Consider the following 52,880-nt stretch of genomic DNA (forward strand, 5'->3'; position numbering starts at 1 on the left):
TTGAAATCCACGCACATACGTTCCCTTTCTCCTATATTATACCAAACGTACGTTCTGTTATCAAATGAAATTATTAGTTCAGCACAAAAAATGTATCTTTAGCATAGAAAAGTCGCATTCTATCGCTTTCTTCGACCTTTTTGCATTTGCCCGTTATTCTGGAAACTGTCCTAGCGCTCAACCGCTAAACCTGAACGAAAGGGATAATCGTGAAAGGGGGAGGAGGCAGGGATACCAACAGCAGGAGAGCACGAGGACAAAGGCGATAACAAGCTGTTAATAGCGTGATCTATCACTTACGAAGCGTGTGAAAATAATAAAATTTAAAGGAATTGACGACCGGACAATTGTCCGTTACAATAGAACAGCGTTGCCGGACAATTGTCCGGCAATACATAGATATAAAGGAGGATTAAGGTCTTGGATATGGGAGTGGGGCCTGGGCAGGCCAACATTGATTTAAGCAAGATAAAGAGAGGGCCCATCGTGGCTGCGTTAATTATCGGGGCGTTCGTATCCATACTGAACGAAACGCTGCTGAACATTGCATTTCCGGCTTTGATGACCCAATTCGGGATCGGAGAGGCTACGGTACAATGGCTGTCAACGTCATACCTGCTGGTGGTTGGTATTTTGGTGCCGGTAACGGCGCTGCTTCAGCTGTGGTTTACGACAAGGCAGATGTTTATTGGGGCGATGAGCCTGTTTTTGATCGGTACGATTGTTTGTGGATTTTCGCCGGTATTTGGCATGTTGCTGTTTGGCCGGATCTTACAGGCGGTCGGAACAGGGCTAATGCTGCCGGTTCTTATGAATACAATTCTGAGTATCTATCCGCCGGAAAACCGCGGTGCGGCAATGGGAATGATCGGTCTCGTTATTATGACGGCTCCGGCGATCGGCCCGACGCTTTCCGGTTTCATCGTAGAGGCGCTGAACTGGCGCTGGTTGTTCTATCTGGTTATTCCGCTGGCGCTCTTCTCGATTGTGTTCGCAGCGATATATTTGAAGAACGTGTCGGTGCTGACCAAACCGAAGGTGGATTACCTCTCGATTATTCTGTCGACGATTGGCTTCGGCGGTATCGTATATGGTTTCAGCAGTGCGGGTGAAGGTTCTTGGTCGGATCCGCTCGTGACGTGGTGCATTCTTGCCGGTGTGATTGGCTTGGGGCTCTTTGTTTGGCGCCAGTTGACGGTGAAGGAGCCAATGCTGGATCTGCGCACCTTTAAATATCCGATGTTCGCACTTGTAACGGTGCTGATGCTAGTTCTGATGATGAGCATGTTCTCCACCATGATCATGCTGCCGCTGTTCCTTCAGAATGCGCTCGGATTGACGGCACTTGCCGCCGGTCTCGTCCTGATGCCGGGCAGTATCGTCAACGGTCTGATGGCGCCGATTACAGGCAGGCTGTTTGACAAATTCGGACCTCGGGTGCTTGTCATCCCAGGACTCAGTCTGATGGTGATTGCTGTGTTCCTGTTCTCGCGTATCGACTCTTCTTGGACTGGTGGTAACGTCATCTTTATCCATGTTATGATGATGCTGGGAATTTCAATGGTTATGATGCCGGCTCAGACAACGGCGCTAAATCAGCTGCCGCGTCTGTTGTACCCGCACGGGACGGCGATTATGAATACGTTGCAGCAGGTAGCCGGGGCTGTCGGGATGGCGCTGTTCATCAGCATCATGACAGCTGGTGCGAGAAATTATGCGGTCACAACCGGAGATCTGAATCCTGTGGAAGCGATGGTTGCAGGTTTGCATAATGCGTTTATCGTCGGTCTGGTTATGGCCGGGATCGCCTTGGTGCTGGGCTTGTTCGTGAAGCGGACGTACTCTCCTACAAGTGAGGAGAAGTCTGCTGCGTAACTCCAAGCATGGTTCAGAAGGGGAAACAAGCATGCGGATAAGAAAAGAGAATGATGAGCTGAGTCAAAAAATTCTGGATACGGCACAGGCCTTGTTTGACAAATACGGGGTTGAGGATGTTTCCATGCATCAGGTCGCAAAGACCGTCGGTATAGGTCAGGGAACGTTGTACCGGCGCTATCCGAGCAAAAGCAAAATCTGCTTTTCGCTAATGGAAACGAAGATCGACCGCTTTATGAAGGAAATCAAGGCCTACCTCGAATCAAATGGGGAACTTCCGGTGGCGGTCCGGCTGCGGACGGTGCTGACCCGGGTCATTCTTCACTTCAATGAGGATTTGGAATGGCTTCGTGTGATGCTGACTGCCGACAGGCTGGAGGAAACCAAGAAGAATGTGTGTGAGTCCCCACCCTTTGATTTTCTGCAAAAGGAGATCCAAGGACTACTGGAGGAAGCTGCCGAACAGGAAGGACTGATGCCGGTTGACCCGGGGTTTACGTCCATCATGCTTGCTTCTCTGCCACGTGCTGACGTCATTTTGTATTTTCGGGATCATGGACATAGTGCCGAGGATATTGCAGAGCAATATTGCCGGAGCTTTGTGGATCCGCTGTTTATAAGCCGTTGAAACACAGCTAACGCTGCTCGTGTTAGTGTTAGGCTAAGGTAGTGCTAATGCTAATAATGTTAAGGCTAGTGCCAGTGTTAAGGCTGAGGCTAAGGCTAGACTAATGCTAGTGCTAATGCTAATGCTAATGCCAGTACTATCGTTAGTGATCAGGCGGCCTAAGCTTGATCGGGGCTTGCATTTCATACAAAACAGAGCTGTCCGCCAATTGGCAATCAAGAGCCGGACCGTGCAGGGGATAATCCCTGGCGGTCCGGCTTTTCGCATGGAGATTTAACTTATTACAGCTCCTGGGCGGGCAGGTATATTCTTCTTCCTTGCAGAATACTGTACAACAAAAGCATCCGGACATGGACCTTATGGGGGGAAGCGCTATGCATCGCCTGCGCCGCTGGATCAATTCACCGTATTCATTCTCGCTCGGCATGTTTGCGATGATGGTGCCGAGTCAGGCTTTCAGTTCCTTTTATAGCTACTTTTATGTAGAGAAGCTAGGTCTGGGCATCGGGCTGGCCACGCTGGCAAGAATGATCTTTCTGATCTGGGATGCGGTTAACAACCCGCTTATGGGTTATTGGTCCGACCGGACCCGGACGCGCTTCGGACGGCGAAGACCGTGGGTGTTTGGCGCGATGCCGGTGTTCATGCTAATGTTCATCATGGTATTCTCGCCTCCGTCGGGACTTGCCCAAGGCGGATTGTTCGCGTGGTTCTTGATCGCGCTGCTGCTGTTCGAGGCAGCGGCTACGGTGCTGTGGGTAAACTACGGCGCATTATTTCCCGAGCTGTTCAGAGGAGATCGGCTGCGTGCCAAAGCCTCCGCTATCCAGCAGGGCTACCAGGTGGTGGCGCTGCTCATCGGAACGGCGCTGACCCCCATTTTGTTTGACGCGATAGGCTTTTCCCGCATGGCTGTCCTGTATGCGTTCCTGTTCGGAATATTCATGCTGCTCTGCATGTTATCGGTACGGGAAAACGAGACATACGCTCAACAGAAGCCGCTTAAACTGGTGCGGGCATTTCGGGAAACATTGAACAACCGCAAGTTTTGGGTGTTTCATATATCGAATTCATTTGCTCAGACGGTTAACGGACTAATTAGCTCGATGATTCCGTTCTACGCCAAATATGTGCTTGGCATACCGGAGGCGCTTGTATCGGTGCTGCTTGCTTCGGTTTTTGTATCTGTCATCCCGCTCGTGTTTGTGTGGTACTGGATTATTCGCACGATGGACGGCGTGAAGGCATGGCGGCTGTCGCTGGCAGCTTACGGGCTATCCGTCATCCCGCTCTGGTTCGGTCAGGATCTGACCAGTGGCATTCTGGCAGGCGTTATGGTCGGATTCGGCCTGGCTGGCTTTCTCGTTACGCCAGCGATCGTCAGCGGGAGAATTATCGATGAGGATGAGGCGCGAACCGGGCTGCGCAGGGAAGGGATCTATACGGCTGTGGGTGGATTTATTACACGTTCAAGCGGGTTGATCTCGGCCATTGCCTTCTGGATCGTAGGCATCATATTCGGATATGAAAGTGGCGACAACCCGGGGAACAATCCGGAAGCGACCTTCCGGTACCTGACAAGTGTGGTTCCGCTGATACTGCTTGGAATCGCCTTCCTCATATCTTTTATGGTCAAAATGGATTTCAACAACACACTAAAAGGGGAACTCGAACATGGAACGAAGACTGATCATCAACTGTGATGATTTTGGACAGAGCCCGGCAGCAAACAAAGCGATCTTCCACCTGCTGGAAGAGGGCAAGGTATCGTCGGCAACAGTCATGGCGGTTGCGCCCGGTTATGAAGAAGCTGCGTCCTGGTGTGCCCGCAGGCAGCAGCCCAATGTGGGACTTCATCTGACCTTGACCAGCGAGTTTGAGGCGCTTCGGTGGGCCAGTCTGACGGGACACCCGTCGCTTCATGATGAGACTGGCCATCAATACCGGACTGTGCAGGAGTTCGAGACTGGTGCAGCTGCTGGCGCAGTGATGAAGGAACTTGAGGCCCAATATCAGTTGGCCCGGAAATCCGGAATCCGGCTTAGCCATATCGATAACCATATGGGGAGCCTGTATGGTGTGGAGACCGGCCGTAGCCTGATTCCGCAAATGCTGTGGAAAGCCAGGCGCTGGCGGCTGCCGGCCAGGCTGTTCCGCTATATTGATCCGAGCGATCCGCTGCTCAGCACCTTGTCGAATATCCAGCGGCCGGTGGCGCTGGCTTCCGGACTGGCCGATGCCTTCGGCGTACCGATCCCGGATTATTTGCTGTCCCACCCTTACCGGATTGTGGAGGGGGAGAGGTATGATCGCTTCAAGCAGTCGATCATCGCCAGGCTGTACAAGCTGCCGGAAGGCGTGTGCGAGACGTACGTTCATCCAGGCGCGGAGGATGAATGGATGCAGGCATCGATTCCGAACTGGGACAAGCGGATATGGGAATTCCGGCTTTTGTTTGATGATGATTTTGCCTATGCTATGAAAGATGCGAAGGTGATTTTGACAGACTACCGGTATGTCGAGCGATATTTGCGGCGCCCTCGCGGGCGGTCGGCAGTGAAGCTGATGAAGGTGCTGATCGCTAAATAAGGTGGCTGTCAGGCCGCAACTATAGCGGTCGTCCTTACGAGGAGGGACGATCGCCTTTTTATGACAGAAAGTGCGCACCTATCCGTCGATTCCGGGCGATGTCGGACGTACATTAGAGATAAGATAAGAAAAAGGAAAAGAGACAGTCCAAGGAGAATTGTTATATATCCGGGAATGCTGGATATTAACAGGATCACTTTACAAGAGGATTATGTTCTGATGCACTGGGAGTCGTTCGGCGCATAATCCCGACAAATACAGACAAAGGCGGCGGTGATGTTGTCCATGGTACAGTTTCGGATTGAGAAGGATTTTCTGGGGGAAAAGCAGCTTCCATTGGAGGCCTACTACGGAATTAACACGGTCAGGGCTGTTGAGAACTTTCCGATCAGCGGCGTGCCGATCCACAGCGAGCTGATCACGGCGCTTGCCGAAGTGAAGAAGGCGGCTGCAATCGCCAATATGGAGCTGGGCTGGCTTCCGAAGCGGATCGGTAACGCCATTTCGGAGGCAGCCGACGAGATTATTGAAGGCAATCTTCGTTCGGAATTCATCGTGGACTCGATTCAGGGAGGTGCAGGCACCTCGATCAACATGAACATGAATGAGGTGTTGGCCAACCGTGCGCTGGAGCTGATGGGCCAGCAAAAAGGGGAGTATTTCCATTGCAGTCCAAACAACCATGTGAACATGTCCCAGTCCACGAACGATGCAATCCCGACAGCGATCCGGATCGCTTCGTTTCGACTGACGCAGGATCTGCTTCAGGTGTTCCGCACATTGGTGACAGGAATCCGGGCGAAGGCCGAAGAGTTTGATGATGTCATCAAGATGGGGCGCACTCATCTACAGGATGCGGTTCCGATTCGTCTCGGACAAGAGTTCGGTGCTTACGCCAACGTGTTGGAGCGGGATATAGCCCGTATTGAACGTGCGGCGCAAGGGCTGCTGGTTGTGAATATGGGGGCGACGGCTGTCGGTACCGGGCTGAATGCCACACCGGATTACATGCGCGGCGTCGTGCAGCATTTGAACGAGCTGACCGGCTTCTCGCTCAGGCAAGCGGATGATCTGGTCGATGCGACACAGAACACCGATGCGTATATGGAATTGTCAGCGGCGCTAAAAGTATGTGCCGTCAATATATCGAAGATGTGTAATGACATCCGCTTGATGGCGTCAGGGCCACGGGCAGGGCTGGGCGAGCTCAACGTGCCGCCAAGGCAGCCGGGATCGTCGATCATGCCGGGCAAGGTAAACCCGGTTATGGCTGAGGTGATGAACCAGATTGCATTCCAGGTCATCGGCAACGATCATACGATCTGCCTGGCCTGCGAAGCAGGGCAGTTCGAGCTGAACGTAATGGTTCCGGTGGCAGCCAACAATCTGATGCATTCCCTGAAGATTTTGAAGAACGGCATGGATGTATTTTATAAAAACCTGATGATTGACCTGAAGGCGAACAGAGAGAGCTGCAAGTATTATGTTGATAACAGCTACGGCATTATTACAGCATTGAATCCGCATCTGGGCTACGATGTGGCTTCCAGATTGGTGAAGGAAGCGCAGCAGACGGGCCAGGGTATTCGGGAAATCATTCTGGAGAAGGGCCTGCTGACCGAAGAACAGATCAATGTGATTCTAGACCCGTATCATATGACGTCTCCGGGCATCGCAGGCGAGGAGTTTTTGCTGAATCAGTAGGCGAGCGAGGTGGAGACCAGATGGATATCCAAGCGATGTTCAAGGAGATTGAAGAGGAATTTCAGACAGTGGTGGAATGGAGACGGCATTTGCACCAGCATCCGGAGCTGTCTTTTCAGGAGCAGAATACAGCGGCGTTCATCACGGACAAGCTGACAAGCTTTGGTCTGGAGGTTCGGACCGGCATTGGCGGCTATGGGATCGTGGCTGTGCTGAAGGGCGGGGAGGAAGGCAAGCGAATCGCCCTCAGAGCAGACTTTGACGCGCTGCCGATCGCCGACGAGAAGGAGGTGCCGTACAAGTCACGGTATGATGGCGTAATGCACGCCTGCGGCCACGATGGCCATACGGCGGCGCTGCTCGGCACGGCGAAGGTGCTGTCCCGATATCGCGATCAGCTGAAGGGAACGATCCATTTCATATTCCAGCCTGCAGAGGAGCTTCCTCCTGGCGGCGCCAAGGCAATGATCGAGGAAGGAATTCTGGATGAGGTTGATGCGGTATTCGCTATTCATCTCGCCACCGATGTGCCTGTCGGTAAAATCGCGGTCGGTGCGGGCTACCAGATGGCCGCGGTGGATAAATTTGATATCGTGATCCATGGAAAAGGGGGCCACGGCGCCAGACCGCACGAAGCGATTGATTCCATTGTCATCGGCAGTGAACTTGTCGGGGCGCTGCAAAAGATCGTCAGCCGCCGAATCAGCCCGCTTCAGGCAGGTGTTGTCACGGTAGGCCAGTTTCATGCTGGCTCGGCCTTTAATGTCATCGCCGACACGGCTCGTCTGGAAGGGACAGTACGCTCCTTCGATGAAGGCGTGCGCGACTTGATTGAAGAGGAGATCCGCTCGATCGTGGATGGCATCGTGTCCGGGGCGCATGCCTCATACAGCATAGACTATTTGCGCGGCTATCCGGCACTCTTTAACCATAAGGAGGCGACGGAGGCGACTCGAAGGCTACTGGCCGAATCATTCGGGGAAGATGCAATGATGGAGATGGAGCCGAGCATGGGGGCGGAGGATTTTGCTTATTTTCTGAAGGAGAAGCCAGGAACCTACTTCAAGGTCGGCGCCAGAAATGAACATGAGTCCACCCAATATCCGCATCATCATCCGAAGTTTGATTTTGACGAGCAGGCGCTGCTGATTATGCAGAAGGCTTTTATTGAGATTGTACGGGGATATGCTCTATTAGAGAACGAAGGAGAGTAAACATTAATCGCCTCATACCTTAACGGTATGGGGCTTCTATGCGGTGGAGTCCGACTCGTGGAATGCTGTGCGGACTGTGGAGTGCGGCGTCTGCTGGTGAAGTGCGGACTGTGCTGTGCAGTTCGGACTTGTACCGGGAGAGCCTTGCATGATTATCCCGTTAGATCAGGAGTTTTTTGCCTGTTCCGCCTATCTGCCATCTTCTTTTCCTGCTCACCAGCCTTCCTGACTTCTACCCTCATATCCTCATACCCTCGCATCCTCACATCCTCACATCCTCACATCCTCACATCATCATATACTCGTATACTTCTGTCCCCCTGTCTCCCTGAACGAAAGGGATAATCATGCAAGGGGTGGGGGAGAGACTAGTGTTGTAAGGAGGAAAGGGGGAATAAAGCGTTGCTCGTACTGCGCATCTCATTCGCTTGACAAAGCGCTGAACATTAAGGACACTAAGAGCGATAACTGTGACAGTTCCAAACATGATTCTATAGATTGTACAAAAACACTTGTACCAAGGTGATTTGCACCAAATTGACGAAATCAAAGCAGAAAGTGTGTGAATGATGGAAAATATCAAGGACGAATTGAATGTGCTTCTGCCGGTTGTGCGCTGTATCGCTGCCCAGTTTGGCAACCAATGTGAAGTGGTGCTTCACGATCTGAGCCAAGGCTATGAAAGCACGATTGTGGCGATCGAGAACGGGCATATTACGGGCAGAAAGGTGGGGGACTGCGGAAGCAATCTCGGGCTGGAAGTGCTTCGGGGAACTGTGACCGAAGGCGATCGGTACAACTATATCACCCAGACGAAGGATGGGAAGATTCTGCGGTCATCGTCCACGTACTTCAAGAACAGCAAGGGCGAAACAATTGGTGCGCTGTGCATTAATTTTGATATTTCGGATTTTCTGGTGGCGGAGAATACGCTGCGGTCGCTTACGATGCATAGCCTTGATCAAGAGGTTAAGGAAGTATTCGTGAATGACGTGAACGATCTGCTTGAATATCTTCTGCAGGAGTGCCAGAAGGAGATCGGCAAGCCGGTATCTCACATGAACAAGGAGGATAAGCTGAAGGCGATCCAGTTCCTGGATATGCGCGGCGCGTTCCTGGTCAAAAAAGCAGGGGACAAGGTGTGCCAGTTTCTGGACATTTCGAAGTTCACACTGTACAACTACCTTGATGAAGTCAGAGCCGGTAAGGACAAGACCCCTTCGGAGAATCTGCTTTAATCCTCGCGCAGGCAAGGGCAGATACATGAAAGACTCCCGAAGTCCCGCAGTCCCGAGGTTTCTGAAGTTGCCTATGGTGCATCTGAATCTGAAGTGCCTCTGAAAGGCCTAAGTGCCTCTGAAAGATCTTATAGTACCTCAAAAGTACCTCTGAAAAAGTGCCTGTGGTGCCTCAAAAGTGCTTACCAGTGTATTTAGGTGCCTAAAAGTGCTAGGCATCATAGGTGCCTCTATAGTGCCCCTATCGCTTCGCATGCTCCCGCCGTACGAATAGATCATCGGCAATGGCGTCCTCGAAGCAGGGGCCTAACATCCCCCTGTCACCCCTCGATTTATGATTGACAAATTGATCGGGCACCCTTCATAATTTGATTAATCTAAAAAATATTCTTATTATCTAATTATTTTTATTGTGGAAAGAACGGATGCCAATAAAAGGCCGGATTGCGGTGGAGCAGGTTCTTGGTTGGAATGCTTCCGGAAAGGATCGTGAACAGATGAACGTATCTACGCCCGCTGTCGTTGTTGATCTGGATATTGCCGAGCGCAATATCAGGAGAATGGCCGACGTTGTTAGGAGTGCCGGTATCCGCCATCGTCCGCATATCAAGTCTCACAAGTCGGTTTATTTTGCGCGCAAGCAGCTTGAGGCCGGGTGTGCGGGAATTACATGCGCCAAGCTTGGCGAAGCTGAAGTGATGGCCGAGGCTGGCATCGATGATATTCTCATCGCTTTTCCGATTATCGGAGCGGACAAGCAGGAGCGGCTATTTCGCCTGGCGCAGCATACCCAGGTTACATGTGTAGCTGATAGCCTGGAAGCGGCCGTCTCGGTATCGCAAGTTGGCGAGCGTCTGCAGCGCACAATTCCGCTATACATCGAGGTGGATGGGGGGATTGGCCGCTGCGGGCGTCAGCCGGGGCAGGATACGGCCGAATTTGCCTTGCAAATTTGTGATCTGCCGGGGATTGAGGTTGTCGGGGTGCTGTCGTATGCGGGGCAAATCTATGCCGAACAATCCCGAGAAGATATCCGGGAGATGGCGAAGCAGGAAGCGTGTCTGCTGCAGCAGTCGGCCGATATGATCCGCGCAAACGGCATGACCCTGCCGGTGGTTAGCGGCGGCTCATCGCTCTCTTCGAAGTTTGCCCAGGACCTGGACGGCGTGACGGAGGTCCGTGCCGGGAACTATCTGTTCCACGATGTGGGCCAGCTGTCGATGGGCATGGTTGGCGTTGAAGATTGCGCGTTGCGGGTCGTGACCACGGTGGTCAGCACTCCGGCTCCCGGCAGAGCGATCATCGATGCTGGATCGAAGACGCTGACAACAGACACAATGCCCTTCTCCAAGGGCTACGGATATATTGTCGAGCACCCGGAGATCGAGATTTTCAAGCTGAACGAGGAGCACGGCTTTCTGCGTTATCCGCCTGAACTTTCGGTTCGGATTGGCCAGCAGCTGACGATTATCCCCAATCATGCCTGCGTGATTCCGAATTTGTGCGATGAGGTGCTGGGCGTTCGGGACGGCGAGGTCGTGCTTAGCATCAAGATCGATGCGAGGGGCAAGAGTAGCTAGACGCAAGAGAGCAGGGCAAGAGAGCGGGGGCAAGAGCAGTCAGGGGCAAGAGCAGCTAACGGCTAACTACACATGGGAAAGGAGTGGTCTGACAATGAACCGTTCTTGGGAGGACGTGTTTGACGAGCAGGAGCTGCTTGACATTACCTCCGGTCTTATCCGATGCCAAAGTGTAAATCCTCCAGGGCATGAGGAAGTGGCGGCACGATACATAAAGGAGCTGCTTGCGCGAGAGGGCATACAGGCCGAGCTTCAGTGGCCCGCGCCAGGACGGGCGAATCTGACGGCAGTTCTGACGGGACAGCGGCCGGGTCCGAGGCTGCTGCTGAACGGGCATCTTGATGTGGTCCCAGCCGGAGAGGATTGGAGTGTAGACCCATTTGCAGCGACGATAAAGGATGGCTTTCTGATCGGCAGAGGGGCCGCGGATATGAAGTCAGGCGTAGCGGCGATGCTGTATGCTGCTATTTGCCTGCAGCGGTCAGGCAATCCGTTCGCCGGCGAACTGATCCTGTTCTTTAATGCCGATGAGGAGAGGGTTAACCTTGGAATGCGTCATTTCGTGGAGCACCCGATACACGCAGATTACGCGGTCATCGGCGAGCCGACAGAGCTTGACATCTGCATAGCGCATAAGGGGATTGGGCGGTACCGTGTCCGCACCTCTGGCGCGGCGGCTCACGCGGGGAAGGTGAAGTCTCCGGACAACGCCATTCCGAAAATGGCCGCCCTGATCGCGGGGCTGCAGCCGCTTCGAAGCCATCTTCAAACGCAATCTCATCCCATTCTGGGCAGCCCGGCGCTGAATGTGACCCAGATCAAGGGAGGCACAGCTCCGAATATTATTCCGCAAAGCTGTGAGATCGAAATTGATCGCCGCTTGATTCCAGGAGAGACGCGGGAGCGTGTGCTGAAACAGTTGAACGATGCTTTGACTGCTGCGGCGGGAGGCAGCGATTTTGATTACGAAATCGAGGATTATTTGTTCCTCCCTGCCACCTTAATCGAGGAGGATCATCCACTGGTGCTTGGACTTGCCGATGCGGTCCAGGTTGTGCGTGGCAGTACCCCGGTAGTGGGCGTATTCGAAGCTTTCTGCGAAGCTCCGTTTCTAAGCGGGGATCTGGGGATCCCGACGGTTATTTTCGGGCCCGGGTCGCTGCTGCAAGCTCATGTGAAAGATGAATATGTTCCGGTAATCGAGATCGTTCAGGCAGCGAGAATTTACGGGAATCTGGCGATCGGCATACTGCAATAATCGACTTTTGATCAGGAGGAGAAATATAAAATGACAATTCAGGACAGATTAAAGGCATTGAACATTGAACTTGAAGAGGTCGGCACGCCCAAATTCTCATACGTTCCGGTAACCCAGACGGGAAATCTGCTGTATACATCCGGCCATGATTGCCGCAAGAACGGGGAACTGATTCTAACGGGCAAGCTGGGATCAGATCTCACGATTGAACAGGGGCAGGAAGCGGCGCGCCGTTGTGTCATCAACATTTTGTCATCACTGCAGGCGCATCTCGGGGATCTGAACCGGGTCACCAAAGTGGTGAAAATGCTTGGCTTCATCCAAAGCGCCGAAGGGTTTAAAGATCAGCCTTATGTGTTGAATGGCGCCTCCGATCTGTTGATTGACGTTTTTGGCGATAAGGGCCGCCACGCGCGTTCGGCCATCGGGACCAATGAACTGCCGTTCGATACACCGGTCGAGGTGGAAATTATTGTCGAGGTTGAATAGCCTCTATCCTGCGAACGAATAATAGACACTGAAATGTCACAAAGCATGGCGGCACCCAGGAAGTTAGCCTCTATTCAATATATTCCAGACGGAGCATGCGATCTTAGCGTACTGTTACCCACTTCTCCGACATGAAGATTCGATTAATCCAATAAAAGCTTCATTAATATACTCGTTCGATGCTCTCCTTGGCTATGGAGGTTAACGCGGCTTAACCCCGGGCTGAAGGGGAGCTTTTTACACCTGAACATAGAGGTTGTCTATCATTTCCAGCTAAAGATTGAATATGTATTAATTTAAATAGCTGTTTCTAAGTAACATATTATGATAAATTATTAGAGGGTTTTTTACAGATCGGACGGAGAGGCCTGCCGGAAGTTCCGCCGGTCACAGTTATTTCGGTTAAACCAATATATTAGGCGCACACTAGAAGGAGGATTCTCGCTTGGATTGGCAGGATATATTGTTTAAGTTTATTGGGGGTCTGGGTATCTTTCTGTTCGGCATCAAGTACATGTCGGACGGGCTGCAAAAATCAGCTGGTGACAAAATGCGGGGGTTACTTGCAAAATATACGTCAAATCCGGTTCTTGGCGTATTGGTCGGCATCGGGGTCACGATTCTGATCCAGTCCTCCAGCGGAACGACGGTCATGGCCATCGGATTGGTGAATGCCGGGCTGATGACACTTAGACAAGCTATTGGCGTGGTTATGGGGGCCAACATCGGTACAACCATGACCGCATTCATTGTAGGGATCAAGATTGAGGAATATGCGCTGCCTATCATCGCGTTGGGGGGATTCTTTTTATTCTTTTTAAACAAGAAAACCTATCAATACATCGGACAGATTATATTCGGATTCGGGACGCTGTTCCTGGGTCTGTCTACCATGAGCGACGGGATGAAGCCGCTGCGGGAACTGCCTGCCTTTACCGATTTCATGATTAATCTGGCGGACCAGCCGGCGCTGGGGCTGCTCGTGGGTACTGTGTTCACGGCGATTGTGCAAAGCTCGAGTGCCACCATCGGTATTCTGCAGACGATTGCGGATGAAGGCATGGTGAGTCTGATCGGAGCGCTGCCGATTCTGTTCGGGGACAATATTGGTACCACCATCACAGCTGTACTTGCTTCAATCGGGGCTACAGTTGCTGCGAAACGCACGGCTCTTGTACACGTCATATTCAACGTCATTGGAGCCGTGATCTTCACGCTGCTGCTGCATCCGGTCCATTCCCTGATAATGTGGATCGGCGAGGGCGTGAATATCCGGATGCAGATTGCTTATGCGCACGGCATTTTCAATTCCTTGAATACCCTGATCTTCCTGCCGCTCATTCCTGTGCTGGCGTGGATTGTGACGAAGGTGATTCCAGGGAATATGTATGAGCTTGAGTTCAAACCCAAGTATCTGGATGATCGGCTGCTGGCAACGCCTAACGTGGCGCTCGGACAAGCCCAGCATGAGATTCTGCGGATGGGTCAATATGCTCGCGAAGCGTTGAATGACGCGTCAGACTTCTTCTTCGAGAGAGACCCGAAGGTGGGCGAGCTAGCCTTGCAGAAGGAAGAGCTGATCAACGAACTGAACCGCAAGATTACGGACTATATGGTGAAAATCCATCAGAGCGGCCTGTCCGAAGCCGAGTCGGAGAAGGCAACCGGATGGTTCCAGCTCGTCAATGATATTGAACGCATCGGCGACCATGCGGAAAATGTCGTTGAGCTGTCGGAATTCAGCATCAACAATAAAGTGGAATTTTCGAGCGAAGCCGAGCGCGAGCTGAAGGAAATGCTCAGCCTGGCCGACAAGGCGGTGGAGCGGGCGCTCTACGCGCTGGAGCACAACGACCTGAAGGCTGCCGAAGAGGTATTATCCTACGAGCTTGAGCTGGATGAGCTGGAGGTTCGATTCCGCAAAAGTCATATTCAACGCTTGAACCAGAATCTCTGTTCTGGCAATTCAGGGGCGGTGTATCTGGATATCTTGAGCAATCTGGAGCGGATTGGGGACCATAGCAAGAACATCGCCCAATTCGTCCAGCATGAGGAAGCTTAACTCCTGGGATTTCAATAACATGATTTCAGCAACGCATTTCAGCGCCGCCTGTTCCTGTTTGAGGGAGGGCGGCGTTTTTTGTCTGAATACAGCAATGAAAAAAACTGACAAAGCTGGTGACGTTGCGAAAATGGCGGGAGCGAGTATGATTTTAGGTATCCGTTCCTGCCTCAGGGGGTGGGCAGACACGCTTGCGGATAAGAGAATGAAGGGGAGTGGAGAGGATGATTGAACATCATCAGTTACCTATTCATCAGATCCGTATTGGCATTTATGGCACCTCAACCATTGTTGATCGCATTATGAAGGTGATAGCTTCCTTCCCCGTCTTTGCTCCGGTTCCGGTCGTTGTTTCGGAGGAGCAGGAAGCTCCTGAGCTGACGGATCGCATGCAAGGAGAAATGGAGGCTATGCTGCTCGCCGATCCGCTCGCTCAGCGCAAGCTGGCGACAGGCGAATGGCTGCCGCTGCCTGTGTATCCCGTCCCGGTGAACGAGGCCGGATTCTACAGGGCGCTGTTCGCTGCCGAGCGCCAGGGGAAGCTCACCGGCGGCATCTCGGTTGACACGATGCCGGAGGGTGTGGTGAGGCAGGTGATGCAGGCGCTGGATCTATCGAATGTTCAGGCAGTGATATACGCTGGACCTGAACGGGAACCCGGGACTAGTGCCCCGGGTGAGCGCATCGCGGATTTCCATCAGGCCTGGTATGACTCGGGAGCATGCTCCGTTGCGTTAACCGGCATTGAGTCAGTAGCCAGAGAGCTGAGCAAGCGCGGCATCCCGCATGAGCGTGTGCTCCCTTCGGACCAGGATATTCAGATGTCGCTGGAGCAGGCCATGCTGTCCGCCGTCTCGCGCCGCAGCAGGGAAGGGCAGATGGTGGTGGGCATGATCCGCATCGACGATTTTGCTGCCCAGGCCTTGAAGCGCAACAACGAGCATGAGGTGCAGAAGCTGAAACTGGATATCCATCGTATGATGCTGGATTATGTGGAGTCGCTGGACGGCTGCCTGAGCCACTTGGGAGGAGACGAGTATATGTTCTTCACCACGCGCAGCGTTTTCAGGCGGGAGACCGGGGGCTATAAAGCAATTCCGCTGGCAAAGGCTGTGAATAAGACCTATGGCATTTCGCTGAGCATCGGCATCGGATTCGGCCATTCCGCGAGCAGCGCGGGCACGAACGCTCGAATCGCGCTTAGCAAGTCGAAGGAGGCTGGCGGCAACGCCTGCTTCATCATCCGGGAGGATCGCACGCTGATCGGGCCGCTGGCGATGGCTGAGCCGGAACGAGACGCGCTGTCCTTCACGGATGCCTCATTCATCAAGCGGGCGGAGGAAGCTGGCATGGCCAGTGCCTATCTAAGCAAGCTGCTGCATCAGCGCGCCCGGTTCGGGAAATATGAATACAAGGTGCACGAGCTGGCTCATCTGCTCGGCATTACGGTCCGCAGCGCGCACCGGCTGCTGCAGCTGTGGTCAGATCATGATCTGGTCGAGATTTCGGGCATTGAGAAGGTACCGCGGGGCAGGCCTCGGCAAATTTTTAAATTTTCGTTTCTGGAGTAGCCTTGAGGACTGCTATGTAGGGAGATCAAGCCGTTTTGTTACCGGGCGATTCACAACGCAGCAGGCAATGTTAATATGATATGACAGAGGCTCTTCTTGGAACAGCGGGACGAGCAGATGATTCGCGCGGTCATCTGGAACAATCGGTGACGGACTGATACAATGAGGGCATATACAGAAAGAAAGCGGGGACAATCGCGTATGCGGTTTAAAGATGTTTTTTCCATAATCGGACCCAGCATGGTGGGACCATCCAGTTCGCATACCGCAGGAGCGGTGCGAATCGGCAGAGCGGCCCGGCGTATATTCGGAGCGTTTCCGGAGGAAGCCGAAATTATATTCTATGGCTCGTTCGCAGAGACGTACAGAGGGCACGGGACCGATCTGGCGGTGGTCGGGGGATTGATGGATTATGATACAGATGATATGCGAATTCGCAGCTCCATTGAGCTGGCGGAGGCGGCAGGGATGAAATTGACCTTTAAAACCGCTCAAAATGTTGCATTCCATCCCAACACCGTGATGCTGAAGCTGAAGGACGGGCAGCGTGAAGATACGATTGCGGGAGCCTCGATCGGCGGCGGCAGTGTGGAGATGCTTCGGGTGAACGGATTTGATGTCAAATTCACGATGAATTATCCGGTGCTGCTTGTATTCCATGATGATGTGCCGGGCATGGTTGCGCATATCGCCCGCATCCTGGAGGGCGGGGGCGTCAATATCGCCTATATGGATGTGGATCGTAAGGGACGCGGCGGAGATGCCATTACGGTGGTCGAGTCCGATGAGGTCGTGCCGGCGAGTCTGATCGCGCATATTGAAGGCCTGGAGAGCGTGCGCCGCGTCGTGTTCGCCGATTTGACATCGAAGGAGGGGCAGTCATGAAGTTTTCTACACTGCAGCAGATCATCGAAATGTGCAGCGCAGATCAGGTGACGATCGGCGAGCTGATGTTGCGCGAGCAGGTGAGAGAGACCGGGAAGAGCCGGGAGGAAACGTTCAAGCAGATGAAGGATTACTATGCGATCATGAAGGAAGCGGTGCATAGAGGAATTCATGAACCGGTTCCATCCCGCAGCGGTCTGACCGGCGGGGATGCCGTCCGTGTTCACGAGTTCATGACCAGCGGCGTTCCGGCACTGGGTGAAGAAGCCTGCACCGCTTTGGCTTACGCCTTGTCCGTTTCCGAGGTGAACGCCTCAATGGGACGCATCGTAGCTACGCCGACAGCCGGCTCTTGCGGCATTATTCCGGGAGTGTTCGTCAGCACGCAGCAGCGCTATGGCTGGGACGATGACGACATGGTGATGGGGCTGTTCAGCGCCGGTGCGATCGGTTATGTCATCGCCAACAATTCCTTCATCTCTGGCGCCGAGGGCGGCTGTCAGGCCGAAGTCGGCTCTGCGATCGGCATGGCGGCCGGGGCGCTCACGGAGCTGAGAGGGGGCACGCCGGAGCAGGCCGTGCATGCGGTCGGCTTGGCGCTGAAGAACTCGCTCGGCCTGATCTGTGATCCGGTGGGCGGTCTGGTCGAAATTCCGTGCATTGTCCGCAACGGCTTCGGCGCCGTGACGGCGCTGGCTGCCTCGGATATGGCGATGGCCGGCGTCCGCAGCGTCATCCCTTCCGATGAAGTGATTGATGTGATGCTGGAGGTGGGGACGGCTATGCCTTTCAAGCATCGCGAGACAGCCAAGGGCGGGCTGGCGCAAACGCCGACAGGGAAGAAGATTTTGCGTGACCTGTACGGCAAGGACGGCAAGCGGGTCAGGGAGAAGGGCGCGAAGCAGTAGAGGAGGCAGCCTTGGTCCACCGACATTGTCTCACCGACACTGTCGCACCGCGTGCAGCTTCCGGTACGCGAAGCCTTGATGCTTGATGTATGAAGGCGGTCGGCTTGACCACGCGGCCCTGAACGAAGTGATCGCGAATATCCGGAATTAACCGTGTGCAGCGATAAGACATCGACTTGGATATACGGCATGAACAGAGGCTTTCCCGATCGGGGAAGCCTTTTTGGCAAGCCTGGATTTATGTGCATAAAGTACGATTTACAAAAATATACAGCTCACGTATACTTGGACTAACCCACCTTATTCACGCATCCGCACCTGAAGATCTGTCATAAAGTCATGTTGTCTCCTCCTAGGCAGCCACCTTCTAACGCTCGTGATTTTACTTCCTAGTATGCAGCAGTCCGTGCTCGGCATTGACAAGCAGACCCGCTGAGCCCAGGCTGAGGCGGCAGTGTAAAGCAAGGCGCGGTTTCCATATCCTGCGTAGAATTAGTCGCTCCGAAAGGAGGCTTGCCCGTACACCAGGCGTTACCGCAGGGGGCGAAGCATGCGCCTGAAGGATCCGAATCGAAAAAACAAAGGAGCGATGATGAATGCGAAATGTTCGAATGTCATTGTTTCACAAATGTGTCTCGATGCTCTGTGTTGTCCTCATGATCACCCCGGCAGGCTTTGCGCTTGGAGCGAACAAGCCTTTCCCGCAGCATACTTCGTATACGAGCGGCTCGATCAAGCCGAATCATGTCACCCAGGCGGCGATGGATGATGCGGTCAGAAGCAAGTGGAACAGCTGGAAAAATTCCTTCCTCAAGCCTGCGGGAACCGGGCAATATTACGTACAGTATAATGCTGCCGGAGAAACGGTGTCCGAGGCGCATGGCTACGGGATGATCCTTACCGTATTGATGGCAGGGGACGACCCGAATGCGAAGACTTATTTTGATGGGCTGTATCGCTACTATCGGGCACATCCGAGCAACAATAACCCGTATTTGATGGCGTGGAAGCAGAACAGCAACTTCCAAAATATCGAAGGCGCGAACTCGGCGACGGATGGCGATATGGATATCGCCTATGCTCTGCTGCTGGCGGACAAGCAGTGGGGCAGCAACGACTCCATCAATTATTTGCAGGCAGCCCGCAACATCATCAATGCGATCATGAGCCATGATGTCAATCAAACGCAGTGGACACTGCGTCTCGGTGACTGGGCAACAAGCGGCAATTACAATACGGCGACGCGACCGTCCGATTTTATGCTGAATCATATGAAGGCATTTCGTCAGGCCACAGGGGATGCGAGATGGGACAATGTGATCAATCAGACGTACAGCATCATCCAATCAATATATAACGGCTACAGCCCGAATACCGGACTGCTTCCGGATTTCGTCGTGCGCTCAGGGGGGAGCTACCAGCCGGCAGGGGCCGGATTCCTGGAGGGGCCAAACGACGGCAACTACTATTACAATTCGGCCCGGGTTCCTTGGCGGATTGCAACCGATTATCTGATGACTGGCGATACAAGAGCACTGCAGCAGCTGAACCAGTTGAACACGTTCATTAAATCAACGACGAATGGCAATCCGGCTAATGTGAGGGCAGGCTATCTGCTGAGCGGAGGAGCGCTTGTTTCCTACAACAGCGGGGCGTTCTATGCACCGTTTGGCGTCAGTGCCATGATCTCTTCCAGCCATCAGGCCTGGCTGAATTCGGTGTGGAGCTATACCGTCAATGCATCAACGGAAGCGTATTATGAAGAGAGCATCAAGCTGTTCTCGCTGATGGTGATGTCAGGCAACTGGTGGACATACGAGGGCTGAGCGAAGCGTCAGTCATTCGACAAAGCTACAAAGCTACAAAGCTACAAAGCTGCGGTACAGCATAGAAGCCGTCTCTTAGGTACAGTAACCCGAGAGACGGCTTTTTTCGTAATTCAGGTTATCCAGAATCTGTTGGGGTGGCCTTTTTTTATTTTTACATAACAGGGTTGACAGCAGTTCTAACTTGCTTTATCTTTGAATAAAGATTAGTAACTAGATAAAAGTTAGTTATTGACGGAAAGGAGTCAGGACGTTGAAGAAGCGTTAGATGCGGGGTGTCAATTTTTTTAAAAATATATCTTTATTTCGAGATAAATACAAAATTATATATTTAATTTAAAGGAGTGTTATAGATGATGGAGCTTGGTTTGTTGATTCTTCGGTTGGTCGTCGGTTTGTCGTTTATGGCGCATGGCGCGCAAAAGCTGTTTGGCTGGTTTGGCGGGTATGGCCCGAAGGGGACTGGCGGCTTCATGGAGTCGCTCGGCCTGAAGCCGGGCGTTGCCGCGGCGGTTGTAGTCGGACTGATGGAACTTCTCGGCGGCTTGCTGTTCACACTCGGTTTCCTGACCGTGCTGGGCTCGATTCTGATCATTATCCCGATGCTGGGAGCGATCGCGAAGGTGCACTGGAGCAACGGTTACTGGGGATCGGCCAACGGTTATGAGATGAATTTGCTTATTATTGCGGTGGCTGTTGCGATTGCTTTAACGGGTGCCGGCGCTTATTCGCTGGATGCGGTCATGTTTAACTAAGGAAAGGGGCGCTCACGGTTGGAATTCACAACATTAATTAAAAATCGCAGATCGTCGAATCTTTTTCTCGAAGGTGTCGACATTCCGGACAGGGATCTTGAAGAAATCTTTCAAGTTGTAAAATATGCCCCCTCCGCGTTTAATTTGCAGCATGCACATTACATCGTGGTCAAAGATGCCGCGGTGAAGAGCAAGGTGTATGAAGCAGCTTTCAAGCAGTATAAAATTCAAAGCGCATCGGCCGTCATCGCGGTGCTCGGGAATCGGGAGGCCTACCGGGATGCAGGCAAAATTCACGAGGGTCTGATGAGCCTCGGTGTCATCGACAAGCAGGAGTACGATATGACGGTGGCTTCCATCCAAAGCTTCTATGAAGAGCGGGGCGAGACGTTTATGCAGGAAGAGGCCATCCGGAATGCAAGCCTGTCGGCGATGATGTTCATGCTCGCAGCTAAAGACAAGGGCTGGGACACCTGCCCGATGATCGGGTTTGACCCGGAAGCTCTGCGTCAGGAACTGAAGATTCCGGACCCTTATGTTCCGGCAATGCTCATTGCCATCGGCAAGGAGAATAGCACCAAGGCGCGTCCGCGCGGATATCGCAAGCCTGTTGCGGAATTTGTGAGCTATAACCAATTTCAATAATTTAGCACTGTCATGACGGTTGTAAGACCACTGTAAATCATGAACAGGCGTTCTGAAGAGGGTGCTGCACGCTGGTAAAGGGCAATTTCTTCGTAAATCGATCAAATTCATAAACAATCCCGCCTTGAATGACGATGATGATTATAGAGGACAGGATCGGACAGTTGGTCCGGTGCTGCAGTGGTTATCGTAACGGTCAAGGAGGGGGAAGGATTGATCAGTCATATAAGAGGAAATTGCCTGGCCAGAGTTGCAGGCCTGCTTCTGCTGCTCATCATTGCTGCCTGCGGCAATTTGGAGAATGCATCTGTACAGGAAACCTCATTGGCAGCTCAGACTGAACAGCCTTCAGCGCATATAGATACGATTAATACACAAGCGCTGGCGAATGAAGAGGAAGGATCGGAAGCGGTTAGTCTTGGGGTATCCGAAGGCGGCTCGGGGGTGCGGGAAGGCCGTGGCGGTGGCAGCCAAGCGAAGCTGAGCGAGCAGGCGGTGGACGTTGTGGCTCAGATGTATGAGGCGCTGGAGGCAGGGAATCAGCCTGCGTATCTCAAGCTGGCGGACATTCCGGAAATGCGCCATTCTCCGGCGAAGACACAGGCACTTTTTGATGAAGCTCGCAAGCGGAAGCCGCATGCTGATCGCTTTAAGCTGCTGGGCAAGCAGGAGCTGGATGAAGAGAGCCGCGAGCTGCTCGATATCACCTATGGCAGTCAGGCTGAAATTGTGCTGGAGGAGCTCAGCCAAGGGGATCGGCACGTGTGGATTGTGACGATATTTCCGGACGGAGCCAAGGTTGTGGACCAGAGCACCATTTACCCGGGGGCCTATGAGTTAGGAAGGAATGCTTCTATCGAAGAGCTGGTTCAGGCAAGCATCCTGAAATTGATTGATGATCGACAATTCCTTGCATCCAAGCATAAAACCCCGTTGTTCACTCCGGTACAGACGGTAGCGCTTATCTACCAGGCTGCGCAGGAGGGGAATGAGGAGGCTTTTTTTGCTGCATGCGGAGGGGAGGAAGGATTCTTTGCAGGCGGCCGTGCAGGGGATATGCTGGAATTCAACCAGTGGATGAGCAAGTTCGGCAGTGTCCTGTCTTTTCCGATCCAGGAGCTGGCCCGCACCCATCTGAACGCCGAGTATACCGCAGAGTATGACGGGCGTTTTGGGCCGGACTGGCATTTTGTAGCCGCAATGGATCCGGATGATCGGTATGCGCACCGCGGGACGTACTGGATTCTGACCCCGAACAACGATGCCACTCGCTATGTGGTGAGAGAAGCCTTTACAACAGAGCTGGATCCTTTCTTGAACGATGCTTTCAAAGCGCAGTTAAGGTAGAGCAGCTGAATAACATATCCCGAATGAAAAAGAGGCTCCGATCCGCTGATAAGGCTGGTTCGGGGCCTCTTCTTGTTATATCCAGGACATCCAGCTGGCGGCTGCGTCTCCTCTGTTTATGGCTGCAGGTTTTCCAGCAAGTTCATCGTTTCATTGATTTTATCGATCGTCTGCATGATTCCGGAATTCTGGAACTCGGTAACGCCGTTCTGAATCTGTTCCATATAGCCGTTAATATCTGTTAACAGTGTATCATTCAAGCTGGTCAGCTGCTCATGGATACTCTGGGCGAGTGCAGGGGCTTCCAGCCCATTGAACTCGGCGATGCGGTTTTTCATCTGTTCCAGCTCCTGCGTGAGCGCCTCCTTCGCCTGTGGATCCGTTGCGGCTTGTCGGGCTAAATCGGGCAAGGACTGGGCAAATTGGGATGCTTCATTGATATAAGTGCCGGCCTCATTGGTATAATCAAGCGATTCGTTGACCGTGTCCAGGACATTACAGCCGGATAAGACGGCAACGATGCATGCGACCCATAATCCATTCATCCATTTACGCAACATGATAGACCTCCTGTCTTTCTGGATTGTGCGTTCTTCCTTAATACGTATTACCCGCGATGAAGGTTTATCTTTTTTTTATGATCGCGTTAGCGCTATTCTAACAGATCGGGCGGATAATAAAAAACCCCCTCTCGTGCTCGGGAGAGACGGGAGGGGATTCGTTGGTACTGATTCAATTGTAAGTAGGATGCTCCTTTGATCAGGTCTGTCTGGCTTCAAGCCGTTTCGCGACCAGAGACAGCGAGTAATTGACGGTGAAATAGAGTAATGAAGCAAAGATAAGTGCTGGAATGACGTAAGCGAAGCTTGAGCCGCTCAATACTTGCACGTTCCGCATTAGCTCCGGAAGTGAGATGATCACTGCCAGCGATGTGTCTTTGATCAGGGCGATAAACTGGCTGACCATCGGCGGCGACATGCGGCGCAGGCCCAGCGGCAGAATGATATGCCTGAGGGTCTGCATATAACTTAACCCTGAAGCCCGGGCCGCTTCCACCTGGCCTTTGTCCACAGATGAGAGACCACTGCGTACGATTTCGGCAATCATTGCGCCTTCAAATATGCTAAGCCCAACGACGGCGGCCCAAAATACGGGGAGCCGTAGCCCTGTTTGTGGAAGAACAATCCCGATAAAAAAGATGATTAGCAAAAGCGGCAGGTTGCGGATGGTATCTACGATAAAAGCGATGACTGTCGACAGCACAGGAATGCGGGCATAACGTATCGTGCCCAGCACCACGCCGAGAATAAAGCTGAACACAATCGCAAGCCCGGCAACCTGCAGCGTCATCCAGAAGCCCTGCAGCAGAAAGCGCAGATTGGGCCAGGAATAAGCACCGGCAAAATCCAACTCGCCCCACCTCCTCTGTTGTCATTTCATGAATGGACTATTTGATTCATGCATTGCTGCGGGCAAAGCGGCGTTCCATATAATGAACCGCCATGCTAAGCGGTACGGTAAGTACAAGATAGAACAGAGCGACAAACGTATAGACCGGGATCGGCAGGAACGTGTCCGAACTGATCAGGTCGGCATAGTACATGAGGTCAAGCCCTGCTACGACGCCGAGAATGGCAGAGTTCTTCACCAGGTTAATCATCTGGTTGCCTACTGCGGGCAGCACTACCTTAACTGCTTGCGGCAGGACGACATGCCACATGCTCTGCACATAACTCAGCCCGGAGGAGCGGGCAGCCTCGGTCTGTCCCTTGGGCACGGCCTGGATGCCAGCCCGAATGGCTTCCGCAATGAACGAGGAGGTATACACCATCAGGCCGATCGTGCCGGAAGAGAATCCGTCCAGCGGAATGCCTAGAGAAGGCAAGCCGAGAAAGAAGAAAAAGACGACAACCAAAAGTGGAATATTCCGTAAAAACTCGACATAGGCCGCTCCGAACACATTCAGCCAGCGATAGGGCGAAATGCGTAAAATCGCGATGATCGTGCCGATGATCAGACTTCCGATCAGGGCAAGAAGGCTTGCCAGCACGGTCTGACCGAATCCTTGCATGTAGCGGTCCCAATGGTCAAACAGCACGCTGGAATCCCATATGACCAATCACATTCACCTCCTGTTGCTCTAAGTTTGCGGTGTTATATCGGTATTCGGTGATACCATCCCGTCGTTTATTCGGGTTTTACACCCATCCACTGCTCATACAGTCGGTCGTATTCGCCGCTTTCCTTCATCTCGCTCAGCAGCTCATTCACGACGTTAACGAACTCGGTCTCGCCTTTCTTAATCGCCATGCCGTACGGTTCATCGGTGAAATTGCCGCCAACAAGATGATAGTTCGGGTCTTGCTGCTGCATGCCGAGCAGAATGGCGTTATCGGTCGTGAGCGCATCCCCTTGACCGGCTCGCAGGGCTGTAAAGGCATCCTGATAATTCTCAAATTCCAGCACCTGGGCATCCGGCGCTTTCTCTCGGATGTTCTGCGCGGAAGTCGAGCCTTTAACAGCGAGCACCTTCGTATCTTTATTCAGACTTTCCAGTCCGGTGATCGGACTGTCCACCTTGACGAGCAAGGATTGGCCCGCTTCAAAATAGACATCGCTGAAATCCACCTGCTGCTTGCGTTCATCCGTAATGGTCATCGTGGCGATGATGATGTCGATCTCACCGCTTTGCAGGAGCGGGATGCGCGTCTTGGAAGTGACCTCCCGCAGCTCGATCTTCGTTTCATCACCCAGAATTTTTTTGGCCAGCGCTTTGGCAATGTCGATATCGAAGCCCTCAACATTGCCGGTAGCCGGATCCTGGAGGCCGAATAGCTTGGTATCATATTTCACCCCGGCAATCAGCTTATCGCGTTCCTTGATCGCCGCGAGCGTTGCGCCGCCGGCTTCGGAGGAGCTTCCTCCTTCGGATGCGTTGCCTCCCGTAGCGTTGTTGCCGCATGCGGCAAGCACGAGAATGAAGATGAGTGACAGCATAGCTACACTCTGCTTGAATGTTCTTGTAAATCCGTTCTTCATGTATAAGTCCCCCTTGAAATAGGATGATTAATGATGAAGCAAACGACTTAGGAACGTGCGGGCTCTCTCTTCCTTCGGTTGTTTGAAGAAGTCTTCGGATGTGGCATCCTCGACGATCCGTCCCTCATCCATGAATATGACGCGGTCGGCCGCTTCCTTGGCAAAGCCCATTTCATGCGTAACAATCACCATCGTCATCCCTTGATGGGCCAGTGAGCGCATCACATCCAGCACCTCGCCGATCATTTCCGGATCAAGGGCGGAGGTCGGCTCGTCAAACAACATAATTTTCGGGTTCATCGTTAATCCGCGGGCAATCGCCACTCTCTGCTGCTGTCCGCCGGACAGCTGGGAAGGATAGCTGTCGGCCTTGTCGCCAATGCCGACCCGGTTCAGGTAGGTCATGGCTTTCTCCCTGGCCTCTGCATTGGACATTCCAAGCACTTTGACAGGGGCGAGAATGATGTTATCGATGACTTTTTTGTGAGGATACAGATTGAAGTGCTGGAACACCATTCCGATTTCCCGGCGGAAACGATTGATGTCGATCTTCTTGTTGTGGAGGGGGACGCCATTGACAACCAGTTCTCCGTCGGTTATCGTCTCGAGCCGGTTGATGCAGCGAAGCAGCGTGCTTTTGCCGGAGCCTGAGGGGCCGACAATGACGACCACTTCTCCCTGGCGAATCGTCAGGTTGATCTCCTTCAGTACATGAAAACTGCCAAAATACTTGTTGACATGCTTAAACTCAATCAGTCAGAATCGCCTCCTAAAATATGTTAGTTTAGCGTCACCTATGTGTGAGCTTCATTAATATGGAGGTGTTAACCTTATTAAACAAATATGGTTAACCCTGTCTGTACCATACCAATTTCAGATAAATTTAGCAAGAGTTTAGGGGTTTGATGTATAATACATGTCATGAAGGTAGGGGAGAAGGATGGAGAAACGAGCGAAACTGCATGAACTCGATATGGTTCGTGGCATGGCTATTATGGGGGTTATGATGGTTCATGCGACTTCTTTTGCCACGGTCCAGATGCGGGGCGACCGCTTTTTTGGGCTATATAACTTTTTAAACATTTTTTCCAAAGTTGGAACCACAACGTTTATTTTTTTGAGCAGCTTTGTGCTGTTCTACAACTACTTCCGCCGTCCGCTGGACAAGGAGGTTTTTGTCCGGTTTTACCGCAATCGGCTGATGTATATCCTGGTGCCGTATGTGTTGTTTTCGGTGCTGTTTTTTATATTGACCTGGGCAGACAGGGGGCTGGAGTGGAAGGCTGCGGCGATGCTTCAAGACTTCTGGCCTAAACTGCTGACGGGCAAAGCCTACACGCATTTGTATTTTATCTTCATTAATATACAGTTCTACCTTCTGTTTCCAGTTATTCTCCTGTTGCTAAGACGCTATCGGTGGGCGGCAGCATGGAGCGTATGGATCGGGATAGCGCTGCAGTGGCTGTTCTATACAGCCAATGACGCATGGTGGGATGTGACGAACCGGAACAGCTGGTCCTTGTCTTTTCTGTCCTACTATTTTCTCGGGGCTTGGCTTGGCATTTACTTTGATCGTATTCAAATATGGCTGCAGGATACCCGGGATGCGGCCCGGCCGTGGCTCCGGCAGCTTGGCTGGGCGGCGCTGTGGATGGCCTGGCTGGCTGCAGGCATAACCCATGTTGTACTTCGATATCGGGAACGCCTCTATGAGATGGCGTATCATCCGCTGCTGTTTGACGCGTTCTGGAATGTGCATACGCTGGCTACGGCGCTTGTGATGGTGCAGACAGCGCTCTGGCTGCGAGATGTCAGCACCTGGTGGGGCAAAGGGCTTCGCTGGCTTGGCGTTTATTCGTTTGGCGTTTATCTTGTTCATCCGCTCGTCCTGTTCGTCTATCGCAAATTTCCTCCGGTATCGGAGCAGTCCTGGATTCAGCTTGGCTGGTATGCAGGAGGATTGGTTAGTGCGGTGGGCATCTCCGCTCTGCTTGTCTATGGGATGAGCCATATGGGAAGATGGACATGGGCGCTGTTCGGCCGGCTGCCTGGCAACACCCGTCCTCGCGGCAGGGACAATGCACCTGGATCAGGGGCACCAGTCCCCGAGACGCCGGTTCCGGACGGAAGCAGCACGAGCACGCTGCAAGGATAACTGCATGATGAAGGGAGTGTGGACGGAATGAGCGAGAACAAGGAGCTGCCGCAAGGACTGTGCGAGTGGCTGAACGGCCGGGATCTGGAATCCAAGTCAGATACCGCGATGGTGCTGCTCACGGTGACGGAGGATGGATGGCCGCATACGGCGATGATCAGTGCGGGCGAGGTCATTGCGCTGGATAGAGGCCGCCTTCGTCTGGCTTTGTGGCCGGGGACGGTGACGGCCGGCAATATGAAGCGGACCGGGCAGGCGACGCTGGTTACCGTTCATGATGGTGCGGTCCACTCCATTCGGCTCCGGGTCAAGGCGCTCCCTGACGTCGAGGGGGCACGCCATCCACGCCAGCGTTTTGCAGCCGACGTTGTCCATGTGCGCGAGGACCGGGCGAAGTATGCCGAGGTGCTGAGCGGGGTCACCTTCCGGCTCCATGACCCTGCCGAAGTGCTCAAGCGGTGGAGCGAGACGATTGCGGAGCTGCGGGAAGAGGAGGCGCGTTAAGCGCTCTGGAATTTTTCCTTCCCATGAACCTCCTTGCTTGTCATAAAATTGGGACAATCGGTATATACTTAGTTATAGGAAGCGGCCTTGAGGCGGCTTCGAAAAAAAGAATATCGAAAATGAAGTGCCGAGTGTTTGCTATCGGACATAAACTGTGGTAATATAGGAATATCGAAATCGACCTGAATTCACATATTGTAGAGGGTTGTCATTTCCGGTAACCTTGTGCAATATGTGAATTTTTTTATTCCGTCTGTGAAGAAAAAAGGTCATATAAATATAGTTTAAAGGAGGACATATCCCATGCAAACAGGAACTGTTAAATGGTTCAATGCAGAGAAAGGCTTCGGTTTTATCGAGGTTGAAGGCGGTAACGATGTATTCGTTCACTTCAGCGCGATTCAAGGCGACGGCTTCAAAACGCTGGACGAAGGCCAACGCGTTGAGTTCAACATTGTTGAAGGCAACCGTGGACCACAAGCTGAGAACGTTGTAAAGCTGTAATGATATGAGGTTGGGCTGCTCTTAATGTGCGACATTAAGAGCAGTCTTTCTTTTATTTGCATCCGCAAAAAAAACGCTGGGGACGATTGTTTAACCAGACAAGGAATGGAGGAGCGCTCATGTATTCACGTAAAAATTCAATGGAAAGTATTCCAGAGGAATTAACGGAGGTTTGGTCATGCACACAGGATGATTGCAAAGGATGGATGCGTGATGACTTCGCGTTTGAAGTGGAGCCTGTGTGTCACCTGTGCCAATCCCCCATGATCAAGGAAACAAGAACTCTGCCCTTGCTTGTCAACACGAACAAACAACAGAAATCCCTTGGAAAAGGGATTCAGATCGAGCGTAAATAGCATAGCCGCCAATGCGTACTACAAGCGGACATCGCGTTACGAAATCACGTTAACGAAATCGCGCTGATCCCAGAGTTCCGGATGACCTCGGAGCTCTGGAGGAGCGCGTCATAGCGGGCGGGTTGTCATATTGATGACAGCTCGCTTTTTTTTGATGGGAGCCGGCATGAAAGACCGGAGATGACAGATGCCTATGGAGATGAACGTACAGCAAGAGCTGTGTCCGAAAGGTTAAGCTGTTAAAATACTCATCCGCTGAATGAAAGGGGAAGACATGGAACCAACAATCATCACGAATAAAGAAGCTCTCCCTGCACCCAAGCAGAGGAAGCTGTGGATCGTTTTCTTGCTCGGAAGCCTGTCAGCGTTCGGGCCTTTGTCGCTGGATATGTATTTGCCGGCCCTTCCCAAGCTGGCCGACGATCTGAATACGACCGTTTCACTGGCTCAGATGAGTTTGACCGCCTGCATGCTGGGACTTGCGCTGGGCCAACTGCTCGCAGGCCCCTTGAGCGATGTGAAGGGAAGACGGGGCCCCTTGCTCGTGGGACTGATGGTCTACACCGTAACATCGGTGCTGTGTGTGTTCACGAGCAGCATCTGGGTGTTCCTGCTGCTTCGGTTTATTCAGGGACTGGCGGGCGCTGCGGGAATTGTCCTCTCACGCGCGATGGCAAGGGATATGTATGAAGGGACGGAACTGACCAAATTCTTCTCCATGCTCATGCTTGTCAATGGAGCAGCGCCGATACTAGCTCCGATTCTCGGCGCGCAGGTGCTGCTGTTTGCGGATTGGCCGATCGTATTCATCGTGCTGGGCGTTTATGGGCTTCTGATGCTCGTATGTGTAATTGCCGGACTGAAGGAGACACTGTCTCCCGAACGCCGCTCGACGGGCGGAATCCAGGCGACGCTCAAGACGTTTGGCAATCTGATGAAGGATCGGGTGTTTATGGGCTATGCCTTGACCCAGGGCTTCATTATGGCGGGGATGTTTGCCTATATTTCAGGCTCGCCATTCGTGCTGCAGGATATTTATGGCGTATCACCGCAGATGTTCAGTTTGATTTTTGCCTTGAACGCGTTCGGCATTATTGCTGCTGCCCAAGTGACCGGACGGCTTGCCGGCAGAGTCGATGAAGCGAAGATGTTCCCGGCCGGGGTGACGCTGGCCACCATCGGCGGGGTGCTGCTGCTTGGTGCGCTGGCTGTTGGAGGCGAGCTGTACCTGGTGCTGCCGCCGCTGTTCCTGGCCATAGCAAGCGCCGGCATTGTCAGCACTTCCGGTATGGCACTGGCGCTGCGCAACCACGGACATAATGCCGGCAGCGCATCTGCGCTGCTCGGACTGTTAACGTTCATTATCGGCGGTATGGCTGCTCCCCTCGTCGGCTTGGGCGGGAAATCGACGGCATTGCCGCTTGGCATCGTGATTGCTGCCTGTGAGCTGGGGGCGGTTCTCTGCTACTTGGGCATGGTGCGGCGGAAGCGATAATCCGGTTTAACCCGATATAAGGATAGTGTGCATATAGGAAACCCCGATCGCCTGGCTGCTGATCGGGGTTTGTTCGTCTGTTTGTTTATGACCTGCACACGGCGCTTCGGCGTTCGGATGTTCGGCAGATGAAGAATTTAGGCCTGATGACATGGCTGTTGGTGCAAGGGCCGAGCCGAAGTGAGCTGCAACGGACAGCATACGATGCTTTTTGACAAGCACCAGGAGAGCGGTCATATGGACCAAATTCCTATAACCCGAAAAAGCGATCCCTAATACGAAATCTGAAACCTTACATAAAGGGTGAAGGGAGTATAAAATCAAAGTACACATCAACATTGTAAGGGTTTACATTCGACAGTGCTCACCTGGAGGTTAGAATTATGCAGAACACACCACAAGCTGGGGCTTTACCCGACATCAGCATCGATCCGGCGGCCAAGCCGGGGCCAAGTCCGGAGGACAAGCGGCAGGCCAGAAAGCAGTGGCTCAAGAAGCTGTACAGTCAGCGCCACCTGCAGATTATGGCGCTGCTTGGTGTCGCTTGGATGTTCGTCTTCAACTATATTCCGATGTACGGGATTATCATCGCTTTCAAAGAATTCAATATCATCAAATCCATTAGCGAAGCCCCGTGGGTTGGCCTGGATCACTTCAGGGAGTTTTTCTCCAACGATGATTTTGCGGTGGTCATGAAGAATACACTGGGCATCAGCTTGCTCAAGTTGTTCATTGGATTTCCGCTGCCGATCATCTTTGCGCTCTTCTTGAACGAAGTCCGATCGGTACGCTACAAGCGAACGATTCAAACGATATCGTATCTGCCGCACTTCCTGTCCTGGGTTATTCTCGGGGGGATCCTGATCACCTGGCTGTCCGACGTCGGGGTGATCAATAAATTGCTGCTGACGCTGAACCTGATTAACGAGCCGATCACGTATCTGGCGGAACCGCAATATTTCTGGGGCATTGTCATCGCCTCGGATATATGGAAAGAGCTCGGCTGGTCGGCGATCATCTACCTGGCGGCCATTGCGAGTGTGTCGCCGGAGATGTATGAGGCAGCGACGATTGATGGAGCTGGCCGCTTCCAGAAGATGTGGTACATTACACTTCCGAGCATCAAGGCGACGATCTCGATTCTGTTCATTCTCGCCATTGGCGGTGTGCTTAACTCCAACTTCGATCAGATTCTCGTGCTCCGCAATCCGCTCAATGAAAGCGCGAGCAACGTTATCGACATTTTTGTATATCACACAGGGCTTCAGAACGGGCGATACTCCTACGCGCAGGCGGTCGCATTGTTTAAATCGGTGATTGCCATCATTCTGCTCCTGATCGCGAATCGCGTCACCAAGAAGCTGAACGACACATCGCTATTCTAGGGAAGGGGAGTGCCTTGTATGTTTAAACGAAAAACAAAAGGCGAAGCGGTTTTTGACCTATTTAACAACTTCGGCATGCTGATTGTGTGCTTTATCACCATCTATCCGATCTGGTACGTGCTTGTGAATGCCTTTAACGAAGGGCAGGATGCGATGCGCGGGGGCATCTATTGGTGGCCCCGGGTGTTCAGCCTGGAGAACTTCGAGGCTGTATTCCAGAGCTCCGGCATTATGACGGCGATGGGAGTGACTGTCGCCAAGACGGTAATCGGCGTTGTGGTGCACGTGCTGTTCACCGCGATGGTCGCGTACGCCTTCTCCCGCAGAGGGCTGATCTTTGGCAAGTTTTACATTTTGATGGGGACGGTCACGCTCTTCTTTGGCGGCGGATTGATTCCGACCTACCTGCTGATTCGGGATTTGAATATGCTTGACAGCTTTATGGTATATATCATTCCGGCCATGTTCAGCTTCTTCGATCTCATAATCTTCATGACCTTCTTCCGGGATATTCCCGATGGTCTTGAGGAAGCAGCGAGAATTGACGGGGCCAACGACTGGTCGATCTTCTTCCGGGTTGTGCTGCCGGTATCGATGCCGGTTGTCGCGACGATCGCGCTGTTCCACGGCGTGTATCAATGGAATGATTACTTTACCGGTGTCATTTATATCAACAATGCCGACTTGCAGCCGATACAGACCTATCTGTACAAGGTTGTTGCCCAGTCAAGCTCCAACCAGATGATGGCTCAGGTTCCGGGCGGTGTGGCCAAGACGGTCACCTCGCAGTCGATCAAGCTGGCTACGATGGTTGTAACCACACTGCCGATTGTGTTTGTATATCCATTCCTGCAGCGATATTTTGTCAAAGGCATGATGATTGGCTCAATCAAGGGCTAATGGATCCGGCGATTGCCGGGGCTGTCCGCTTCAGTAAATGCTGCAAGTGGACAGCGCATGTCTTGACATGATATAAATAATAATTTTAATACAAGAAAAGGGGAAAAAACATGAGCAAGATGCTTAAGCCAAAAAGCCTTCTGTTGTTGATGTTTGCGCTTGTGATGGCCTTTACGACGGCATGTTCGTCGGGTGGCGGCACAACCGCTTCCGAGAAAGAGCCAGAAGCGCCGGCAAACGACGTACAGCTGACTGAAGATCAGCCGGGCTGGCAAGTCGACACTTCACCGATTACATTTGACTGGTATATTAACTTCGCCTGGTTCCCTAGCAAATGGGGTGAGGACATCACTTCCCAATACGTGACGGAGAAGACGGGCGTCAACATTAACTTCATCGTACCGGCTGGTAATGAAGCCGAGAAGATGAATACGATGATTGCATCCGGCAGCCTGCCTGACTTTATTACCCTCGGCTGGTATGAGGACGCGGTTAAGAAGATGATTGAAGGGGATCTGGTATTGCCACTGAACGAGCTGGCCGAGCAGTATGACCCTTACTTCTTCAAAGCAACAGATCCGGCGAAGGTATCCTGGTATACGCAGGAGGACGGCAACATTTACGGCTATCCGAATGCTTCCTCCTCGCCGAAGGATTACGAGAAATTTGGCGACAATATTACGTCCAACCAGACGTTCCTTGTCCGCAAGGACATGTACGAGGCGATTGGCAGCCCGGATATGCGCACACCGGAAGGATTTTTGAAAGCGCTTGAGGATGCCAAGAAGATGTTCCCAGAGGTTAACGGTCAGCCGCTGATTCCGCTTGGTCTGCATGACTTCCATGATAAAGGAAACAGCTCGCTCGAAGGTTACCTGCAAAACTTCCTGGCCATCCCTTATGATGAGAACGGCCAGCTGTTCGATCGCATTACTCACCCAGATTATGTGAAATGGCTGAAGACGCTCCGTCAAGCGAATGAAAAAGGACTGCTGTCCAAAGACATTTTCGTAGATAAGCGTCCGCAGATGGAAGAGAAGATCGCTCAAGGCCGCTACTTCGCTATGCTGTTCCAGCGCAGCGACATGGCAGCTCAGCAGAACGTTCTGTATGCTAATGACCCGAATTCCGTATATATTGCTGTAGACGGTCCGGCTAACTCCAACCTGGATCAACCAACGCTGTCGGGTCCTTCGATCTCCGGCTGGACCGTAACGCTGATCTCCAAGGATGTTAAGGATAAGGCACGTGCCATCCGCTTCTTGAGCTACCTGATCTCGGAAGAAGGACAACGTGACACGTACCTGGGTAAAAAAGGCGTAACTTGGGATACCATCGACGGCAAGGATCAGTTCCTGCCTGAGATTGCCGAGCTGCTGAACAGCGACCGCAGCACTTTTGACAAGGAATATGGCGCATCCCACACGTTCTGGATGATGATGGACAACAACATGACTGTAGATTGGGCTCCGCCTGCCGTAGAGCCGTTCAAGCAGATGGAAGACTGGACACGCGGCAAAGCGCAAAGCTTCTCCCAATTCGACCTGATTGATCCAGATGGCAGCAGTGAAGAGGGAATTATCAATGATAAAGTGCTGATCGAGTGGGGCAAGGCGCTGCCGAAACTGCTGCTCGCTTCATCCGAGGCTGAGTTTGATAAGATCTGGGGTGACTTCCTGGCGAAGCGCGATTCCCTGGGCTACGCCAAGGTACAAGAATATAGACAGAAGAAGTATGAAGAGAATGTGCAGAAGCTGGAGGAATTCCTTCAGTAATCCCTCTCCCCGTGGGAATGCAATAGGAAATTAACGGCTGCAAGGTACCTCGTGTCCGAATAAAATCGGATAAGGGGTGCCTTTTGCCGCGTGAAGAGCTATGATAGTGATGTTATCACGTATCGGCGGGTCTTACTTGCCGGTAGAAGTCCAAGAAACAACAGGAAGTGACCCGTCATGAATCGTATAGCGTCAATGGTTGAAGATTTTCGATATTGGTTCGGGCGCAGATCGATGCAAAGCCGCCTGGTGGCCACGTATATTGTCATTCTTTTGATTCCTAGCATCATCGTGTCGAATTACTTCTTTACCCAGATTCAGGACACGTATATCAGCGATGCGCTGAATCAGAATTCGTTTCTGCTGGAAATGGAAAAAATCAATATGCTAAGCCAGATTGAAGCGATGGAAGTGGCGGCGCTGCTAGCGGTTTCAGATTCGGCCATCAAGGAATACCTGAAGACCGATGACGAGCTTGAACCGGCTGGCCTGATTGATCTGGCACGAGGGCCGATCAAGGATATCGAGCGAATCCAGACAAATAATCCGAATATTTTGCATTTGCGACTGCATACGAACAATCCGTTTGTGATGGAGATCTGGCCGGTGATTTTTCAGGAGCGGCGCATTATTCAGGAGCAGTGGTATGCCGATGCCAAGAAGCTGGATGGGCGAGAGATGTGGGTGTTCAATCATCGGGACCCGGATCTGCTGCGCCGGAATGCAACCGACGTGTTCGAGGAGCGGCCGAAAGTATCGCTCATTCGCGAGATGGACATCGGGGCGTACTCCGGTATTCTCCAGGTTGATATGCTTATGATGCATTTTGCTCCGAAAATGTTCGCTGGCATCTACGATGAGGGCTCTCAGATGGCGATTGTGGACCGGGAGGGCCGGTTGTTCATGGACCGCAACCAGTCGTTTATGGCGAATAATGAAGCGCTTCAGCAGGAAGTATTGTCACAATTAGCCATGTTGAAGGAGCAGGCCGAGGAGAACGAGGAGCGCAAGGATATCGTCCATACCCGGTTTGTGGTGGAGGGAGAACCGTATCTGCTGATCACCACGTCTCTTGAACGTCTTCAGGCGGATGTGCTCAACGTGGTGTCTTTGGAGGGGGCGCTTGATCAGGTGTCCGGGGCGCAGAAGCAGATTATTACCGCATTTGTCATTCTGATCGGTGTGCTCTCAGTCATTACGTATTTCATGAATACGTTTATTCTGAAAAATCTGCGTCGATTAACGGAGACGATGAAGCGTGTCAGAAGGGGTGAGGTGGAATCCCGAATCGATATTCGCGGCGGCGGAGAAATCGGGGAGCTGGCCCATCATTTCAACAAGCTGATCCATACCATTCACGAGCTGATCGCCCAGGGCGTTCGCAAGCAGGCTGTGACTAAGGAAGCGGAGCTGCGCACGCTTCATAGCCAAATCGACTCTCATTTTCTGTATAATACACTAGAAAATATTAAGATGCTGGCGGAGATCGAGGGTCAGCGGACGATATCAGATGCATTGACTTCCCTTGGAGGGATGATGCGCTATAACTTTAAATGGTCAGGTGAGTACGTCAAGCTGAAGGATGAGATCCAGCACATACGCAATTATATTGATGTGATGAACATCCGTTTCGACGAGCCGATCCGGCTCGAGCTGTGCATTCCATCAGAGTTCATGGAGCTGGAAATGCTGAAGATGTCGCTGCAACCGATCGTGGAAAACGCAGTGAAGCATGCATGGCCAGGTATTGAGGACGGAGAGCGCAAGATTAAGATCGAGGTCGTGGCCTGGCAGGAGGATGAGATCACCATATATGTGACCGATAACGGGATCGGAATTGAGCCGTATCGGCTTGGCCGCCTGAACGAGAATATCCGGATGTCGGAGTTTCATGAGCTGCCGCAGGCGGGATATGCCCGCAGTGATCAACGGACAGAGGGCATAGGTCTGCGAAATGTTCATCAGCGTATCCAGCTCTTTTATGGCAAAGAATACGGTCTTGACGTAAGCAGCGAGGAAGGGCAGTACACCATGGTCACCATCACGTTTCCAAAGGTGTTAATTTCAAGAGGGGGCATAATAGATGAGAAGTCTGATGATCGTGGATGACGAGCGTAATATCCGGTACGGACTGAAGACGATGATCGAAAGAGAATTTCCGGACATGTATGATATCCGTATGGCCGCTCATGGACGAGAGGCTGTGGGGATTTACCAGGAACATGCGGCAGATATTGTCATAACGGATATTCGTATGCCTGTGATGGACGGAATCGAGCTGATTAAGTCCCTGGCTGATATGGAGAGCGGAAGCGGGCGAGGGATAAGGCCGATTGTGATTATTCTGAGCGGATATGATGATTTTGAGTATGCGAAGGCTGCAATCCAGTATCAAGTCAAGGATTATTTGCTGAAGCCGATCCGGAGGGATGAGCTGTTTGCCGCTCTCCGAAAGTCGGAGGAAGCGCTGAGCCGACAGGCGGATATGACCAAGAAAGTGGCGGAAAGCGAAATGTATCTGCAGCAGCTTCGAATCGAGCGTCTGAAAGAGCTGCTGGAGCTTCCGGAAGGTCAGGAGATGAATGAGGAGAACGGTGAGGGAGCGATTGGATTCGATGCCTTTACGAAGCCGTTCTGGGTCGCCGTGATGAAATACAAGTATATGGATGGCACTGTTATGAATCGGGATGAATTGAAGCAGTTGGTGGAGAACCTGCATGACGGATCGCTAGGCAAGGTAAATGCTTGTTTCCATAACGGAGCCGGAAGAGTTGTCATGGTTGGCAGCTCCATGGAGATGTTCGAGGAGTTGTCCCGGACGTTTGCAGTAAGAGAGCTGGACGGACTGTTCCTGGGGATCAGCAGGGAAGGACGGGAGTATACGGACATTCGGAAATGTTACAGAGAGGCGTTTACAGCGCTGAGCTATACGTTTATCTATCCGAATATCCGGCTGATGAAGCATAAGGACATTGAGGGGCAGCGCCGCAGCTATCCGGTGCCGGAAGAGGGAATACGCAGATTGGGCAACCTGCTGGGCACGGAGCGAGAGCGCGATCTGAAGGTTCTGCTGTCGGAAATTTTTCACATAGAGGATATGCCGAATGTGGACATCGAGTATTTGGAGCGGGTGAGCCGGCGGATCAATGAACAAGTATTTGACGAGGTGTTCCGCAAGTATGGGGAGTCGCTGGTCGAGGTGCTCAAGCTGTACCGCAGAGTCGGCACGATGGACAACTTCCGTCATTTCCATGACTACTATCGCAATCTGGAGTTTCTGCTGCTGGGGGTGAATGATTACATTAAAGGCGTTCGCACCGCCCACAGCGAGCATTCGGAGATTAAAGCGGCGATAACCTTCATGGAGGAAAACTACCATAAGCCGCTCAATATGGCGATGGTGAGCAATCATGTATCTTTGAATTATTCGTATTTCAGCGAGGCGTTCAAGAATCATACAGGGGAGAACTTTGTGGTCTACCTGAAGAAGCTGCGAATCGCTAAGGCCAAGGAGCTGCTGGAGAAAGAATCGATGAAGACGATGGATATCGGCAAGGCGGTCGGCTTCGAGAATTCCAAGCAATTCTCCCGCGTGTTCAAGGAGCTGGAGGGCATTTCCCCGCATGAGTACCGGTTGAAGCTGCAGATCGAAGCGAGCTTGAACAGCGATTCGGACTGCAGCTAGGACATTCCCCTGCAGCTTATCAGGCCTTGGGAACCATGTTGATGTTCTGGGAAGGAAAGCAAAGGAAGGAGCCTTGCGGCACACACACCCACGCCTTAAATAGTATGGAGAAGAAGCAGTCCTCTCTTCATTGGGGGGCTGCTTTTTGCCATCTTGATGCGTGTTTGTTGCCTTTCCGTACCTCCCTAGCATCATTATCCCTTTTGTTCAGGAAGGTAGCTGCCTGATCAAAGGGGATAATGATGCTAAGCCCACGGTAAAGCGAGTCCGTGCTTCGGCCACGACCGCACGATTGCACGGGGCCCGCATGAACCCCGTCGACCGCACGATTGCCACGGCCCGCATGGACCCCGTCGACCGCACGATTGCACGGCCCGCATGGACCCCGTCGACCGCACGACTGCATGGCCTGCATGAACCCCGTTGACCGCACGATTGCACCGACTGCACGGCTAACGCTAAGGTCCAATAGAAAACGCGTGCCTGAGAGGCACGCGCTGCATAGTGGAGTAAACGTATCTTTCGTCAAACGACAAGTCTCTATCTTATTGCCCAGCTGTAGCGGCGGACTCCATGCAGGACAGGTTCATCGTCATTTTGCGGGTGATTTCCTTCTGCCATTTCTCATCGCCAAGCTGAATCGCCAGATTCAACAGGTCCAGGTAATCGTCAATCTGCAGAGAACTACGCTTAAAAGTGGTTTTCATCGGGCATCCGGCTCTCCTTTTATATAAACTCGCAGTCAAGGGGGCACGTTCTCAGTGCTTTCTCACTTGTCCGGTAATGATAATCATTATCATATAACTACCTTCATTATAACGACTTCCCGGTCAAATGCAAGTTTTTTTGTAGGATTATTTAGCCGAACGCATTATTTCATAAAGAAACGCTGTCGATACTGGCGCGGGGAAATCCCTTCGATCTTGGCAAAAGAGGATGTAAAGTAGGCCGCGTGATTGAAGCCGACCTCTTCCGCAACACGGCTGATGCTCATGTCGGTTTGCAGCAGCAGCATTTTCGCCTGTTCGATCCGGTAGCGCTGCAAATATTCGACAGGGGAGCAGCCGAATTCCTTCTGCATGCATCTGGCGATATAGACCGGGTGAAAATTGATGCTGTCCCCGAGCCTCTGAGCTTTGAAGTCCTCCCGGTAATGCTGGCGCAAATAAGCGGCAGCCTTCTCCGCGCAGGCCGATGAAGGAGAGGCGGCGGGCGTGTCAAGCGCCGCGGCCAGCTGCTCGATCAGCTCCTGAAAAACGACCTGCTGCCGCCACAGCGACTTCGGCTGATGGCCATGCTGGGCGAGCGAGGACAGTGCGGCCAGCAGTTCCAGCGCTTTCGCAGGCTGGGGCAGGGTGCCGAACAGCGGGATTTTGATCGTGAAATAGTTAGGCGTCATTGCCTTGAGCTCCGTAATCTCTTCCTTCCTTAGGAGTGTGCCGGACTCGTCCGCGCTCCACTCGCCTGAAGTTTGAAAGTGGAGCCAGTAATAATCGGTATCCACCACACATCCTCGGGTCCCGTAATGGTGGGTATCCGGCCGCAAAATAAGAAACATGCCCGGCTTGATCTCATACGGACGGCCATTCTCGGTGACGTCCAGCTGTCCTCTTCTCACAACAAGAAGATCGAAGATGCCGATGTTGATGCGATTCGGATGTCCGGCTCCGATGGGAGCATGGGTCATCCCGCTATGAATGTATTCCGGAAGCGGGGGAACCCGGAAGTTCAGCAGTGTCATAAAAAGAAAGCCCTTTCGTAAATTCGAGGTTTGAATATTTAAAATTTACGTTCGTAAACTGATATTTTATCTCCAGTATACCATCTATAATGTGTTAAGGCTAAACGCGGTTTGGCCCAAGTCAGACAGAATTGCTCTATACTTCACTGGAGGTTGGAATGTTGGATAAAGATACTAAAAAATTCACGTTATGGGTACTCGCATGGCCCATATTTATTGAGCTGTTCCTGCAGTTTCTGCTGGGGGCAGTTGATACATTGATGGTCAGCCGGATATCGGATGATGCGGTGGCCGTGGTCGGATTCTCCAACCAGCTGTTTCAGGCGATGACGACCCTGTTCGTGACGGTGGCCAGCGGTGCGGGCATCCTGATCGCTCAGAAGCTCGGCTCCCGCAAGTCTGGCGATGCACGAATCATCGCGATTATGGCGGTTAGCTCGACAACGATCATCGGGATTGCATGCAGCGTCGTTCTGTATGTCATGCCCGAATCGATTGCTTCGGTCCTGCAAATGCCGGAGCATCTGCTGCCGCTGGCAGGAACGTATATTTCCATCGTCGGCGGGGGCATGGTACTGGTTGCCATGATGTCCACGCTGAGCACGGTCATTCGCAACACGGGCAATACGCGCGGGCCGATGTATGTGGCGATTGGCATGAACATCATTCATGTGATTATGAACTACGGGTTTATTTTTGGTGCGTTCGGGTTCCCGGAGTGGGGACTGGCGGGTGTGGCGATCTCTACGGTGGCCAGCCGTTTGCTGGCGGTGCTGCTGCTGATATACATGTTCCTGCGGTCGTTTGAATACCGGATCAAATGGCGTGAATTCAAAGTCTTTGATCGCCCGCTGTTCGGCGAAATTCTGAGAATTGGCTGGCCGCTTGGCGTCAATCTGTCCTGCTGGGTGTTCTCGCAGCTGATCATTTACGCCTTCATCGCGACTCTTGGAGCGACTGAACTGGCGGCAAGAACCTATATGAACACGCTGGAGTCGTTCTGCTTCCTGCTTGGCTCCTCGATTGCTATGGCTGCCCAGATTCAGATTGCGCATCTGTACGGGGAAGGCCGCATCCGCGAAGCATACCGGAGTGCTTACCGGGCGCTGGGGTTCGGGCTAATCTATGTCGTCGTGAACGCGTTCATTCTGTATGTGTTCGGCAAACAGCTGCTCGGTCTGTTCTCGAGTGACCCGGCGATTATTGCGCTTGGCGCATCCCTGCTCGGGATGAATCTGATTCTGCAGCCGGGCAAAATGATCAACATGGCGCTTGGCAACTCGCTGAACGCAGTGGGCGACACCCGGTTCACGATGTATATCTCGCTCGGCTCGATGTGGATTGTGGCGACGGTCCTGTCCTATGTGCTGGGCATCCGGCTGGGCTGGGGACTGATCGGCATCTACTCCTGTATGATTGCTGACGAATACTTGCGTGGAGCGCTGTCATATCTTCGTTGGCGCGGTCAGAAGTACTTGCGGAAGGCAGAGAATCCGGACGGAGCTGTTCCGGCAGATGCCGTGAAGAAGCCGGGAGAACCGGTTGCAGCTGCGGGTGTGTAACCTATTAAGCGATGGGACCTGGTCCGGCACGGACGGATCAGGTCCTTGGTTTCCTGCTAACCTGCCTGCATGTTATATTTAGAATGCAAGTGAGGATCGGATGAGTGTGCTGCCTTGCAGATAAGATGTCCCGTCCTTCAGGCAGGACAGGCCTTGGATAAGGTTCACGGAGGATAATATGAAGAATACCATTTCAGATATTGCAAAAATCGCGGGTGTGGCCAAAAGCACGGTGTCGCGCTACTTGAACGGCGGTTCGGTCAGCGAGGCAACCCGGCGGAAAATCGAGCATGTCATCAAGGAAACGGGATATATCCCGAACTCCTTTGCCCAGAGCTTGAAAGCGAAGAAGACCAGCATGATTGGTGCGGTGGTGCCCCGGCTTGATTCCTTCGCTTCATCCCAGACGGTGACCGGCATGGACGAAGCGCTGCGGGAGAGCGGCTACCAGCTGCTTATTATCAACACGAGCCAGGATCTGTCACGGGAGATCGAGGCATTATATGACCTCGCCAGGCAGAAAATATCAGGGATCGTCTTATTTGCTACACAGATCACAACGTCTCACCTGACGGCGATTGAGGAAATCGGAATCCCCGTTATTCTACTCGGTCAACAGCATCAGGATGTCCACAGCATTATTTATGATGATTTCGCGGCGGGATATGATATTGGCCGGTATATTTTAGCCAAAGGGCACCGGGATATCGCATATTTAGGAGTAACCGAGAAGGACGTGGCCGTAGGAGTCCAGCGCAAGCTTGGATTTCAACAGGCGCTCAAGGAGCATGGGGGGGCTTCGGCCGACTTTTATGAGAGCGGGTTTCGAATGTCGGCAGCGGTCGAAGCGGCCTCTGACATTCTGGGCAGCCGTGACCGGCAGCCTTCAGCGATCGTATGCGCAACCGACAACATTGCCCTTGGGGTGATGAAGGCAGCCCATATGCGGGGAATCCGGATTCCGGAGGATATCTCGGTTACAGGCTTCGGGGGTTACGATGTGACAGAAGTCATTCATCCCGGTCTGACCACCATCAAATATGGCTATGCAGCGGCGGGCCGTCTGGCGGCCCGGCATGTCATCAAGCTGGTCCAGGAGGAGCATGTTGATCCGCTTACCGTATTGTCCTATGAATTTATGGAGCGGGAAAGCGTTGACAATCGGAAATAACATCCTTTATACTCTAATCAAACGGAACCGGTTCCAATATGGTGAAACGCCTCTTTGGAACTGTGTTCATTATTTTTACTATTCACTGGAACCGGTTCCAACCAAGGTGTTGTTTTAGCTGTTTCATCGTTGGTGTTTCGTGCCGCCACAACTCATTCAGTAAGGAGAAGGATATGAACAGAGAACAGAAATACCGCCGCCTGGAACAGGCTTCTCCCGAAGAAATATCGGACTTGAGGAAGAAGGTGAGGGATAGCGTCTGGAGGCAGACGTATCACATTCAGCCGATTACCGGCCTATTGAACGACCCGAACGGATTTGCTTATTACGCAGGTGAGTATCACCTGTTCTATCAATGGTTCCCGCTGGGCGCCTACCACGGGCTTAAATATTGGTACCACACGGCATCGAAGGACCTGGTCTTCTGGCGCAATGCCGGCATCGCCATCGAGCCGAAGGAGCCGTATGATCAGTATGGGGCTTATTCAGGAAGCGGCATCGTAAAGGATGACCAGCTGTATCTGATGTACACGGGCAATGCCAGGGACCGGAACTGGAACAGGCGCTCCTATCAGTGCATGGCTGTGATGGATGCGAATGGGACAGTGACCAAGCTGGCCGAGCCGCTCATTGACCATGTGCCGGAGGGGTACACCGAGCACTTTCGCGATCCGAAGGTGTGGAAGGATAAGGATAGGTATCGGTGCGTGATCGGTGCTCAGCGGGTGGACGCTACGGGAACCGCCGTAATGTATGAGTCTCTGGATCTTCTGGAATGGCAGTTCGTCGGGGAGATCCAGACGAAGCTGAAGCATTTTGGCTACATGTGGGAATGTCCGGATTATTTTGAACTGGATGGTCAGGGAGTCCTGCTGTTCTGTCCGCAGGGCATTGCGCCAGAAGGAGAACAGTTCAGAAATATTTATCAATCCGGCTACCTGACCGGTCAGCCGCTGGACCGGGAGACGCTGGTGTTTGAGCATGGCGCCTTTCAGGAGTTGGACAGGGGCTTTGATTTCTATGCGCCGCAGACCATGGTGGATGAACGAGGACGCCGTATCCTCGTCGGCTGGTTGGGGCAGGCGGAGATCGGTTATCCGACGGATGCGCATGGCTGGGCACATTGCCTGACCATTCCGAGAACGCTGGAGCTTCGAGGCGGCAAGCTAGTGCAACAGCCGGTTGAGGAGCTGGGTAAGCTGAGAAGAGAGCAGCGTGAGGTTCAGGACACTATAACCAATGAGAAAAAGTCTTATGCAGGTGTCAGCGGCACTGCATTTGAGCTTATCGGCGAGTTCGATGAGATCGATGCGGAAGCAGTAGGAATCGAATTCCGGGCGGCGGGGGCGGAGCGGACCGTCATTCATTATGACACGGTCCGGCGAACGTTAACGCTTGACCGTTCGGAGGCCGGGGCGATGATTGACAGCACGCACGGCTCGACCCGCTCATGCAGGCTGGAGGCGAAGCGCCTCAAGCTCCATCTGTTTGTGGACACCTCCTCGGTGGAACTGTTTGTGAATGATGGGGAAGAGGTGTTTACAAGCCGGATCTTTCCACATCCGGACAGTACAGAAATTCGCTTTTTTGCCAATAACGGCAGTGCCCGTCTGAAGGTCGTCCAATGGGACGTGGCGCGGGCCGTAAATGATATGGAAGGGAATGAATGAGCATGGCAGCAAGCAACCAGGAGATTGCTAAACAGGTCATTGAAGCCATCGGCGGCAGGGAGAATATCGCCTCCTTCGCGCATTGTGCAACCCGGCTTCGCATTATGGTTCACGATCAGCAGAAGATCGACCAGAAGAAGGTTGAGAATATCGACAAGGTAAAAGGGGCTTTTTTCAACGCCGGTCAGTATCAGATCATCTTCGGTACCGGTACCGTCAATCAAATCTTTGAAGCTGTGGAGAAACTCGGGCTGGAGAGCACCAGTACCGAAGAGCTGAAATCCGAGGCCAAAAAATCAGGCAACGTGCTTCAGCGCGCGATCCGCACGTTTGGTGACGTGTTCGTCCCGATCATTCCGGTATTGGTGGCGACGGGGCTGTTCATGGGACTTCGAGGGCTGCTGACCCAGGAGACGGTGCTCGCCTGGTTCGGGATGGCGCCGGACGATATTTCGGCTAACTTTCTCATGTTCACCCAGGTGCTGACGGACACGGCATTTGCGTTTTTGCCTGCCCTGGTGGCCTGGTCAACTTTCAGAGTGTTCGGGGGCAGCCCGGTGCTGGGCATCGTGCTTGGCCTGATGCTTGTCAATCCGGCCTTGCCCAATGCCTACAACGTAGCCAACGGGTCTGAAGAAGCACTGATCATGTTCGGTTTTATCCCGGTGGTTGGCTATCAGGGGTCGGTATTGCCCGCGTTCTTCATGGGGCTGCTCGGAGCGAAGTTCGAACGCTTCCTAAGAAAGCGCATTCCTGATGCGATCGATTTGATTATTACTCCGTTTGTCACATTACTGGTCATGATCCTGCTCGGTCTGTTCGCGATCGGTCCGATCTTCCATTCGCTTGAAGATGTCATTCTGAGTGCGATCATCTACCTCCTTGATCTTCCGTTTGGTATCGCGGGACTGTTGATCGGCTTCTTTAATCAGATCATTGTTGTAACGGGAGTTCATCATATCTTTAATTTCCTGGAAATCCAGCTGCTGGAGCAGACAGGGCGCAATCCGTTTAATGCCATTGTCACCAGTGCTATGGCGGCACAGGGCGCAGCTTGTCTGGCTGTCGGCATGAAAACGAGAAACAAGAAGCTGAAAGCATTATCTCTGCCGTCCTCGTTCTCCGCATTTCTCGGCATATCGGAGCCTGCGATATTCGGGGTGAATCTGCGCTATGTAAAGCCGTTCATTATGGGGCTCATCGGCGGAGGCATCGGGGGCTTCATGGCCTCGATCTTCAACCTGGCGGCGACCGGCATGGCGATTACGGTGATTCCAGGCACACTGCTGTATCTGAACAGCCAGCTGCCGATTTACATCCTATGCAATCTGACCGCGATGGCGGTGGCCTTTGTCCTTACCTGGATGTTCGGCTTTAATGATAAAATGATGGATGAAGTAAAGACAGAGTCGAAATAACGAGCGTGAAATAGCCTATGAGCAAGCATGTGCAAGGCGTCTTCGCCGGGTCTACCACCCGGGAGAAGGCGCCTTTTTGTTGTTGGCAGCCGTTCCGCGCTGCTGCAGGCAGGGGGCACATGACAAGGAGCTCGTGCTGCTAGATCGCGGGGGCTGCTTTTCACCAGCCATTTTTTGCATGGCCCCCACAATATGAGAAAATAAAATAAATTAAAACTTTTCGTTTCCATGCCGGGTATTGTAAGTGATTGGCCAATTGGAAAGGAGGCAGCACGGTTGGAACACGACCTTATCGTACGATTACAACAGGAATACAGTGATGAGTTGTTTGAACAGCTATACCGGCTGTATGCGGATCGTGCGATCCGTACGGCAGCAGCGATTACCGGCAGTGCGGCGAGCGCCGCGGATGTTGTGCAGGAGACGTTTATCCGGGTATACCGCAATTTGGGCTCCTATGATCTGGACAGACCGTTTGAGCCTTGGTTTTATCGGATTCTCTATAATGAGTGCAATCGTTATTTAAAGAAGCAGGCCAGAATGGTGCCCTCGGAAATTTCGGAGGAAAAGGATCTTCCTTCGGAGACGGACACTTACGAGTTTGATCGCCACGGCGAGGTGTATGAAATGGTTCAGCAGCTGGATGACAAGCATCGCATTCCCGTCATCCTGAAATACTTGAATGACCTGGCGGAGAAGGATATCGCCGAGCTGATGGATCTGAATGTGAACACGGTGAAGTCAAGGCTGTTTCAGGCGAGGAAGAAGCTGAAGGAATGGGTATTGAATAGAGGAGGGGAGTTTCATGGCTCGTGAACACATTGACAAGCAGCTGAAAGACGATTTGGAAAAAGGGACAGAGGATGCCCTTCGCTACAAAGAGGAAATTTGGACAGCGATCAAGGGACGCATTGAAGAAGAGCGGATGGATGGTCAGGCGAATAGCAAGGAGTCGGCCGTTCCCGGCTCGAAGGAGCCAACATTCAGAGCACGCGGAACACGGAGGGGCCGCGGACGCTCCCGTGCTGGCAAACGTGCAGGACTCCTTCTGCTGACGACGGCGGTGGCGGCGTCCATATGGGTCGGTCTGAATTTTCAGAGCGCGCCGGTCCAGGCGTGGTTCGATCAGGTGAAGGCGTGGTTCGCTCCTCAGAAGGAGGTGCAGCAGGAAATAGAAGGAATGCCGGAGAGCAGCGAGAATTCGCTGTATGAAGGGGCAAACAGTGACTATGTCGTCTACATTGACGAAAGCTGGTTCCAGATGATTCATGGAGACGGGATAGACCGGATCGAGCCGAAGGAGAAGCCGGAGGATGATCGCTATCCGGAAGTGTACATGGAGATCAGCCAGCGGAATGAAGCCCCTCAAGCTGTGGCTGAGCAGCTTCAGGCTGAGCTCAAGGATTATCCTAAACTGGAGGCTCAATCGATTGAAGAGCCTGTCCAGGGATGGGAAGTGCGCGCCATTGGCGGCAGCGGCGGACAGGAATGGGATGATCCGGTGATCCGTTACTATGTGTTTGATAACGAGCAGGGAGGCAGCTTCATCGTGAAGCAGCATTATTTCCTTGAAGCTTCGGAAGGTTACGGAGCGAGATTTTATCATATGATGAAGGAGTTTTATATTACGGGTTCAGCGCCGCCACAGTAACCAAGGTAAATGTCGGAGAGTATCAGAGTAAATGAGTGAACATTGACAGGGAACGTGTTACGATAAAACAAGGTGAATGGAAGGGAGCATAACCATATGAACAGACGAATTGGAATTGGGATTGTGATCGCCATGATCGGCGCATTGGTATTGGGTGGCTGCAGCGGGGAAGGCAAAGCGCCTGCTGAAGAGGTTGGAGGTCCAGGAGGCGAGCAGGGAATCGATATCACGCTGCCAGAGTCGGAGCGTGGGGAAGTCGATGATCCGGCAGTGGCGGAGCCGGAGGACGGAGCTGACGATAACGGTCCAGCAAAGGAAGGCAACTCGGAAGGAAGCGATAAGGAAACAGCGGGAACGGAGGACGCCGGGACACCTGTGCCGGAGAATTCAAATGATGATGCCGGCATGTACACAGCCGATTCGCTGAAGGAGCAGCCGATTCTGGGCAAGCCAGCAGCTGAAATTCAAGCGATGTTCGGTGAACCGTCGGCTGTTGAGAAGCTTCCGGGCTTCACAGCATGGAGATATGACTTTGCGGAGGAAGGGTACCGGTTTGATTCCGAGGTGAACGCTGTAGATATCGAGGGCCTGACGAGCGGACAGATGCGGGCTCAGCTCATGGTCATGCTCGACGGGGATGTGGCCAAGGAGTTTTATGTGCATCATGTCGTCGAAGACCAGATCATGACCTACTGGAAGACCGAAGAGAATGCAATGGAGTACCCAGCCGGGGCGGATTAACCGCCCCTTTTTTTTATTTCGCTAAGCCTCACCGAAAAGATTCCATACCTCTTTGGACCAGCTCGGTAGACGAAGCGCAGAAGGGGATTTGGGACGTAAAGTTGCTGCTCACAGTTCCTGAACGGCTTAAAATTTAGAATATCTAAGATAATGATTATTGTGGTTATCCTGGTATTTATGTAAATTTAAGGGGCGCTTTCATCGATAACATGAAGTAATGATACTCGGTAGGAAGAGGTGAGCGTGCAATATTATAAGTTCGGGAGGATGATGATGGTATGCTGATGCTAAAGACAGAAGGTAACCCCCCTTGTCCAAGAACAAGGAAAAGGCCGAAAGTGACGATGCTGTCCCTGCTATTGTGTTTGTTGTTGCTAATTCAGACGGGATCCTGGACTGCCTTTGGCTCGACGAATTATGTAAGCGCTGACATTCTCTACGCAGTGCAGGACGATTTCGATTCCGAACCTGTCGGACAGCCGCCAAGCGGCTATATCGTCTCTCCAAGCCCTTCCACCGCCCACAATCAAGTGACGGTAGCAGCTGCTCCCCAGCGCAGCGGTCACGCGCTTTACATCGAGGATCGCTCTTCTTCTGCTCAAACTCAGCTCATTCGCCAACTGGAACAGCCGCTCACAGGCATGGTAACCGTACAATTTGATTGGTACCACGAAGGAAACGCGCGTGCTAGCTCGCTTCGTCCGATGAAGATTTTCTCCTCTGCTTCCGAGTCCTCTTCAACTACGATCGTCGAAATTCAGACCCGTGACGGCGGACGGCATCTAGCCCAAACCGTTAACGGTACACATCATCTGCTTGTTACCGACTTTGCCCCGGACACATGGTACCGCTTCAATATCGTGATGAATACCGATACTAAAAAGGTTGATACGTACGTTAACGGTGAGCTGAAGCTGGAACAGGCTAACTTTGCTTCGACCTCCGCAGCTCAGGTGCAGCGCCTGAAGATCTATTCCCAGAACAGTCCGACAATCGGTCAATACATCGATAATCTGTACGTGTATAGCGGCAGCAATCCAGGCACAGATCCGGGGCCGGGACCAAGCCCAGGCACCCCCGATCCGGGAACAGATCCAGGTACAGGTCCAGACCCAGACCCTGGCAGTCCTGATCCGGGCACGAATCCTAACCCGGGTCATCCACAGGATCCCGGTCCGGCACCAGAGCCTGCAGAAGGCGATCTTATTGTGGCACCGAACGGACAGGAGGGTAACCCCGGCACCCTGAATCAACCGACCACGCTGACATCCGCCATTACGCGCATTCAGCCCGGACGGACCATCTATATGCGCGGCGGCACCTATGCCTTCAGCGAGACGGTGTTGATCGAGCGTGGCAACAACGGACTGGAAGGAGCGCGTAAACGCATTGTAGGCTACAACGGTGAAAAGCCTGTTCTGGACTTCTCAGCCCAAGCGTTCGATCCGATGAACCGCGGTCTCCAGATTAACGGCCACTATTGGCATGTTCAAGGAATTGAGGTTAAGGAGGCCGGGGATAACGGCATATTTATCGGTGGCAATTACAATCGAATCGAAAATGTGGAAACCCATCATAACAAAGACACCGGTCTGCAAATTTCCCGCTATTCTTCTTCCGCCACACGCGACGAGTGGCCTAGTTACAACGAAATTATTAATGTTTACTCCCATAACAACTATGACCCGGACGACGGAGAGGACGCCGACGGTTTTGCGGCCAAGCTGACATCCGGTCCAGGCAACGTGTTCGACGGGTGCATTGCCGCCTATAATGTCGATGACGGTTGGGACCTTTACACCAAGAGTGACACCGGTGCCATCTACCCTGTCATTATCCGCAACAGCATCGCATACAACAACGGTTCGACCGAAGGCGGCCATTCCACCTCCAACAGCGACGGTAACGGGTTCAAGCTGGGCGGCTCGAATATTCCAGTCAACCATATTGTCGAGAACAATATGGCGTTTGGCAACAAGAAGCATGGATTCACCTACAACAGCAACCCGGGTTCGATTACGATGACCAACAATACGAGCTGGAATAACGGGACCCGATCAGGCAGCAATTTCGCTTTTGACAGAGGCACGCATCTGTTCGCGAATAACCTATCGTTCGAAGCCTCGTCAAGCGACAAGTACGCGACCAGCACGGATATCGACGGTTCCAACCTGTGGTGGCACAATACGAAAGGCAGTCAGAATGCCAAAAACCTGAAGGTAACCGCATCGGATTTTATCAGCCTGATCCCAACGGTCAGCCGCGATGCTAACGGCGCTCCCGTCATTGGCGGCTTCCTGCAGCTGACCGGCAGCAGCAGCCTGAAAGGTGCAGGAACGCCGGCAGGGACAGATATTGGAGCACGCTTCCCGAGATAGCGGGATGCAAGTCGGGGTCCTTCCCATATTATGACGATCGAAGAACATAACGTACACCACCGGAGAGTGCCACTCATTTGTGAAACTGGGTGCTCCCGGTGGTGTTTTTGTAACATGAGGTGGCTTGTGTGTGTCTCAAGCTCGCGATCCCCATAGCGCCCTCCGCATTTATGTAATGTTTTATAACATAATGGTTCGGTAGATAAACTAAGATTACTGGGAATGACATTGCCAACTTTTTCTTATATATACTCAAAAACGAATGAAAATAATGGGATATCTCTAATATTCTTAATTTGAAAGCGGATTCCCTTGTCGATGTCAAGTTTGTCATAATAACTGACGTTAAATACAATGAATTTACATTCATACCGGTTTTCGCGTAATAAAAACTTACATAACATCAAGGAGTGAGCGTACATGAAGAAAAGCACAAAACATCCTCTGGCCGTATGGAGCACGGCAGCCTTGGCGGCATTGATGATCTCGGTGTCCCCTGTTGGGGCTTACACGGCACAGGCCGCAACCGTAACGGAAGTGAAGGGAACAGCAACCGTAGTAGCGCCTCCGGCACCAGCAGGCCCGGTTCGGAATACGACCATTCCTCCGCTATTGGATGCCTTCAAGCAGTCCCAGCGTCCAAACGTGCTCGTCATTGGCACCGGCGGAACGATTGCGGGGCAATCGACGGATGCTACCAGTTTCCAGACCTACAGGGCGGGTACGCTGGCGATTGAAGACATGGTGAATGAGCTTCCGGACAAGGATAAAATGGCGGACGTCAGCACGCTCCAATTCGGCAACGCTGGATCAGGCTCCTATACGTTTAATGACCTGTACGACTTATCGTTGACGGTTGACAAAGCGCTCGAAGTGTATGACAGCGTAGTGGTCACGACAGGCACGGACACGATGGAGGAGATCGCGTATTTCCTGGATCTCACCGTTCAGAGCGACAAACCGGTAGTTATTACAGGCGCCATGAGACCATGGACGGTGGTGGGCTCCGATGCCCAGGCCAATCTGTACAACGCGATCAAGCTGGCTGCCAGCGGACGGACAGAATCGTTCGGAACGGTGCTCATGCTGAATGACACGATTCATCCTGCTCGCGGTGTGACGAAAACCGATGCTAACCGTATGGACACTTTCCAGACTCCAATGCTGGGTGCTATCGGATATGTTGATGAGAAGACCATCCGCATCTATCGCGCTCCAAAACGTGTGACACTCCCTGAGGGAGAAGGTAAACCGGTCTTCGACTTGTCGAAAATCTCCAAAGAGGATCTGGCCAAGGTGGAGATCGCCGTTTCCTATCAGGAAGCTGGCGGCGGCGCGATTCGAGGCTTTGTAGCTGACGGAGCACAAGGTATCGTAACCGCTGGAACCGGTGCAGGCGGCATCTCGCGAGACATGAGTGCAGCCCGCAGGGAAGCCATTGAGAAGGGCGTTATCTTCGTATCGACGACGCGCACCGGATCGGGCAGTGTGTACAGCAGCGGTGAAGGGATTATCTCTGGTGATAATCTGAGCCCTCAGCAGGCACGGGTACTGCTTCTGCTCTCGCTTTCCTTCACTAAGGATTTCGATACCATCAAAGGTTGGTTTGAAACTTACGGGACACCGGAAGTTTGATTCATACATTGGTTGTGGATACTTGCTTAATGATCTAATTGTAGTTCCTTCCTCTTATTCCTATATATTGTTGCCGCCAGGGCTGCCCTGGCGGTCTTTTTTTCTTGCCCATTGCCTATCGTCATTACTTATTGTCATTACCGGTTGTCCATTACCCATCGCCCGTTAACCGCCGTTCGTTGCAATTGCTCTTTGCCCAGTACCCGTTGTTCGTTGCTGTTCGCCCGTTCCAATCACCTGTCCCAACTATCTGTGGCTCATCACTCGTTGTTCGTTACTCTTGCCCTATACTCTGTTGTGACATCTTTTCATGATTATCCCTTTTGTTCAGGGTTAAGGGGGGGATGCGAAGAGGACGAGAGGGCGTGAGGAGCCTAGAGAACAGGGGCATTTAAGGGAGCAAGTAAGGGAGCAAGTAAGGACAGATTGATATAAAGGATTGCAGGAAAATAATAGATAACAAATTGGCGGTTTTCGTTGAAAACAGAACGTATGTTTGGTATAATATAGGAGAAAACGAACATATGTACGTGAATTTCGA

General features: G+C 52.5%; 43 protein-coding genes and 1 pseudogene. 37 read left to right on the plus strand and 7 right to left on the minus strand.

Translation table 11 applies throughout. The features are described from left to right. The first annotated feature begins 426 nt into the window (after nucleotides 1–426). The 18 genes from CHH75_RS22600 to CHH75_RS22690 all read left to right on the plus strand — a co-directional run bounded on the left by CHH75_RS22600 (nucleotide 427) and on the right by CHH75_RS22690 (nucleotide 22,574). Nucleotides 427–1,875, plus strand: a complete 1,449-nt coding sequence (locus CHH75_RS22600; RefSeq protein WP_230875613.1) for an MDR family MFS transporter — start codon at nucleotides 427–429, stop codon at nucleotides 1,873–1,875. 31 nt (nucleotides 1,876–1,906) lie between these two features. After that, nucleotides 1,907–2,503, plus strand: a complete 597-nt coding sequence (locus tag CHH75_RS22605; RefSeq protein WP_155617571.1) for a TetR/AcrR family transcriptional regulator — start codon at nucleotides 1,907–1,909, stop codon at nucleotides 2,501–2,503. Between the two features lie 374 nt (nucleotides 2,504–2,877). After that, a complete protein-coding gene (locus CHH75_RS22610; protein ID WP_095264506.1) occupies nucleotides 2,878–4,206 on the plus strand; it encodes an MFS transporter in 1,329 nt (442 codons plus the stop codon). Continuing rightward, nucleotides 4,178–5,092: a polysaccharide deacetylase family protein gene (locus CHH75_RS22615; protein WP_095264508.1), complete on the plus strand. Its 915-nt coding sequence runs from the start codon at nucleotides 4,178–4,180 to the stop codon at nucleotides 5,090–5,092. Before CHH75_RS22610 ends, CHH75_RS22615 begins: the two co-directional genes overlap by 29 nt. 285 nt (nucleotides 5,093–5,377) lie before the next feature. Then, nucleotides 5,378–6,796, plus strand: a complete 1,419-nt coding sequence (aspA, locus tag CHH75_RS22625; RefSeq protein WP_095399232.1) for an aspartate ammonia-lyase — start codon at nucleotides 5,378–5,380, stop codon at nucleotides 6,794–6,796. A gap of 20 nt (nucleotides 6,797–6,816) precedes the next feature. Beyond that, nucleotides 6,817–8,010, plus strand: a complete 1,194-nt coding sequence (locus tag CHH75_RS22630) for a M20 metallopeptidase family protein (RefSeq protein ID WP_095399218.1) — start codon at nucleotides 6,817–6,819, stop codon at nucleotides 8,008–8,010. 569 nt (nucleotides 8,011–8,579) lie between these two features. Continuing rightward, entirely contained in the window at nucleotides 8,580–9,248 is a 669-nt protein-coding gene (locus CHH75_RS22635; RefSeq protein ID WP_095264550.1) for a helix-turn-helix transcriptional regulator, read from the plus strand. 449 nt (nucleotides 9,249–9,697) lie between these two features. Next, entirely contained in the window at nucleotides 9,698–10,828 is a 1,131-nt protein-coding gene (locus tag CHH75_RS22640; protein ID WP_255223098.1) for an alanine racemase, read from the plus strand. A gap of 94 nt (nucleotides 10,829–10,922) precedes the next feature. Then, entirely contained in the window at nucleotides 10,923–12,086 is a 1,164-nt protein-coding gene (locus CHH75_RS22645; RefSeq protein ID WP_095399219.1) for a M20 family metallopeptidase, read from the plus strand. A gap of 30 nt (nucleotides 12,087–12,116) precedes the next feature. Continuing rightward, nucleotides 12,117–12,575: a RidA family protein gene (locus CHH75_RS22650; RefSeq protein WP_095264517.1), complete on the plus strand. Its 459-nt coding sequence runs from the start codon at nucleotides 12,117–12,119 to the stop codon at nucleotides 12,573–12,575. 445 nt (nucleotides 12,576–13,020) lie between these two features. Next, nucleotides 13,021–14,637, plus strand: coding sequence for a Na/Pi cotransporter family protein (locus CHH75_RS22655; RefSeq protein WP_095399220.1), 1,617 nt, complete (start codon nucleotides 13,021–13,023; stop codon nucleotides 14,635–14,637). A 224-nt stretch (nucleotides 14,638–14,861) separates the two neighbouring features. Continuing rightward, nucleotides 14,862–16,208 (plus strand): hypothetical protein, encoded by a 1,347-nt coding sequence (locus CHH75_RS22660; RefSeq protein WP_095399221.1) that lies wholly within the window; start codon nucleotides 14,862–14,864, stop codon nucleotides 16,206–16,208. A 201-nt stretch (nucleotides 16,209–16,409) separates the two neighbouring features. Next, complete coding sequence (sdaAB, locus tag CHH75_RS22665; RefSeq protein ID WP_095264520.1) at nucleotides 16,410–17,093, plus strand: L-serine ammonia-lyase, iron-sulfur-dependent subunit beta; 684 nt, start codon at nucleotides 16,410–16,412, stop codon at nucleotides 17,091–17,093. Next, on the plus strand, nucleotides 17,090–18,001 hold the full coding sequence (gene sdaAA, locus CHH75_RS22670) for an L-serine ammonia-lyase, iron-sulfur-dependent, subunit alpha (protein WP_095399222.1): 912 nt from the start codon (nucleotides 17,090–17,092) through the stop codon (nucleotides 17,999–18,001). The genes sdaAB and sdaAA overlap by 4 nt, the downstream gene beginning before the upstream one ends. Nucleotides 18,002–18,597: 596 nt before the next feature. Next, nucleotides 18,598–19,827, plus strand: coding sequence for a family 8 glycosyl hydrolase (locus CHH75_RS22675; protein ID WP_095264522.1), 1,230 nt, complete (start codon nucleotides 18,598–18,600; stop codon nucleotides 19,825–19,827). Between the two features lie 353 nt (nucleotides 19,828–20,180). Then, entirely contained in the window at nucleotides 20,181–20,582 is a 402-nt protein-coding gene (locus CHH75_RS22680) for a DoxX family protein (RefSeq protein ID WP_095399223.1), read from the plus strand. 18 nt (nucleotides 20,583–20,600) lie between these two features. After that, nucleotides 20,601–21,227 (plus strand): nitroreductase family protein, encoded by a 627-nt coding sequence (locus CHH75_RS22685; protein WP_095399224.1) that lies wholly within the window; start codon nucleotides 20,601–20,603, stop codon nucleotides 21,225–21,227. Nucleotides 21,228–21,440: 213 nt separating this feature from the next. After that, a complete protein-coding gene (locus tag CHH75_RS22690; RefSeq protein WP_095399225.1) occupies nucleotides 21,441–22,574 on the plus strand; it encodes a hypothetical protein in 1,134 nt (377 codons plus the stop codon). A 116-nt stretch (nucleotides 22,575–22,690) separates the two neighbouring features. Here the strand turns inward: CHH75_RS22690 and CHH75_RS22695 are convergent, their stop codons facing one another. The 5 genes from CHH75_RS22695 to CHH75_RS22715 form a co-directional block, all read right to left on the minus strand. Beyond that, on the minus strand, nucleotides 22,691–23,134 hold the full coding sequence (locus CHH75_RS22695; RefSeq protein WP_095264525.1) for a DUF6376 family protein: 444 nt from the start codon (nucleotides 23,132–23,134) through the stop codon (nucleotides 22,691–22,693). A gap of 199 nt (nucleotides 23,135–23,333) precedes the next feature. Then, the gene (locus tag CHH75_RS22700) at nucleotides 23,334–23,984 is read right to left on the minus strand and encodes an amino acid ABC transporter permease (RefSeq protein WP_095264526.1); all 651 of its coding nucleotides are present in this window, start codon (nucleotides 23,982–23,984) and stop codon (nucleotides 23,334–23,336) included. Nucleotides 23,985–24,030: 46 nt separating this feature from the next. Further along, complete coding sequence (locus CHH75_RS22705) at nucleotides 24,031–24,645, minus strand: amino acid ABC transporter permease (RefSeq protein WP_425320434.1); 615 nt, start codon at nucleotides 24,643–24,645, stop codon at nucleotides 24,031–24,033. A 116-nt stretch (nucleotides 24,646–24,761) separates the two neighbouring features. Next, the gene (locus CHH75_RS22710; RefSeq protein WP_095264528.1) at nucleotides 24,762–25,613 is read right to left on the minus strand and encodes an ABC transporter substrate-binding protein; all 852 of its coding nucleotides are present in this window, start codon (nucleotides 25,611–25,613) and stop codon (nucleotides 24,762–24,764) included. Between the two features lie 27 nt (nucleotides 25,614–25,640). After that, a complete protein-coding gene (locus tag CHH75_RS22715) occupies nucleotides 25,641–26,369 on the minus strand; it encodes an amino acid ABC transporter ATP-binding protein (protein WP_095264529.1) in 729 nt (242 codons plus the stop codon). Between the two features lie 184 nt (nucleotides 26,370–26,553). On the opposite strand from CHH75_RS22715, the gene CHH75_RS22720 reads away from it, so the two are divergent. The 10 genes from CHH75_RS22720 (at nucleotide 26,554) to CHH75_RS22765 (ending at nucleotide 38,372) form a co-directional block, all read left to right on the plus strand. Then, entirely contained in the window at nucleotides 26,554–27,768 is a 1,215-nt protein-coding gene (locus CHH75_RS22720; RefSeq protein ID WP_095264530.1) for an acyltransferase, read from the plus strand. A 27-nt stretch (nucleotides 27,769–27,795) separates the two neighbouring features. After that, nucleotides 27,796–28,272, plus strand: coding sequence for a pyridoxamine 5'-phosphate oxidase family protein (locus CHH75_RS22725; protein WP_095264531.1), 477 nt, complete (start codon nucleotides 27,796–27,798; stop codon nucleotides 28,270–28,272). Nucleotides 28,273–28,575: 303 nt separating this feature from the next. Continuing rightward, the gene (gene cspD, locus CHH75_RS22730) at nucleotides 28,576–28,776 is read left to right on the plus strand and encodes a cold-shock protein CspD (protein ID WP_006207896.1); all 201 of its coding nucleotides are present in this window, start codon (nucleotides 28,576–28,578) and stop codon (nucleotides 28,774–28,776) included. Nucleotides 28,777–28,895: 119 nt separating this feature from the next. Then, the gene (locus tag CHH75_RS22735; RefSeq protein ID WP_095264532.1) at nucleotides 28,896–29,132 is read left to right on the plus strand and encodes a cold-shock protein; all 237 of its coding nucleotides are present in this window, start codon (nucleotides 28,896–28,898) and stop codon (nucleotides 29,130–29,132) included. A 274-nt stretch (nucleotides 29,133–29,406) separates the two neighbouring features. After that, nucleotides 29,407–30,627 (plus strand): multidrug effflux MFS transporter, encoded by a 1,221-nt coding sequence (locus CHH75_RS22740; RefSeq protein ID WP_095399226.1) that lies wholly within the window; start codon nucleotides 29,407–29,409, stop codon nucleotides 30,625–30,627. A 383-nt stretch (nucleotides 30,628–31,010) separates the two neighbouring features. Further along, nucleotides 31,011–32,012 (plus strand): ABC transporter permease, encoded by a 1,002-nt coding sequence (locus tag CHH75_RS22745; RefSeq protein ID WP_095264534.1) that lies wholly within the window; start codon nucleotides 31,011–31,013, stop codon nucleotides 32,010–32,012. Between the two features lie 18 nt (nucleotides 32,013–32,030). Continuing rightward, on the plus strand, nucleotides 32,031–32,912 hold the full coding sequence (locus tag CHH75_RS22750; RefSeq protein ID WP_095264535.1) for a carbohydrate ABC transporter permease: 882 nt from the start codon (nucleotides 32,031–32,033) through the stop codon (nucleotides 32,910–32,912). Nucleotides 32,913–33,022: 110 nt separating this feature from the next. After that, entirely contained in the window at nucleotides 33,023–34,687 is a 1,665-nt protein-coding gene (locus tag CHH75_RS22755) for an extracellular solute-binding protein (protein ID WP_176475642.1), read from the plus strand. A 195-nt stretch (nucleotides 34,688–34,882) separates the two neighbouring features. Next, nucleotides 34,883–36,796, plus strand: a complete 1,914-nt coding sequence (locus CHH75_RS22760) for a sensor histidine kinase (protein WP_255223099.1) — start codon at nucleotides 34,883–34,885, stop codon at nucleotides 36,794–36,796. After that, complete coding sequence (locus tag CHH75_RS22765) at nucleotides 36,771–38,372, plus strand: response regulator (RefSeq protein WP_095399228.1); 1,602 nt, start codon at nucleotides 36,771–36,773, stop codon at nucleotides 38,370–38,372. Before CHH75_RS22760 ends, CHH75_RS22765 begins: the two co-directional genes overlap by 26 nt. Nucleotides 38,373–38,917: 545 nt before the next feature. On the opposite strand, the gene CHH75_RS24965 is transcribed toward CHH75_RS22765, so the two are convergent. Next, a complete protein-coding gene (locus CHH75_RS24965) occupies nucleotides 38,918–39,079 on the minus strand; it encodes a hypothetical protein (RefSeq protein WP_176475643.1) in 162 nt (53 codons plus the stop codon). Between the two features lie 164 nt (nucleotides 39,080–39,243). Beyond that, nucleotides 39,244–40,113, minus strand: a complete 870-nt coding sequence (locus CHH75_RS22770; protein WP_095264538.1) for a helix-turn-helix transcriptional regulator — start codon at nucleotides 40,111–40,113, stop codon at nucleotides 39,244–39,246. A gap of 158 nt (nucleotides 40,114–40,271) precedes the next feature. On the opposite strand from CHH75_RS22770, the gene CHH75_RS22775 reads away from it, so the two are divergent. The 9 genes and pseudogenes from CHH75_RS22775 (at nucleotide 40,272) to CHH75_RS22820 (ending at nucleotide 52,339) form a co-directional block, all read left to right on the plus strand. Next, a complete protein-coding gene (locus CHH75_RS22775) occupies nucleotides 40,272–41,675 on the plus strand; it encodes an MATE family efflux transporter (RefSeq protein WP_095264539.1) in 1,404 nt (467 codons plus the stop codon). Nucleotides 41,676–41,853: 178 nt separating this feature from the next. After that, nucleotides 41,854–42,846 carry a LacI family DNA-binding transcriptional regulator gene (locus CHH75_RS22780; RefSeq protein ID WP_095264540.1) on the plus strand — a complete coding sequence of 331 codons (993 nt, stop codon included), beginning with the start codon at nucleotides 41,854–41,856 and terminating at the stop codon, nucleotides 42,844–42,846. Between the two features lie 173 nt (nucleotides 42,847–43,019). Next, complete coding sequence (locus CHH75_RS22785; RefSeq protein WP_095264541.1) at nucleotides 43,020–44,516, plus strand: glycoside hydrolase family 32 protein; 1,497 nt, start codon at nucleotides 43,020–43,022, stop codon at nucleotides 44,514–44,516. Continuing rightward, nucleotides 44,513–45,934 carry a sucrose-specific PTS transporter subunit IIBC gene (locus tag CHH75_RS22790; RefSeq protein WP_095264542.1) on the plus strand — a complete coding sequence of 474 codons (1,422 nt, stop codon included), beginning with the start codon at nucleotides 44,513–44,515 and terminating at the stop codon, nucleotides 45,932–45,934. The genes CHH75_RS22785 and CHH75_RS22790 overlap by 4 nt, the downstream gene beginning before the upstream one ends. A 276-nt stretch (nucleotides 45,935–46,210) precedes the next feature. Beyond that, the gene (locus CHH75_RS22795; protein ID WP_095399229.1) at nucleotides 46,211–46,750 is read left to right on the plus strand and encodes an RNA polymerase sigma factor; all 540 of its coding nucleotides are present in this window, start codon (nucleotides 46,211–46,213) and stop codon (nucleotides 46,748–46,750) included. Next, the gene (locus CHH75_RS22800) at nucleotides 46,740–47,585 is read left to right on the plus strand and encodes a hypothetical protein (protein ID WP_095399230.1); all 846 of its coding nucleotides are present in this window, start codon (nucleotides 46,740–46,742) and stop codon (nucleotides 47,583–47,585) included. The genes CHH75_RS22795 and CHH75_RS22800 overlap by 11 nt, the downstream gene beginning before the upstream one ends. Before the next feature lie 96 nt (nucleotides 47,586–47,681). Beyond that, nucleotides 47,682–48,326 carry a hypothetical protein gene (locus CHH75_RS22805; protein WP_095399231.1) on the plus strand — a complete coding sequence of 215 codons (645 nt, stop codon included), beginning with the start codon at nucleotides 47,682–47,684 and terminating at the stop codon, nucleotides 48,324–48,326. Between the two features lie 1,190 nt (nucleotides 48,327–49,516). Beyond that, nucleotides 49,517–50,704 (plus strand): annotated as a pseudogene (locus CHH75_RS25425) (right-handed parallel beta-helix repeat-containing protein); the annotation flags it as partial. 420 nt (nucleotides 50,705–51,124) lie between these two features. Further along, the gene (locus CHH75_RS22820) at nucleotides 51,125–52,339 is read left to right on the plus strand and encodes an asparaginase (RefSeq protein WP_095264547.1); all 1,215 of its coding nucleotides are present in this window, start codon (nucleotides 51,125–51,127) and stop codon (nucleotides 52,337–52,339) included. Nucleotides 52,340–52,880 lie beyond the last annotated feature (541 nt).

It is taken from the genome of Paenibacillus sp. 7541, from assembly GCF_002276395.1.
GTDB classification, from domain to species: domain Bacteria; phylum Bacillota; class Bacilli; order Paenibacillales; family Paenibacillaceae; genus Paenibacillus_AQ; species Paenibacillus_AQ campinasensis.

Coding starts and splice junctions, on each gene's coding strand:
- CHH75_RS22600 (WP_230875613.1), top strand. CDS start 427: ATGGGAGTGGGGCCTGGGCAGGCCAACATTGATTTAAGCAAGATAAAG.
- CHH75_RS22605 (WP_155617571.1), top strand. CDS start 1,907: ATGCGGATAAGAAAAGAGAATGATGAGCTGAGTCAAAAAATTCTGGAT.
- CHH75_RS22610 (WP_095264506.1), top strand. CDS start 2,878: ATGCATCGCCTGCGCCGCTGGATCAATTCACCGTATTCATTCTCGCTC.
- CHH75_RS22615 (WP_095264508.1), top strand. CDS start 4,178: ATGGAACGAAGACTGATCATCAACTGTGATGATTTTGGACAGAGCCCG.
- aspA (WP_095399232.1), top strand. CDS start 5,378: ATGGTACAGTTTCGGATTGAGAAGGATTTTCTGGGGGAAAAGCAGCTT.
- CHH75_RS22630 (WP_095399218.1), top strand. CDS start 6,817: ATGGATATCCAAGCGATGTTCAAGGAGATTGAAGAGGAATTTCAGACA.
- CHH75_RS22635 (WP_095264550.1), top strand. CDS start 8,580: ATGGAAAATATCAAGGACGAATTGAATGTGCTTCTGCCGGTTGTGCGC.
- CHH75_RS22645 (WP_095399219.1), top strand. CDS start 10,923: ATGAACCGTTCTTGGGAGGACGTGTTTGACGAGCAGGAGCTGCTTGAC.
- CHH75_RS22650 (WP_095264517.1), top strand. CDS start 12,117: ATGACAATTCAGGACAGATTAAAGGCATTGAACATTGAACTTGAAGAG.
- CHH75_RS22660 (WP_095399221.1), top strand. CDS start 14,862: ATGATTGAACATCATCAGTTACCTATTCATCAGATCCGTATTGGCATT.
- sdaAB (WP_095264520.1), top strand. CDS start 16,410: ATGCGGTTTAAAGATGTTTTTTCCATAATCGGACCCAGCATGGTGGGA.
- sdaAA (WP_095399222.1), top strand. CDS start 17,090: ATGAAGTTTTCTACACTGCAGCAGATCATCGAAATGTGCAGCGCAGAT.
- CHH75_RS22675 (WP_095264522.1), top strand. CDS start 18,598: ATGCGAAATGTTCGAATGTCATTGTTTCACAAATGTGTCTCGATGCTC.
- CHH75_RS22680 (WP_095399223.1), top strand. CDS start 20,181: ATGATGGAGCTTGGTTTGTTGATTCTTCGGTTGGTCGTCGGTTTGTCG.
- CHH75_RS22695 (WP_095264525.1), bottom strand. CDS start 23,134: ATGTTGCGTAAATGGATGAATGGATTATGGGTCGCATGCATCGTTGCC.
- CHH75_RS22705 (WP_425320434.1), bottom strand. CDS start 24,645: ATGCAAGGATTCGGTCAGACCGTGCTGGCAAGCCTTCTTGCCCTGATC.
- CHH75_RS22710 (WP_095264528.1), bottom strand. CDS start 25,613: ATGAAGAACGGATTTACAAGAACATTCAAGCAGAGTGTAGCTATGCTG.
- CHH75_RS22720 (WP_095264530.1), top strand. CDS start 26,554: ATGGAGAAACGAGCGAAACTGCATGAACTCGATATGGTTCGTGGCATG.
- CHH75_RS22725 (WP_095264531.1), top strand. CDS start 27,796: ATGAGCGAGAACAAGGAGCTGCCGCAAGGACTGTGCGAGTGGCTGAAC.
- cspD (WP_006207896.1), top strand. CDS start 28,576: ATGCAAACAGGAACTGTTAAATGGTTCAATGCAGAGAAAGGCTTCGGT.
- CHH75_RS22735 (WP_095264532.1), top strand. CDS start 28,896: ATGTATTCACGTAAAAATTCAATGGAAAGTATTCCAGAGGAATTAACG.
- CHH75_RS22740 (WP_095399226.1), top strand. CDS start 29,407: ATGGAACCAACAATCATCACGAATAAAGAAGCTCTCCCTGCACCCAAG.
- CHH75_RS22745 (WP_095264534.1), top strand. CDS start 31,011: ATGCAGAACACACCACAAGCTGGGGCTTTACCCGACATCAGCATCGAT.
- CHH75_RS22750 (WP_095264535.1), top strand. CDS start 32,031: ATGTTTAAACGAAAAACAAAAGGCGAAGCGGTTTTTGACCTATTTAAC.
- CHH75_RS22755 (WP_176475642.1), top strand. CDS start 33,023: ATGAGCAAGATGCTTAAGCCAAAAAGCCTTCTGTTGTTGATGTTTGCG.
- CHH75_RS22760 (WP_255223099.1), top strand. CDS start 34,883: ATGGTTGAAGATTTTCGATATTGGTTCGGGCGCAGATCGATGCAAAGC.
- CHH75_RS22765 (WP_095399228.1), top strand. CDS start 36,771: ATGAGAAGTCTGATGATCGTGGATGACGAGCGTAATATCCGGTACGGA.
- CHH75_RS24965 (WP_176475643.1), bottom strand. CDS start 39,079: ATGAAAACCACTTTTAAGCGTAGTTCTCTGCAGATTGACGATTACCTG.
- CHH75_RS22770 (WP_095264538.1), bottom strand. CDS start 40,113: ATGACACTGCTGAACTTCCGGGTTCCCCCGCTTCCGGAATACATTCAT.
- CHH75_RS22775 (WP_095264539.1), top strand. CDS start 40,272: ATGTTGGATAAAGATACTAAAAAATTCACGTTATGGGTACTCGCATGG.
- CHH75_RS22780 (WP_095264540.1), top strand. CDS start 41,854: ATGAAGAATACCATTTCAGATATTGCAAAAATCGCGGGTGTGGCCAAA.
- CHH75_RS22785 (WP_095264541.1), top strand. CDS start 43,020: ATGAACAGAGAACAGAAATACCGCCGCCTGGAACAGGCTTCTCCCGAA.
- CHH75_RS22790 (WP_095264542.1), top strand. CDS start 44,513: ATGAGCATGGCAGCAAGCAACCAGGAGATTGCTAAACAGGTCATTGAA.
- CHH75_RS22800 (WP_095399230.1), top strand. CDS start 46,740: ATGGCTCGTGAACACATTGACAAGCAGCTGAAAGACGATTTGGAAAAA.
- CHH75_RS22805 (WP_095399231.1), top strand. CDS start 47,682: ATGAACAGACGAATTGGAATTGGGATTGTGATCGCCATGATCGGCGCA.
- CHH75_RS22820 (WP_095264547.1), top strand. CDS start 51,125: ATGAAGAAAAGCACAAAACATCCTCTGGCCGTATGGAGCACGGCAGCC.